The sequence below is a fragment of the Bacteroides sp. 3_2_5 genome (genome assembly GCF_000159855.2).
Classification (GTDB): Bacteria; Bacteroidota; Bacteroidia; order Bacteroidales; family Bacteroidaceae; genus Bacteroides; species Bacteroides fragilis.
The window spans coordinates 494,707-552,377 of sequence record NZ_JH636043.1; the positions used below are offsets into that span (position 1 = coordinate 494,707).

At 43.6% G+C, this 57,671-nt stretch carries 45 protein-coding genes and 4 pseudogenes (1 of these 49 running past the window's edge); 23 read left to right on the forward strand and 26 right to left on the reverse strand.

Annotated features, from left to right (window positions below):
- Nucleotides 1–38: 38 nt before the first annotated feature.
- The 3 genes from BSHG_RS17900 to BSHG_RS17890 all read right to left on the reverse strand — a co-directional run bounded on the left by BSHG_RS17900 (nt 39) and on the right by BSHG_RS17890 (nt 4,847).
- Nucleotides 39–740 carry a response regulator transcription factor gene (locus BSHG_RS17900; protein WP_005790952.1) on the reverse strand — a complete coding sequence of 234 codons (702 nt, stop codon included), beginning with the start codon at nt 738–740 and terminating at the stop codon, nt 39–41.
- 1 nt (nt 741) lies between these two features.
- Complete coding sequence (locus BSHG_RS17895; protein WP_005790953.1) at nt 742–2,301, reverse strand: sensor histidine kinase; 1,560 nt, start codon at nt 2,299–2,301, stop codon at nt 742–744.
- 389 nt (nt 2,302–2,690) lie between these two features.
- The gene (locus BSHG_RS17890; RefSeq protein WP_008657601.1) at nt 2,691–4,847 is read right to left on the reverse strand and encodes an elongation factor G; all 2,157 of its coding nucleotides are present in this window, start codon (nt 4,845–4,847) and stop codon (nt 2,691–2,693) included.
- An 835-nt stretch (nt 4,848–5,682) separates the two neighbouring features.
- On the opposite strand from BSHG_RS17890, the gene hemW reads away from it, so the two are divergent.
- The 9 genes from hemW to BSHG_RS17845 all read left to right on the forward strand — a co-directional run bounded on the left by hemW (nt 5,683) and on the right by BSHG_RS17845 (nt 14,116).
- Entirely contained in the window at nt 5,683–6,816 is a 1,134-nt protein-coding gene (hemW, locus tag BSHG_RS17885; RefSeq protein ID WP_008657602.1) for a radical SAM family heme chaperone HemW, read from the forward strand.
- Nucleotides 6,817–6,828: 12 nt separating this feature from the next.
- Nucleotides 6,829–7,386 carry an RNA polymerase sigma-70 factor gene (locus tag BSHG_RS17880; protein WP_005798225.1) on the forward strand — a complete coding sequence of 186 codons (558 nt, stop codon included), beginning with the start codon at nt 6,829–6,831 and terminating at the stop codon, nt 7,384–7,386.
- A gap of 138 nt (nt 7,387–7,524) precedes the next feature.
- Nucleotides 7,525–7,962, forward strand: coding sequence for a hypothetical protein (locus BSHG_RS17875; RefSeq protein ID WP_005790964.1), 438 nt, complete (start codon nt 7,525–7,527; stop codon nt 7,960–7,962).
- A gap of 11 nt (nt 7,963–7,973) precedes the next feature.
- Nucleotides 7,974–8,852, forward strand: coding sequence for a FecR family protein (locus BSHG_RS17870; RefSeq protein WP_005790969.1), 879 nt, complete (start codon nt 7,974–7,976; stop codon nt 8,850–8,852).
- Between the two features lie 2 nt (nt 8,853–8,854).
- Nucleotides 8,855–11,533 carry a TonB-dependent receptor gene (locus BSHG_RS17865; RefSeq protein ID WP_005790972.1) on the forward strand — a complete coding sequence of 893 codons (2,679 nt, stop codon included), beginning with the start codon at nt 8,855–8,857 and terminating at the stop codon, nt 11,531–11,533.
- A 6-nt stretch (nt 11,534–11,539) separates the two neighbouring features.
- Nucleotides 11,540–12,574: a DUF4249 domain-containing protein gene (locus BSHG_RS17860; protein ID WP_005790975.1), complete on the forward strand. Its 1,035-nt coding sequence runs from the start codon at nt 11,540–11,542 to the stop codon at nt 12,572–12,574.
- Nucleotides 12,575–12,611: 37 nt separating this feature from the next.
- Nucleotides 12,612–12,899 carry a LysO family transporter gene (locus BSHG_RS17855; protein WP_005798229.1) on the forward strand — a complete coding sequence of 96 codons (288 nt, stop codon included), beginning with the start codon at nt 12,612–12,614 and terminating at the stop codon, nt 12,897–12,899.
- Nucleotides 12,896–13,498, forward strand: coding sequence for a lysine exporter LysO family protein (locus BSHG_RS17850; RefSeq protein WP_005798230.1), 603 nt, complete (start codon nt 12,896–12,898; stop codon nt 13,496–13,498). The genes BSHG_RS17855 and BSHG_RS17850 overlap by 4 nt, the downstream gene beginning before the upstream one ends.
- 264 nt (nt 13,499–13,762) lie before the next feature.
- The gene (locus BSHG_RS17845; protein WP_005790982.1) at nt 13,763–14,116 is read left to right on the forward strand and encodes a hypothetical protein; all 354 of its coding nucleotides are present in this window, start codon (nt 13,763–13,765) and stop codon (nt 14,114–14,116) included.
- A 124-nt stretch (nt 14,117–14,240) separates the two neighbouring features.
- Here the strand turns inward: BSHG_RS17845 and BSHG_RS17840 are convergent, their stop codons facing one another.
- The 3 genes and pseudogenes from BSHG_RS17840 to BSHG_RS22920 all read right to left on the reverse strand — a co-directional run.
- Nucleotides 14,241–15,371: an AAA family ATPase gene (locus tag BSHG_RS17840; protein ID WP_005790984.1), complete on the reverse strand. Its 1,131-nt coding sequence runs from the start codon at nt 15,369–15,371 to the stop codon at nt 14,241–14,243.
- A 40-nt stretch (nt 15,372–15,411) separates the two neighbouring features.
- A complete protein-coding gene (locus BSHG_RS17835; protein WP_008657605.1) occupies nt 15,412–16,368 on the reverse strand; it encodes an MraY family glycosyltransferase in 957 nt (318 codons plus the stop codon).
- A 115-nt stretch (nt 16,369–16,483) separates the two neighbouring features.
- Nucleotides 16,484–16,897, reverse strand: a pseudogene (locus BSHG_RS22920) (NAD(P)-dependent oxidoreductase); the annotation flags it as partial.
- 748 nt (nt 16,898–17,645) lie between these two features.
- On the opposite strand from BSHG_RS22920, the gene BSHG_RS17830 reads away from it, so the two are divergent.
- The 3 genes and pseudogenes from BSHG_RS17830 (at nt 17,646) to BSHG_RS0220035 (ending at nt 19,317) form a co-directional block, all read left to right on the forward strand.
- A complete protein-coding gene (locus BSHG_RS17830) occupies nt 17,646–18,209 on the forward strand; it encodes a DUF2007 domain-containing protein (RefSeq protein ID WP_008657609.1) in 564 nt (187 codons plus the stop codon).
- A gap of 112 nt (nt 18,210–18,321) precedes the next feature.
- A pseudogene (locus BSHG_RS23215) lies at nt 18,322–18,455 on the forward strand (SH3 beta-barrel fold-containing protein); the annotation flags it as partial.
- Nucleotides 18,456–18,479: 24 nt separating this feature from the next.
- Nucleotides 18,480–19,317 (forward strand): annotated as a pseudogene (locus tag BSHG_RS0220035) (DUF4373 domain-containing protein).
- 341 nt (nt 19,318–19,658) lie between these two features.
- On the opposite strand, the gene BSHG_RS0220040 reads toward BSHG_RS0220035, so the two are convergent.
- Entirely contained in the window at nt 19,659–19,856 is a 198-nt protein-coding gene (locus BSHG_RS0220040; protein WP_225481588.1) for a hypothetical protein, read from the reverse strand.
- A 223-nt stretch (nt 19,857–20,079) separates the two neighbouring features.
- Nucleotides 20,080–21,129, reverse strand: coding sequence for a DUF2027 domain-containing protein (locus BSHG_RS17825; RefSeq protein ID WP_008657613.1), 1,050 nt, complete (start codon nt 21,127–21,129; stop codon nt 20,080–20,082).
- 80 nt (nt 21,130–21,209) lie between these two features.
- Between BSHG_RS17825 and BSHG_RS17820 the strand changes: the two genes are divergently transcribed.
- On the forward strand, nt 21,210–22,430 hold the full coding sequence (locus BSHG_RS17820) for an S-adenosylmethionine:tRNA ribosyltransferase-isomerase (RefSeq protein ID WP_005790992.1): 1,221 nt from the start codon (nt 21,210–21,212) through the stop codon (nt 22,428–22,430).
- Nucleotides 22,431–22,433: 3 nt separating this feature from the next.
- A complete protein-coding gene (locus BSHG_RS17815; RefSeq protein ID WP_008657615.1) occupies nt 22,434–22,964 on the forward strand; it encodes an NUDIX hydrolase in 531 nt (176 codons plus the stop codon).
- Between the two features lie 118 nt (nt 22,965–23,082).
- Here BSHG_RS17815 and BSHG_RS17810 read toward each other — a convergent pair whose 3' ends face one another.
- Nucleotides 23,083–23,625: a glutathione peroxidase gene (locus tag BSHG_RS17810; RefSeq protein ID WP_008657616.1), complete on the reverse strand. Its 543-nt coding sequence runs from the start codon at nt 23,623–23,625 to the stop codon at nt 23,083–23,085.
- A 62-nt stretch (nt 23,626–23,687) separates the two neighbouring features.
- The gene (locus BSHG_RS17805) at nt 23,688–26,033 is read right to left on the reverse strand and encodes a GH92 family glycosyl hydrolase (protein ID WP_008657617.1); all 2,346 of its coding nucleotides are present in this window, start codon (nt 26,031–26,033) and stop codon (nt 23,688–23,690) included.
- Between the two features lie 178 nt (nt 26,034–26,211).
- On the opposite strand from BSHG_RS17805, the gene BSHG_RS17800 reads away from it, so the two are divergent.
- The 8 genes from BSHG_RS17800 to hydF all read left to right on the forward strand — a co-directional run bounded on the left by BSHG_RS17800 (nt 26,212) and on the right by hydF (nt 38,485).
- Nucleotides 26,212–30,531 carry a CusA/CzcA family heavy metal efflux RND transporter gene (locus BSHG_RS17800; RefSeq protein WP_008657618.1) on the forward strand — a complete coding sequence of 1,440 codons (4,320 nt, stop codon included), beginning with the start codon at nt 26,212–26,214 and terminating at the stop codon, nt 30,529–30,531.
- 21 nt (nt 30,532–30,552) lie between these two features.
- Complete coding sequence (locus tag BSHG_RS17795) at nt 30,553–31,440, forward strand: efflux RND transporter periplasmic adaptor subunit (RefSeq protein ID WP_005791002.1); 888 nt, start codon at nt 30,553–30,555, stop codon at nt 31,438–31,440.
- A 28-nt stretch (nt 31,441–31,468) separates the two neighbouring features.
- Nucleotides 31,469–32,530, forward strand: coding sequence for a sensor histidine kinase (locus BSHG_RS17790; RefSeq protein ID WP_005791004.1), 1,062 nt, complete (start codon nt 31,469–31,471; stop codon nt 32,528–32,530).
- The gene (locus BSHG_RS17785; protein WP_008657622.1) at nt 32,527–33,306 is read left to right on the forward strand and encodes a LytR/AlgR family response regulator transcription factor; all 780 of its coding nucleotides are present in this window, start codon (nt 32,527–32,529) and stop codon (nt 33,304–33,306) included. Before BSHG_RS17790 ends, BSHG_RS17785 begins: the two co-directional genes overlap by 4 nt.
- A gap of 88 nt (nt 33,307–33,394) precedes the next feature.
- Nucleotides 33,395–34,864: a 4Fe-4S dicluster domain-containing protein gene (locus tag BSHG_RS17780; RefSeq protein WP_005798358.1), complete on the forward strand. Its 1,470-nt coding sequence runs from the start codon at nt 33,395–33,397 to the stop codon at nt 34,862–34,864.
- Nucleotides 34,845–35,882: a [FeFe] hydrogenase H-cluster radical SAM maturase HydE gene (gene hydE, locus BSHG_RS17775; protein WP_008657624.1), complete on the forward strand. Its 1,038-nt coding sequence runs from the start codon at nt 34,845–34,847 to the stop codon at nt 35,880–35,882. Before BSHG_RS17780 ends, hydE begins: the two co-directional genes overlap by 20 nt.
- A 12-nt stretch (nt 35,883–35,894) precedes the next feature.
- On the forward strand, nt 35,895–37,313 hold the full coding sequence (hydG, locus tag BSHG_RS17770; protein WP_005791012.1) for a [FeFe] hydrogenase H-cluster radical SAM maturase HydG: 1,419 nt from the start codon (nt 35,895–35,897) through the stop codon (nt 37,311–37,313).
- Nucleotides 37,310–38,485 (forward strand): [FeFe] hydrogenase H-cluster maturation GTPase HydF, encoded by a 1,176-nt coding sequence (gene hydF, locus BSHG_RS17765; RefSeq protein ID WP_005798360.1) that lies wholly within the window; start codon nt 37,310–37,312, stop codon nt 38,483–38,485. Before hydG ends, hydF begins: the two co-directional genes overlap by 4 nt.
- 120 nt (nt 38,486–38,605) lie before the next feature.
- Here hydF and BSHG_RS17760 read toward each other — a convergent pair whose 3' ends face one another.
- From BSHG_RS17760 to BSHG_RS17715, 10 genes are all read right to left on the reverse strand, one after another.
- Nucleotides 38,606–39,802, reverse strand: a complete 1,197-nt coding sequence (locus BSHG_RS17760) for a 6-bladed beta-propeller (protein ID WP_005817575.1) — start codon at nt 39,800–39,802, stop codon at nt 38,606–38,608.
- Nucleotides 39,803–40,221: 419 nt separating this feature from the next.
- Nucleotides 40,222–42,531 carry a beta-galactosidase gene (locus BSHG_RS17755; RefSeq protein ID WP_008657627.1) on the reverse strand — a complete coding sequence of 770 codons (2,310 nt, stop codon included), beginning with the start codon at nt 42,529–42,531 and terminating at the stop codon, nt 40,222–40,224.
- Between the two features lie 244 nt (nt 42,532–42,775).
- Complete coding sequence (gene glmM, locus BSHG_RS17750; protein ID WP_005791020.1) at nt 42,776–44,164, reverse strand: phosphoglucosamine mutase; 1,389 nt, start codon at nt 44,162–44,164, stop codon at nt 42,776–42,778.
- 36 nt (nt 44,165–44,200) lie between these two features.
- Nucleotides 44,201–44,845: a DUF4827 domain-containing protein gene (locus tag BSHG_RS17745; protein WP_008657631.1), complete on the reverse strand. Its 645-nt coding sequence runs from the start codon at nt 44,843–44,845 to the stop codon at nt 44,201–44,203.
- A 142-nt stretch (nt 44,846–44,987) separates the two neighbouring features.
- Nucleotides 44,988–46,019 carry a DHH family phosphoesterase gene (locus BSHG_RS17740; protein ID WP_005791024.1) on the reverse strand — a complete coding sequence of 344 codons (1,032 nt, stop codon included), beginning with the start codon at nt 46,017–46,019 and terminating at the stop codon, nt 44,988–44,990.
- Nucleotides 46,020–46,070: 51 nt separating this feature from the next.
- Nucleotides 46,071–48,170, reverse strand: coding sequence for a ComEC/Rec2 family competence protein (locus BSHG_RS17735; RefSeq protein WP_008657634.1), 2,100 nt, complete (start codon nt 48,168–48,170; stop codon nt 46,071–46,073).
- Nucleotides 48,171–48,179: 9 nt separating this feature from the next.
- Nucleotides 48,180–48,830: a ribulose-phosphate 3-epimerase gene (rpe, locus tag BSHG_RS17730; protein ID WP_005791028.1), complete on the reverse strand. Its 651-nt coding sequence runs from the start codon at nt 48,828–48,830 to the stop codon at nt 48,180–48,182.
- A 163-nt stretch (nt 48,831–48,993) separates the two neighbouring features.
- Nucleotides 48,994–49,968 carry a methionyl-tRNA formyltransferase gene (fmt, locus tag BSHG_RS17725; RefSeq protein WP_014299412.1) on the reverse strand — a complete coding sequence of 325 codons (975 nt, stop codon included), beginning with the start codon at nt 49,966–49,968 and terminating at the stop codon, nt 48,994–48,996.
- A 94-nt stretch (nt 49,969–50,062) separates the two neighbouring features.
- Nucleotides 50,063–51,853 (reverse strand): chloride channel protein, encoded by a 1,791-nt coding sequence (locus BSHG_RS17720; protein WP_032497022.1) that lies wholly within the window; start codon nt 51,851–51,853, stop codon nt 50,063–50,065.
- Entirely contained in the window at nt 51,853–52,416 is a 564-nt protein-coding gene (locus BSHG_RS17715) for an L-threonylcarbamoyladenylate synthase (protein WP_032497316.1), read from the reverse strand. Before BSHG_RS17715 ends, BSHG_RS17720 begins: the two co-directional genes overlap by 1 nt.
- A gap of 79 nt (nt 52,417–52,495) precedes the next feature.
- On the opposite strand from BSHG_RS17715, the gene BSHG_RS17710 reads away from it, so the two are divergent.
- Nucleotides 52,496–52,930: an acyl-CoA thioesterase gene (locus tag BSHG_RS17710; RefSeq protein ID WP_008657645.1), complete on the forward strand. Its 435-nt coding sequence runs from the start codon at nt 52,496–52,498 to the stop codon at nt 52,928–52,930.
- A 49-nt stretch (nt 52,931–52,979) separates the two neighbouring features.
- On the opposite strand, the gene BSHG_RS17705 is transcribed toward BSHG_RS17710, so the two are convergent.
- From BSHG_RS17705 to BSHG_RS17690, 6 genes and pseudogenes are all read right to left on the reverse strand, one after another.
- Nucleotides 52,980–55,052 carry an LruC domain-containing protein gene (locus BSHG_RS17705; protein WP_008657646.1) on the reverse strand — a complete coding sequence of 691 codons (2,073 nt, stop codon included), beginning with the start codon at nt 55,050–55,052 and terminating at the stop codon, nt 52,980–52,982.
- Nucleotides 55,053–55,215: 163 nt separating this feature from the next.
- A pseudogene (locus BSHG_RS21135) lies at nt 55,216–55,380 on the reverse strand (PD-(D/E)XK nuclease domain-containing protein); the annotation flags it as partial.
- A gap of 273 nt (nt 55,381–55,653) precedes the next feature.
- Nucleotides 55,654–55,746, reverse strand: a complete 93-nt coding sequence (locus tag BSHG_RS22925; RefSeq protein WP_151874071.1) for a smalltalk protein — start codon at nt 55,744–55,746, stop codon at nt 55,654–55,656.
- Between the two features lie 24 nt (nt 55,747–55,770).
- Nucleotides 55,771–56,250 (reverse strand): HU family DNA-binding protein, encoded by a 480-nt coding sequence (locus BSHG_RS17700; protein WP_005817585.1) that lies wholly within the window; start codon nt 56,248–56,250, stop codon nt 55,771–55,773.
- A gap of 320 nt (nt 56,251–56,570) precedes the next feature.
- A complete protein-coding gene (locus tag BSHG_RS17695; RefSeq protein WP_008657647.1) occupies nt 56,571–57,155 on the reverse strand; it encodes an N-acetylmuramidase family protein in 585 nt (194 codons plus the stop codon).
- Nucleotides 57,156–57,286: 131 nt separating this feature from the next.
- A protein-coding gene (locus BSHG_RS17690) for a sugar transferase (RefSeq protein ID WP_005795339.1) crosses the window boundary here: on the reverse strand, nt 57,287–57,671 show its 3' portion. It continues 203 nt past the right edge of the window; the window shows 385 of its 588 coding nt (coding positions 204–588); its start codon lies off the right edge, out of view — the gene reads right to left on this strand; its stop codon occupies nt 57,287–57,289.

The following is a 57,671-nucleotide window of genomic DNA, read 5'->3' on the forward strand; positions in this document are numbered from 1 at the left end:
TTTTCCGGCTTTTTTATTTCTATACACTCCCCTATCCATTATGATTCGGGTTCGGGGGTGATCAACTTGTAACCTTTTCCGTGGATGTTGATAATCTCAATCGAATCATCATCTTTCAGGTGCTTACGCAGTTTAGTGATATACACGTCCATGCTACGCGCATTGAAATAGTTGTCATCGATCCAGATAGTCTTCAAGGCAAAGTCGCGCTGCAAGATTTCGTTAGCATGCGCACAAAGCAATCCCAGCAATTCCGATTCTTTGGTAGTCAGTTTCGTTTGTTTGTCGCCGATAGCCAGGATTTGCTTCTGGGTATCAAACGTAAACTTACCAATCTTATAAACATTGCTCTCCTTGTTCTTCTTTCCGCGAACACGTCTCAGGATAGCCTCAATTCTGAAAGTAAGCTCTTCCATACTGAAAGGTTTGGTGATATAATCATCCGCACCGATCTTAAATCCTTCCAGGATATCTTCTTTGAGTGTTTTTGCAGTCAGGAAGATAATAGGAATTTCAGCGTTGGCCGCACGAACCTCCTGTGCCAGTGTGAAGCCATCTTTTTTAGGCATCATCACGTCAAACACGCATAAGTCATATTTATTCTTCAGGAAAGCTTTAAATCCGGCTTCTCCATCAGGATACAACTCAGCAGAGTAACCTTTAGCCTGTAAATATTCTCTTAAAAGCATGCCAAGATTTTCATCATCCTCGCATAATAAAATACGCAGTTTCTCGTCCATATCAATCATTTTTTAATAAAGGTAATGCAATAATAAATTTAGTTCCTACATTCAGTTCACTCTCTGCCCGGATGGTTCCCTTATGATCCTGAATAATCTTTTTCACATAAGCCAGTCCCAGACCGAAACCTTTTACATCGTGCAGATTACCTGTATGCACGCGATAGAACTTATCAAACACCTTCTTCAGGTTTTCTTTTTTAATACCAATACCGTTGTCCTGTATCGAAATCATCAGTTTACCGGGCTCGTTCCAGGTTCTCACGTTGAGCACCAGGTCTTCTTCGGGCTTCTTGTATTTCACCGCGTTATCCATCAGGTTGAATATCACATTGGTGATATGCATTTCGTCCGCAAATATAACAGGATTGGTAGCCTCAAGGTTCGATGTAATCTTACCATTATAGCGTTCCACCTTCAAAGCGAACGTATTGATAACTCCGGTAATCAACTCATTGGCATCGAGTTCCTTCATCTTCAGCGTTGCTTTCTGCCTGTCGAACATAGACATCTGAAGCACCTTCTCCACCTGGAATCTCAACCGCTTCGTTTCATCATTGATGACTCCCGATATATGCTGGAACATCTGCGGCGACTTCCCGACTGCGGGGTCTTTCAGCATCTGGGCAGCAAGCGAGATGGTCGATATCGGTGTCTTGAACTCATGCGTCATGTTGTTGATAAAGTCATTCTTCATCTCTGTCAACTTCTTCTGACGGAAGACGATGTAGATGGTGAAGATGAATGTAATCAGCAGTACGATAGTGAATATCATCGAAGGAATCATAAAACTAACCGAGTCGAAGATATAATCTTTCTTACCGGGAAAGTGCACCTTCACAATACTCATCTTCGCAGGCGGATCATTCTGGAACAGAGGTTGCGTATAAGAGTCTTCACTCCCTCCGTCTTCGTAGTCCGAGCAACGATATACTTCACGTCCATCTTTATCGATCACCGAAAAATGGTAGAGCAACTCTACACCATTATTAATAAAGTTCGATTTCAGATAATTATCCAGCTTCTTAAAGTTCACCCGTTCGCCAATCGATTTATCGCTTGCCTTGTAAATCATCCGCAAAGCCACATCGTCGAGCAGAAAACGCTGATACATATACCTATTTTTAATAGCGTCAGTCAAGCTCCGTGATGTCTGCGGAATGGTATTCCGGCCATGCCTTTCGGAAATCATGGCTTTGGGCACTTTCGACGGCTCGGTGGTAATCATCTTCAGTTCAAACTCCGAATACAGGGTTCCGTCCGGTGACTTGAACCTATAACGCTCCGATTGCTGAATTAAACCGTTTTTCTGTTCGGTAGTAGAAGAAGACTGAGCCAGTGCTCTGCGTTCCGCTTCAGTGATATCCTCTAACAGCCAACGTTGCGTTTCATCATACTCTACATCCTTTGAAACCTGAAACAAAGCATTTCGCACGGATGTATTAAATTGTTCTTTACGCATCTTCACCATTTCTTCGATGTAGCTCACTTGTAAATAGAGCAAACTCAGAAAGGAAAGACCCATAATAATGCCTAATATCCAGATTGTTGACTTTTTCATAGCAACAAAATTAACACTCCCTAATTAACACTCCTAACAGCTTAACCTGTTTTAACAGGACGTTCTCTATAATTAACCGAAAGGCGTTTTTTAGGTCGTATTCTGACCACTATAACAAAACGTATACACCTTTGGTTTGCAAATTTAATAAAAAATTAAAGATTTCTCTTCAGAAAATCTACTTTCTTTAATCATTGTTAATGGACGGGAAGGCTATAAGATACCGGTTACGTCCTCTCTCACAACCGCCACACCGGACAAGCACGTCCCAAAGAATACCTAAAAAAGTAAAGCTACGAGTAGCTGCACATTCATTGCACACTTCTCGTAGCCTTATCATTTAGTAGCACAGCCACTTATAGTCTAAACCCGGCAGCTTATGACTATAATTACTCTTCTGTTTGTTTGGATTCGAAGTCTTTTATTAACTTATCCTGCACATCGCTCGGAACCAGTTCATAACTTGCAAATTTCATAATGAACGAAGCACGACCTCCGGTAAGCGAACTAAGAGCGGTTGAATAAGAAGACATCTCTTTCAAAGGCACTTTAGCCACCAGTTTCTCATAACCGTTTTCGCTGCTCATACCCATGATCATGGCACGGCGTCCCTGAAGGTCACCCATCACGTCACCCATCTTATCGGACGGTACGAAGACTTCCACATCATAAATTGGCTCGAGAATCTTCGGTCCGGCGTTCTTAAACGCTTCGCTGAAGGCATTACGTCCGGCCAGCATGAACGAAATTTCATTAGAGTCTACCGGGTGCATCTTTCCATCATATACAATGACGCGTACATCGCGGGCATACGAACCGGTCAGAGGTCCCTGTTCCATGCGGGACATGATCCCTTTAAGGATGGCCGGCAGGAAGCGGGCATCGATAGACCCCCCGACAATACTGTTAACAAATACCAATTTTCCGCCCCATTCCAATGGAACTTCCTCAGTACCCTTCACGTTAATCTTAAATTCCTGTCCGCCGAATTTATACATATCGGGCACCGGCATTCCTTCATAATAGGGTTCCACTATCAGATGCACCTCGCCGAACTGTCCGGCACCACCCGATTGCTTTTTGTGACGATAGTCGGCACGGGCAGCTTTTGTGATGGTTTCACGATAAGGGATCTTCGGTTCTTCAAATTTCACCTGAAGCTTTTCATTGTTCTCCAGACGCCATTTCAACGTACGGAGGTGGAATTCTCCCTGGCCATGCACGATGGTCTGTTTCAGTTCCTTCGATTGTTCGATGACCCAAGTCGGATCTTCCTCACGCATACGGTTCAAGATGGCCATCATCTTTTCCGTATCGGCCTCGTTCACCGGCTTGATGGCGCGTGAATATTTAGAATTCGGATATTTGATAAAATTAAACCGGTTCTCGGCACCTTTACCGTTCAGTGTATTTCCGGTATGAACATCTTTCAGCTTCACCGTACAGCCAATGTCACCTGCCACCATCTCTTCTACTTTGATACGGTTGGCACCGGCGCAAGCATAAATCTGCGCCACACGTTCTTTCGAACCGCGATCGGCATTGGTAAAGTCGTCTCCTTCATGCACTTTTCCGCTCATGACCTTGAAATACTGAACGTCACCAATGTGTGGTTCCACACCGGTCTTGAAGAAATACAAAGAGGTAGGTCCGTTGGAATCGGGTTCCACCACTTCACCACGGGTATTATGCACTTTCGGCATTTCCGATACACCGGGCACTACATTACCCAGGAATTCCATCAAACGACGTACCCCCATATCTTTGCCTGCACATACGCAGAATACGGGGAACATGCCGCGTGCAGCCAGCCCCTTACGGATACCTTCGCGCATCTCGTCTTCCGTCAGTGAATCTTGTTCGAAGAATTTCTCCATCAAGCCTTCATCGTTCTCGGCAGCGGCCTCGACCAGTGCTTTGTGCAGCTCCATGGCTTTATCTTTCTCTTCAGCAGGAATTTCTTCGATGATAGGTGCACCGCCTTCGGGTGCCCAAGAGTACTTCTTCATCAACAGCACGTCTATCAGCGAGTTGAAGTTGGGACCGGTAGCCAGCGGATACTGAACCGGAACTACTTTGGGACCGTAGATGGACTTCAGTTGTTCAAGCACCATATCATAATCACACTTCTCGTTATCGAGCTGATTCACCAGGAAGATCACCGGTTTACCCAGTTTCTCGGTATAGCGGAAGTGGTTTTGAGTTCCCACTTCGGCTCCATATTGTCCGTTCAACAGCAAAATTGCTGTATCCGTTACATTGAGTGCTGTCATGGCAGCGCCTACAAAGTCATCGCTGCCCGGGCAGTCTATGATGTTCAGTTTCTTCCCGTTCCATTCTACATGGAAGATGGTCGAAAAGACAGAATATCCATATTCCTGTTCTACCGGAAAGTAATCGCTTACGGTGTTTTTGGCAGTGATTCTGCCGCGACGTTTTATAATACCACTCTCATAGAGCAACGCTTCTGTGAGAGTGGTTTTTCCTGAGCCGTCATTGCCAAGAAGGGCAATGTTCTTAATTTCGTTCGTCTGATATACTTTCATGATATATAAGATTTAAATGAATGATTCAGTATGTGTTTTTCGCATACCCTTTTTTTACTGAGGCGCAAATTAGGCATTAATCAAATGAAAAGCAATAAAACGGACAGTGTTACTAAACAATGTTATGTAACATACAGCCTTCGACAAGCGCGAAACAGGCTATCTGACAGAATGGAAGTATTCTTTCCGATTCCCGATTAAAAAGAGCAGTTTGCCTTACATTTACTGACTCCTTCTTCTTCCGGACAGGATGAAATAGAATGCAGCAGCAGACTTTTCGGTACAAGACGGAGGTTTTTCCAACCAAAGAAGGGGGTATTTCGGGTTGAACACGGTGCATTTTCCCAAAAAGAAGCAAACATTCTGTGCAAAAGAAGTAAGCATTTCCGGAAAATGCTTACTTCTTTCGGGTAAGATGTCTATATGTTTTGCCTCCTCACATATATTGTTATGTGCAGAACCCCGCACCGGTGCTTTTTTTTCTCCGGTTGCCCCGCAGAAGCATACGGAGAGAATATAGCAAAAGCATCGGGACAGAGACAGAACGAAAGCAAATTCATCGGATTCCGCCCCAAGTCCGTCCATTTGCACACATATACCATAAATCTGTGACACAGGAGAAAAGTCTGTTGGCAAATGCAGGCGTTTTTCCGGCCAACCTTCAGGACGGCACGAAACGAAAGCATTCTGAGGCCATCGGATTATCAGATTGTCAAATGGTCAAAAAGGAACTTTCCTCCCGTTAAATAAAAGAGAATATCTACCCTACAGGGTTGTTTACTAACACGAAAACCTTACTTTTGCAAATTGAAACGCAAAAATAACTCAGACCATCATGGCAGGCATATACATACACGTCCCCTTCTGTAAGACACGCTGTATCTATTGCGATTTTTACTCAACGACGCGAAGCGAATGGAAAGGACGCTACATCGAAGCACTCTGCAAAGAGCTGGAAATGAGATATACTTACCTGAAAGGAAAGCCTATTGAGACGCTCTACTTTGGTGGAGGTACTCCTTCGCAGCTCGACGAAAAGGATTTCCGGAAAGTATTCGACACCGTCCGCCGGGTTTATGGGATGGAGAATTGCCATGAAATAACACTTGAAGCCAATCCGGATGACCTCTGTCCGGAATTCCTGCAAATGCTCTCCGAATTGCCGTTCAACCGCATCAGCATGGGCATCCAGACATTTGACGACACTACGCTCAAGTTGCTGAAACGCCGCCACAATGCGGCTCAAGCCATTCGTGCGGTAGAGTTGTGCCGTGCCCACGGTTTCCGCAACATCAGCATCGACCTGATCTACGGGCTCCCCGGTGAAACAACGGAACGCTGGGAAAAAGACTTGCAACAGGCTATTGCCCTAGACGTGGAACATATATCGGCTTATCACTTGATTTACGAAGAAGGTACTCCCATTTATAAAATGTTGCAAAAGCATCAGGTCGAAGAGGTGGACGAGGACAGCAGTGTCCGGTTCTTCACCTTATTAATAGACCGGTTGCATGAAGCCGGATACGAGCATTATGAAATATCCAACTTCTGCAAGCCGGGCATGTATTCGCGCCACAACACTTCGTACTGGCAGGGAGTAAGTTATCTCGGCTGCGGCCCGTCGGCACACTCTTTCGACGGACAAACCCGGGAATGGAACTGCTCTTCGATCGAAAAATACATGTCCGGCATTGAAAGCGGACAACGGGACTTCGAACGGGAAGAGCGGGATCTGGCCACCCGATACAACGAATTTATCATTACCTCTGTCCGCACTCAATGGGGAATTTCACTCGAACGCCTCAGTAATGATTACGGAACGCAACTGGAGCAGTATTGTCTCAAAATGGCACGTCCTTCTTTAGAAAACGGCAAATTAGAAATATACGAAGGTGCTTTGCGCCTCACCCGCGAAGGAATTTTTATTTCCGACAGCATCATGAGCGACCTGCTCTGGGTGGAAAACTAAAATTATAAAGTCATGACCGAATCAGAGGTTCGAAAACTACTCAGACGAATGAAGGAGCTGGATTCGCAAACAGCGTTCCGGGCCTTCTACGATATGACGTACGACCGTCTCTACCGCATCGCCTACTACTATGTAAAACGCGAAGAATGGTCGCAGGAAATCGTACTCGATGTGTTCCTGAAACTCTGGGAACAGCGCAGCTCGCTTCCCGAAGTCAAAAGCATTGAGGACTATTGCTTCATATTGGTTAAAAACGCTTCACTCAACTATCTGGAGAAAGAAAACAGGCGTACCACGGTATCTACCGAGACATTGCCGGAACCCGAAGCACAAAGCGACTCACCCGAAGAATCGATGATCAGTGAAGAGTTGTTTGCCATTTATGTGAAAGCACTCGACCGCTTGCCCGAACGTTGTAGAGAGGTATTCATCCGCATCCGGGAAGAGAAGCAAAGCTATGCACAGGTAGCAGAAGAACTGGGTATCAGCACCAAGACCGTAGACGCTCAACTCCAGAAGGCAACCATCCGGCTGAAAGAAGCAATATCGATGGTGAATAATGATCGATAAACAATCGACAGTGAATAATGCCCGGCGAACAGCAAGAGAGGTTTAACTTTTATTTGCACACTTCCGATAGGGAGATTCTTCAAACGCTCTGTCTTTATCCATGAAGTTCATTTAAACCAAAACACAAAGACTTAGCTTATGAAGAAGTTATTAAGACCTACAACCTTTGCACTGCTTACAATGGCACTGTGTTTCACTGCGTGTGAGAACGGCAACAACTCTTACCCCAAAGAATACCTGGGATTCGAAAAGAAAGCGCAGGATTTCTCTTATCAAAAGAATGCAGAGGAAACGGAACTGCAAGTAAAAATCGTTGCGGCTGATAAAACAAGTGAAGACCGGATTGTCTTCATCGAGTCGCCCGCACGGCCGACGAAGCCCGGAAGCTCTTCGGCACCGTTTTATAAAATTAAAGATAATAAAATCACCATCAAGGGCGGCAGCAAATCTGCCAAAGCCACAATCCTGGTTTATCCCCGGAAAGTGGGAACGAATGAATACATTCAGCTTATCTGCCGGCCTCAGAACGGAAAGTCGGAAACGACCAAGATGTCTATCCGGCTGGTGAAAAAATAACGAAATAAACAATGAAATATACAGACCGGGAACTTGACCGATTACTGGAGAAACTTATCGCATCCACCCGCTCGCCCAGAGGAAAATTCTCGGCAGCGGCAAGCTATCAGATATTAGAGAAACGATTGCCGCGTCCGGCACTTCGCCTCTTCTCTTTACGCACCTTGTCGGCAGTAGCTGCCATCGCTTTGCTCTGCTTCATAGGATGGAACACTTACTGCTATCTGAAACCTGCCGCCCTACAGACAATTTCCACACTGGCCGATACGCGGACCATCAAACTGCCCGACGGAACGGAAGTGACGCTGAACCATTTCTCGTCACTCACCTATCCCGAAAAGTTTAAGGGAGAACACAGGGAAGTGAACCTGAAAGGAGAAGCGTATTTCGAAGTGACGAAAAATAGGAAACACTCTTTCATCGTACAGACAGAGTCGGTCAATGTAGAGGTACTGGGCACTCACTTTAACGTAGAGTCCTATCCGGACGATCCGGAAGTGAAGACCACGCTACTCGAAGGTTCTGTAGCCGTGAGCAATAAAAGCAATTCTGTACGTATCGTCTTGAAACCAAACGAAAGTGCTATATATAATAAGGAGAAAAAAAGCATGACCCTTGAAGTTTCAGACCGCGTTGCCGAAGAGATAGCCTGGCGGAACGGAGAATTGATTTTTACCAATCTCCCCTTGCAGGAGATTGCCCGCCAGTTGTCCAACACATTTGGCGTAGATATCTCCATAACAGACACTGCTTTGCAGAATTACCGGATCACGGCACGGTTCTCCAGTGAAGAAGGTCTCGACCAGATTCTCGATCTGCTACATACTGTTGGCAATTTCAACTATTCATACAATAATAAAGAAATAACGATTACTACTAAACTTAACTAGACATGAGAAAATCCAATCCGGATTTCCACCACATCAGAAGTTACATTCTGATGTGTGTGGTTTCCCTAACCTTTTCGACAATCTATGCGCAAACACCGGAACCCAAGCTCACACTCAAACTGCAAAACACCAGCTTGTCAGAAGTCATCCGGCAGATAGAACAGGACACCGGCTTCTCTTTTATCTATGGAGAGGAGGTGAAGCTCGACCATAAAGTCAGCCTCAACGTACAAAAGAAACCTCTCAGAGAAGTCCTGAACCTGCTATTCGCCAATAAGCCGATAAGCTATAAAATAACCGGGAAGCATATCTTATTACAAAAAACGCCCCCCAAACCCGTAAGCCGGAAGTTCACTGTCAGTGGATACGTGACCGACGGAGCGTCTGCCGAAACGCTGATTGGTGCAAATATTCTTGAGAGTCGTCATCATCAGGGAACTACCACCAATCCTTACGGTTTCTACAGCATCACGCTGCCTGAAGGAGAAGCTCGGCTGAGTTTCTCCTATTTGGGATATACCGGCCAGCAACATGTGCTGAACTTAACCGCAGATACTCTACTGAACATCCGGATGAAAGACAACAATATGCTGCAAGAAGTAGTCATCGTGTCGGACAAAGCCGAATCGGGAGTCATGGCCACCCAGATGGGAGCCAGCGAAATACCGATGACCCAGATAAAAAACACACCCAGCATCCTGGGAGAAGCCGATGTGATGAAAGCCATCCAGCTGATGCCGGGCGTACAAGCCGGAATGGAAGGCTCTGCCGGACTCTATGTACGCGGCGGAGGCCCCGACCAGAACCTGATCCTTCTGGACGGAGTACCGGTATACAACGTAGACCATTTATTGGGCTTCTTCTCCGTCTTTACACCTGAAGCCGTGAAGAAAGTGACACTTTTCAAAAGCTCCTTCCCCGCCCGCTTTGGCGGACGCCTCTCTTCCGTTATCGATGTGCGCACCAACGATGGCGACATGAAGAACTATCACGGAGTGGTCAGCGTGGGGCTTCTGACCAGCAAAATCAATTTCGAGGGACCGATCATAAAGAACCGGACTTCGTTCAACATTTCCGCCCGCCGTTCGTACATCGACCTGCTGGCCAAACCCTTCATGCCCAAAGACGAGAAATACAGCTATTACTTTTTTGATGTCAATGCCAAGATCAACCATAAGTTCTCTGATCGCAGCCGCCTGTTCCTCAGTGCATACAATGGCAAAGACCATTTTATGACAAAGTATGACGACACTTACTACGGTGACGAAGACAAGTACAGGGATGGCGGAAAGATGAACTGGGGAAATACCATCGTTTCGGGACGCTGGAACTACATCTTTAACAACAAGCTGTTCAGCAATACCACAGTCGCTTTCAATAACTATAAGTTTGACGTCAGTACATTCACCAAGAATGAGATACATACAAACAACCAAATCACCTGGAACCGCTATAAGGCCGATTATAAATCGGGAATCCGGGATTGGAGCGCTCAGATAGATTTTGACTATAACCCTATCCCTACACATCATGTCAAGTTCGGAGTGCAATATCTGCACCATAGCTTCCGTCCGGAAGTCTCCACCTCGAAGATATTCGACAAGACCGGAGAAACCATCGAGCGGGACACAACGTATTATACTACCTCCAACAGTGAGATCCTTGCCCACGAAGCATCTGCCTATCTTGAAGATAACTTCAATCTGAGCAGTCGCCTGCGTATGAATCTGGGCCTGCACTTCTCGACTTTCCAAGTGCAAAAGAAAAACTACTTCTCCGTGCAGCCCCGCATCTCCGCACGCTATCAGCTCAGCAAAGATGTAGTATTGAAAGCTTCGTATACGAAAATGAGCCAATATGTACACTTGATTTCATCCATGCCTTTTGCCATGCCCACCGACTTATGGGTACCTGTCACCAGCAAAATCAAACCCATGCAGGCCCATCAGGTCTCGTTAGGCGGTTACTATACGGGAATCGACGGATGGGAATTCTCAATAGAAGGATACTATAAAGGAATGAAAAATGTACTCGAGTACAAAGACGGTGTCAGCTTTCTCGGTTCTTCTACCGGATGGGAGGACAAAGTGGAGATGGGACACGGCCGCTCTATGGGTGTAGAGTTCATGGCGCAGAAAACCATAGGAAAGACAACGGGATGGCTGGCATATACCCTGGCTAAGAGTGACCGTAAGTTTGCCACAGGAGGAATAAACAACGGCGAACGCTTTCCATATAAATATGACCGCCGACACAACATCGACCTGACACTCAATCATCGGTTCAACGAACGGATCGATGTAAGTGCTTCCTGGATATTTACCACCGGAGGTACGACAACGATCCCCACCGAACTGACAGGTATTATCCGTCCGGGCGACAACGACTCGTCGATAGAAGAGGGAGACTACGTCAAGCATCGCAACAATTATCGCCTCCCCGCCACCCACCGGTTAAATGTAGGGGTCAACTTCAGCAAGAAGACTAAACATGGCATGCGCATCTGGAATGTCAGCATATATAATGTATACAATGCCATGAACCCCACTCTGATATATCGCACCTACAAAAAGACTGAATATACTCAAGGCGAACAAGCACAAGGCAACCGCATACCGGTCATTCGGAAATTCACTCTGTTGCCTTGCATTCCTTCATTCAGTTATACATATAAATTCTAAGTATTTATGAGACGATCTATTCTTGATATATTCCTTTTCTTGCTGGTTATCATATCCACTGCGGCATGCAATAACGATCTTCCTTTCGACTTGAAGGAGAATCCGCCCAAGTTAGTGATGAATGCCATTATCAACGCCGACAGCACCTACAACACCTTGTTTCTGAACCTCACCGGCAGAAACCAGATCGGACAAATAAAAGGAGCCACCGTAGAAGTACGCATCAACGGTTCTCTCAGTGAAACTCTCCGTCCCGATCCGCATAGCAGCGATAAAGGGCGCTTTTATATAAACAGTGCTTTCCATCCGGGCGATGTGGTCCGTATAGATGCTATGACGGATGACGGCGAACACCACGCATGGGCCGAAGTCACCGTACCTCAACCCATCGGGAAGATAGAAAAAGTGGATACGGCCTCCATCATGAGAAAGCCGAGTAACTATGGCTACGGAACTCCGCCAAGACGACATCTCCGTTACCAAATCAAAATAAAGGACCGCCCGGGAGAGAAGAATTTTTATCGGATCATTGTGGAACAACGGAAATACTGGAAATACTATTGGGAACAAAATGACCAGACCTGTTGGGATTCGGCAATGCAGAAAAGCTTTAAACTGCAAACAAACGAGGACGTGGTGTTGACCGACGGCAAACCCAGTACGGAAGAAGATGATGAAAACGGACTCTTCGGCACTGTCAATAACAAGTATGCCATATTTGACGACTCACGTTTCACCGACGGAAGTTATACGATGAACGTCTATAACGATATCTACGGATGGGGATTCTGGGGACAGGAGTATATCTGGATAAAGACGGATGTCTACATCCGCATACTCAGCATTACCGAAAAAGAATATTATTATTTAAGAGCGTTGAATCTGCTCGACTCCGATGCCTACGACAACACCCTGAGCGAGCCTATCGCTTTCCCAAGCAATGTGAACGGAGGTACCGGAATGGTAGGGTTCAGTACAGAAACAAACTATATGCTGACAGTTAAAAACAACGCAGTTCCCCCAATGGTACCGGATTTATAAAGAAACCACTATCTTTGTGCCCTAAAAGCACATTTATATGTTTACAATTATCGGAATCATGCTCACGGGCATGCTACTGGGTTACCTGTTACGTAGCAAAAGGCTCACGTGGATACATAAAGTCATCACATTATTAATATGGCTGTTGCTCTTCCTGCTCGGCATCGATGTAGGAGGCAACGAAGCCATCGTGAAAGGATTGCATGCCATCGGGCTGGAAGCTCTCATCATCACGGCAGCTGCCGTAACCGGAAGCACACTGGCTGCCTGGGGACTTTGGTATCTGCTCCATACACGCTATCAGAAAAAGGAGGCTAAACCATGAAAGGCAGTCTCATTATCGTCTCTTTCTTCATTGTCGGCACTCTGTGCGGACTTTTTCAGCTGATCCCGTACGATTTCAGCCAAAGTAAACTCAGTTTTTATGCCTTATGCGGACTGATGTTCTGCGTCGGCATTAGCATAGGCAACGATCCGCAGACACTGAAAAGTTTCCGGTCACTGAATCCTCGCCTACTCTTCCTACCCGTCATGACCATTCTGGGAACATTGGCTGGATGTGCCGTAGTCAGCCTCTTTTTGTCCCATCGTTCACCGTCCGATTGTATGGCGGTAGGTTCCGGATTCGGGTATTATTCACTCTCAAGTATATTCATCACCGAGTACAAAGGAGCCGAATTGGGTACCATCGCATTACTTTCAAACATCATGCGCGAAATCATCGCTTTGCTTTGTGCCCCCCTATTGGTAAAGTTCTTCGGAAAACTGGCCCCCATTTCAGTCGGAGGAGCCACCACCATGGACACGACTCTTCCCATTATCACCCGTTGTTCCGGACAGGAATTTGTCATCGTCTCCATTTTCCATGGATTCATTGTAGACTTTAGCGTACCGTTTCTGGTGACATTATTCTGCTCCATATAGACATCATATTACAAAACGATTTCAGTTTTCTCTAATATCCCATCTTTTTTACAGCATATTTTTGATATACATCAAGAAATGGTATCATTCTGCCCACTTTTCTTTCTTTGCGCTTTTATGTTGAATAACATATTTGTATATTTGCATAGGTAAAAAGAAAAAGCTAAGCGCTTAGCAATTGTTTTTAATAGGTATTAGGGTCCTTATGACAAGGATAAGGACAAAGATTAGTTTTCAGGAATAACAATTAAAAAAGTAGGTATTATGAAAAGATTAGGATTAACATTAGTGGCAGCGCTATGCCTTGTTGCTACTACATTTGCAGCAGGCAATCAACCTACAGTTGCAAAATGGGAAGGTAACATCAATGTGAATAAATTGGGTAAATACCTGAATTTATCTTCTGTACAGGCAGAAGAAGTAGCCAACATTTGCAACTACTTTGACGAACAGATGGGAAGAGCCACCACTGCGAAAAAGAACAAGGATACCATGGTTCGTAACGCTGTTTACGGCAATCTGAAATTGATGAAAAAGACGTTGACAGATGCTCAGTACACTAAGTATACTACAATATTGAACATGACTTTGAAGAACAAAGGCATCGAAGTAAAGTAGGAACTTGATTGATGAATAAAAGGAGAAAAGACCGGTGTCGTCGAATGAACTGACATCGGTCTTTTATTTTTATGCCAATCACTGACAGCCGCGAAGATGGTTAACACTAATGTTTCCGGTTAAATCAGTAATTCCTCCTAAGCCAGATATTAAAAAGTCTATCATACACCTGATACCCTCCAGACTCCTGAGTCAACATGTCTTTTTCCAGTAAACCCTTCAACCCCGACTGCACCGAACTGGCAGAAGTCAACCGATATTTTTTAATAAATGCAGCAGAAGTAACTCCTTTTGCTTTCTGCTCCTTGGCAATGGCAATCATTATCTCTTTTTGCTTTTCCGGAAGACGAGAAAATATTTCTTGAAAAGTAAAGTCTTGTGTAGCAATTATATTGTTTAGTGCCAGATTTATCATAGGTACATCACAGATACCCTTTTTATCTGTCAAAATAAAAAGTTCATTCAACATTAACTGCACATACCAAGTGTGCCCATCAAACAGAGTATATACATTCTCTACCAATTGATCTGTCACTTTCTTACCATTCTCCTCAAACAATCCCTTCACAAAAGGTTTATATACCTCCAAAGGAATTGCTCCTAAGTGCATCATACTCACGCTTTGATAAAATGGCCTGGAAGGACTGTTGAATATATTCATCATTATATGCCTCTGACTTCCTGCAAAAACAAAATTAGAGTTACTGCAATGCTGAACTTTAGTCCTTAAAATAGCTTCCAGATTTTTCTCCGGATATGAACTGATTTGCTGAAATTCATCTATTGCTACAATACAAGGCTTGTCTGCCTGCTCCAGATAGATAAAGATTTCTTCTAAAGTAGTTTCAGGAGCATGAATATCTCCCAAACCAAGTTCTAAAATCGGTTCTCCTGTAATACTATCTAATTTAAATCCAATCCTTAAAGAGGTAATTATAGAAAAGAAACGATCTATGAATTTATTCCCCTGGGGCTTTAACTTCTCAAAAATCCCTTTACCCAAAGCAAAAACAAACTCTTTCAAACTTGAAGTCGCATATATATCAATAAAGAAAGTATAATAGCCTTCTTTAATCAAAGGCTGATAAAAACAATGCCTTATCAATCCCGTTTTTCCCATTCGGCGAGTTGAAACAAGAGCCACATTTCTCCCATTTATCAAGTTACGGATCAAGTTTTCTGTTTCAGCAACTCTATCACAAAAATAACGAGGAGAAACGTATCCTCCAACTACAAAAGGATTAATAACAGCCATAACAAAATTATTATATTTATAATTATTGCAAATATAATAATTATCTTTTAGGTAAAAGATGCAAGTGAAAATATTTGCGCATAAGAACAATATATATTCCACTCAGCAAAAGGATACAGCCCAATAAATACCAATCACCATAACCCCGGCAATATAAATACCCGATGATAATCACAATTTGCACAATCATATACACCAACGATACCACCACGTGCGGTATTCTCAATTCATTAACCATGATCTGATACAAATGTTTCCGGTGAGGCAAACCAATATTTTCATGTAGCAACAACCTGTGTATGATTGTCAACACACTATCCACTCCATATACAGTAAGCATCACAAGCCAGCTGAAATCTTTCGTTTGAAGAATCAAACTCCCGATCAGGAACAGGACTACAAAAGCTATACTGACCGAACCCACATCACCGGCGAAGCATTTCGCTCTCTTACGGAAATTAAAAAAGTCAAACACCAACACAGAACAAATCATCGTATAAATAAAATTCTGTTCTGTGAAGGAGATCACTTCTGCATTCACATATGCCAAAGAAACCAAGATAACCAATGAATACCCGCCGGTAATGCCGGTAATGCCATCCATAAAGTTATAGGCATTGATAATCCCCGTACAGACGATCAGAGCGACAAGCAACGTCCACCAAGGCAAGCTGAACAACCCCCATTGATAGAACATCAGGGCCATTGCCGTAAAATGGAAGACTAAACGCAAACCCTGCGAAGTAGAACGGATATCATCTATAAAACTGATAAAAGTGATCAAGGTCAAAGCCAATATAAACCAAGGATATTCAAACTGATTCGTCAGAAAAAAAGTCAATGCACTCAAATAGAAGATGATTCCTCTTCCTCTCAGAGTAATCCGAGTGTGTGAACTCCGCTCGTTTGGCTTATCGATAATATTGCATTTATCAGCAATACGGAAATAAAAAAGTTCTGCCAGGAATAGCAGAACTAAGATTAGCAGATAACACATAAACTATTCGTTCTTTTTAATGAAATAAAACCAAAGTTGAAGTCCTAAAAAGGCAAAAGAAATACCCCCTATTAGGAGTCCTATAATCCCCCAAAAATCCACTCACAATACCTCCTTATTCTATCTGAAAATTCTCCAAAACATTCATAGGTTTCCACCCAAGTTCACGCATAGCCTTTTCATTACTAAAAGTCAAAGAGTGCGTAATCTTACGAAGTTTTAAACTGTTTATTGGGGTATTTTCCCCAAGACAATCACCAAAAACAGCCATACTTTTAGCAAACAATAAGGAATAGATATTGGTCTTTTTTTATTCAATTGCTTACATATCACCATCTCTAATTCACGAAAACTCAGCTGGTAACTGTCACAAACATTATATATCCCTCCCTTTTCAATCAATAGAGGAACAAGATTTGCTATATCCTGAACCATCAAAACGCTTTTCCGAGCCAATACTTAAGTACTTACCATTTCTAATCCCATGAATCATCGCTCCTAAATTTCCCGAAGGATTAGGTCCGGCAATTTAGGCTACTATTGACGGAACGATAGATTCAGACGCAATGCTGAATAATTACTTATACGACTTCTTGTCGCACGAGATACCTAAAGAGACAAAAAATCAAACGATTTTCAACAATTTGATTATGAGTAAATTGTAAAATTTTATAATATTTTCTCATAACTACGGTGTTGCATTGATACTGTTACACTATTGGTAAGTGATGTACTTCCTAGTAAGGCTACACCATTGGATTAATTCTTTTATTTGCTCAGAAAGAGCGAGAAAAATCTTCAGCTTAATCTAATAAATGATGCCTGTTTGCTGCAGAAGAAATTTCTTCCTAGTAAAGATGGAACTCGAAGAGGTGTAATACAAAAGAAAAAATACAAGAAGCATAAAAAGAAAGAAAAGCCTATTCTCAAACTTATTGATCCGCCTTTCCTGTTGGTAGAGGAGATTCATCTTAGCATGAAAAAGACAATAGATAAAAAACGGTATTCAGAAAGATCGTTTTGCTAAAATCAGAACGAGTATTAGTCCTTGTCTACAACTTTAAATTTTATTTACAGAATAATATATTTTAAAACAAAATCTAAGTAATAATTGGAATATGAACTATAAAAATTAATATTCTTTTTGTAATCTGATTTTTTCGTAAGATAGACTAAAGTGTTAAATTACGTAAAATATATCAACATATATTTACAATCAAATTTATTTTGACTATATTAGAAAAATGTTCCTTCAATCTTTAAATATAATATGAACAATGGCACAGTTAGAATCTAAACAATTAAACAAAATTGGTTTACATGAGAATGCTACCAATAGAAACATGGATGAAAAATTATTATTAAAGTGCGAAAATAGTATTCGCGCTTACAAAATTGTGAATTTGCTCAACAAGCATAATATTGCATTACGACAGCATGACGAGAGTCAGGATCCTAGGGTTGGTGCATATGGCGCCGTAACTGGTATTGCTATATATGTATTTGCTAAGGATTATGAAAAGGCTTTATCTATAGTTTCCCCTATTCTTAAAGATTTTAATACCATCAGTACATTCTGTCCAAAATGTGGAAGTGAAAATGTAAAACCCATTACTGGTAATCACAAATATATTACTTATTTAATTTTCCTTTGCCTGTTCCTTATACTTACTCCTGGTATTTATATTGCTTTGCCTGAAGATTTTGGACTCAGGTCTTCCTTAATAAATAAAATAGCTTTAATGATGGTTGCGCTAGGTTTTATTTTAATGCCAATTATTAATCATTATAATGTTAATTATAAGTGTAAAAAATGCGGCAATAGATTTAGGCATTATTAGCTTTATTGTTCATAATCGATTCTATTGTTTTATTACAACAGAATCAAGTTAATAAAAAGCGATTGTCTTACATAATAAATGTTTTTTATTATGAGGTTTAAAATTCTGACCTTATCAGAAGCAGAACGGAAACTTCAGGCTGGTGAAAGCGACACTGATTTACTATGAAGCGGAATTCCACAAGAAATACGATCCCATAAAATAGAAGGTCCTGTAGTCTATTGGAATGTAGATGAACAGCGATGAACGACATTCCAGGTGGAGAACTTTATGGAAGAGAACGCAATGGAAGTGATAGAGGCAAAATACGGAATAAAGGGCCCGGCAATCGTACTGAAGCTGCTTTGTAAAATATACAAGGAGAGATGCTACATACTTTGGGATGAGGAGCAGTGCCTGATCTTTGCCTACAAAGTAGAAAGGGAAGTGCAAACTGGGGAGGTACAGGGAATTATCGTAATTCTCTTTATCAAAGGAATACTGGACAGAAGCAGTTGTCAGGAAAACGGAATACTGACCTCGGAAAACATACAGAAGGTATGGATGGAGGCAACAAAGCGGAGAAAGAAAGAGCTGTCGAAACTCCCCTACCTGATGGTGAAAACGGAAAAGGAAAACGGCAAACCGGACAATACATCCGCACAACAGGAAATAGAACAACCCAAGCCGCTTAAAGAAGGAAAAGTAGCTGTCGGCACAGGAAATGTAGCCGTTAGCCTGGGAAATGTAGTACGTCATGTAGCCGTTAACTCAATGCATGCAATTCCAGACAAAGTAAAGTAAAGAAAAGTAGAGCAAAGGAAAATAAAGAATTACCCCCTCAGCTCCCCCTGAGGGGAAGGGGGAAGAAAGGATGGAGGATTCTGCTTCTCTACCGATACCGGGATACGCCTTCAATACGATGACACACAATTATCCGGGACTGAAGGATACGCTCCAAAGATTGGGAATTAACGAGGTAAGTGAAGTAAATGCCATTCTCAGACTGTCGGACTATGGAGGAAAGGGAACGACGGTGTGGCGGCTGATTACCAACACTTGTTGGAGTGACATAGTGTCAAAAGGAAGGTATCTGATAGCGGCACTGAACAAGGCAAAAAGGAAATAAACGGATAGGGTAAGTTCCCTGTGTATAGTTGACAAAAAAGCAAGTATATCGGCTCTAACCTGAGAGACCTTCAGTGAAGCTAAAAAATAAAAATCAAACTTAACAAGCTAAAATACAAGCTATTCAAAGTTCAAAACATCTGTCAGTAAAAACTTGTTTTAACACAGTGTTAAAGCTTGTTCTTTGGATGCAAATAACAAGTGTTTTAAATGCAAAAGATTTGTTATTTGCACACAAGAATAAAATGAACGGAAATTGACGTTAACATTGTTAAACAGCCGGTTTTCCCATATAATTTAGCTCAACAATACTCCCTCTTAAACCAAAGTTCGAATACAGGATCAGAAAACACATACAGTTCCCCCCTCCTTCTCAATAAAATCACGCTCGGTCAGCATGCGTTTGTTGCGGGTGATGGTTTGCGCGCTTCCCAATTCATATTTCCGCACTACAGGAATAGAATTGAAACGGTATTCACCATTGGCTACGACACGCAACATGGCTGTTTGCACAGCGGTCAGATTTTCAGTATCATTCATGCACATAGGCATATCGGTATCTATCAATTGCCGGGTACGCATTTCAATGGTTTCCGAACCTGTTCATCTTCATGCATCAATTCGTCCATCGCTACTTTGACAAGTGAAGACTTTCCCCAACGACGTGGAGAGATGAGAACAAAGACACAAATTATACATCAACGTATAATACATCGATGTATAATTTTAAAGATTATCTATTTCAAAAACAGGCATAGAAGCATCATTTAATGGTCACCATGGTTGCTCCGAAGCCATATTCCTGAAATGAAGCATCCTGATAGCGGCAATTACTATATTTTCGCTTTAATTCATCAATCAATGCTTTACGAAGCACTCCGTCACCTTTGCCATGAATGAAAACTATTTTTTGTTCACGTTTGGCTTTGTACTTCTCCATCACTTCACGGAATTTATCCAACTGATAATTCAGTATCTCGGCATTCCCCATGCCACGTGTGTCATCCAGCAATTCGTTGATGTGCAAGTCTATCTCAAGAATTTCATTCTTTCCGCCACGTTTCACAATCGGTTGTGACTTAGGCTTATCCACTTCCTTCTTCTGGATCAATACAGACTGCAGTTCCTCAGCCGAAACAAATACCTGACGGGTAGGAACATCGTCTTTCACAATATCATAAACCAAAGCCGGCTGTTCAAAGAAGTCCGACTCACGGAATGTATGCAGTTTATAGAACTTCACCGTATCGATACGCAACTCCACACAAACCGCAGGTTTCAAAGGCGCTGTCCGTCCATCTTTAAAAGCAATGAACTGAACGGCCACATGCTCCATTTCATTCAGCATATCCTTAGTAAACTCTTCCAGCAAAAGCTTCGTATTGGGTTCCACCAGTCCATGCGAACGGGTTTTCCAGGCCTTTCCTTCGGCACTCTGATACGTATAATACAAATAATAATTGCTGTCATTTACCAAATAAGCCTCAAACGAAGTACTGCTAATAGCTTTCACGTCTTCGGGCACATAAGCCAGAAAAACATTTAAAACATCACCACCCCGCACTTCGGCCGAACGAACTACCGGAATCTCAGGCTTTACCGGTTTGACGGGTTCTTCGGGTTTCTTTGGTGCAGGAGCAACCTTCCGGGTCATATTATAATCATCCGTATCGATCACCACACACTCGCGTATCTGCATCGGGATATCAAATCCATCAGCATCTTCCACCAATACAATATCTTTTCCCCGGAATCCTTTTACGATTCCTCCGCCCACCTCACTGAGGAAGCGCACTTTATCACCTATTTTCATTGTTCTGTTTACAATTTACCATTTACAATCTACAAATTAAGGCAAATATAACTACTTTTGTCGTCGCAAAGAAAGAAATGATGAAAGAAAACCCGAAACATATCCGTATTAGCGAATACAATTATCCATTGCCGGATGAACGCATCGCTAAATTCCCGTTGCCTGTGCGCGACCAGTCTAAGTTACTCATTTATCGTCATGGCGAGGTCAGTGAAGATGTATTTACCTCTCTACCGGAATATTTGCCAGCCGGAAGCCTGATGATATTCAACAACACCAAAGTGATTCAGGCACGGCTCCATTTCCGCAAAGAGACAGGAGCACTCATCGAGGTATTTTGCCTGGAGCCCATTCAACCCAATGACTACGTACTCAACTTTCAGCAAACGGAACATGCCGCCTGGCTTTGCATGGTAGGCAATCTGAAAAAGTGGAAAGACGGTCCGCTATGTCGTGAAATGACTGTAAAAGGATTCCCGATCACTTTGACCGCCACCCGCGGTGAATGTCGTGGCACCAGTCATTGGATCGATTTCCGGTGGGACAATCCGGAAGTAACATTTGCCGATATTCTCGAAGTGTTCGGTGAGCTACCTATCCCTCCCTACCTCAACCGGGATACGGAAGAAAGTGATAAGGAGACCTATCAGACAGTCTATTCAAAAATAAAAGGCTCGGTGGCCGCTCCTACAGCAGGTTTACATTTCACCCCTCGTGTACTGGATGCCCTGACCGAAAAAGGGATCGACCTCGAGGAACTGACTCTCCATGTTGGCGCCGGTACTTTTAAACCGGTAAAAAGTGAAGAGATAGAGGGGCACGAAATGCATACGGAATATATATCCGTATCACGCAGTATTATCAAAAAGCTGATAGACCACGACGCTTGTGCCATTGCCGTAGGAACAACTTCTGTGCGTACCCTTGAAAGCCTCTACCACATCGGCGTAACACTGGCTAACAATCCGGAAGCTACAGAAGAGCAATTGCACGTAAAGCAGTGGCAACCTTACGAAACGGAATGTGATGTTCGCCCCGTAGTAGCCTTACAGAAAATATTAGGTTATCTCGACCGACATGGAATGGAGGCACTGCATACCAGCACACAGATCATTATTGCTCCAGGATATGACTATAAGATAGTCAAGGCAATGGTTACCAATTTTCATCAGCCACAGAGCACTCTGCTATTATTGGTTTCGGCATTTGTGAAAGGCAACTGGCATACCATTTATGATTATGCACTCGGACACGATTTCCGCTTTCTGAGTTATGGAGATTCATCTTTATTAATACCTTAAAACATGCAAAGCGATAATAATCAGGAAATGTTCCCCATCGTAGACGAACAGGGAACTATTACAGGAGCTGCTACACGCGGCGAATGTCATAGCGGAAGCAAGCTATTGCATCCGGTTGTCCATCTGCACGTATTCAACTCAAAAGGTGAACTTTACTTGCAGAAGCGCCCTGAATGGAAAGATATACAGCCGGGCAAATGGGATACTTCCGTAGGCGGACACATCGATCTGGGAGAGAGTGTAGAAATAGCTTTAAAGAGAGAGGTCGCCGAAGAGCTGGGTATCACAGACTTCACACCGGAACTCCTGACAAGCTATGTCTTTGAGTCTGCCCGTGAACGGGAATTAGTCTTTGTGCATAAAACGGTGTACGACGGAGAAATACATCCCAGCGATGAATTAGATGGCGGACGTTTCTGGAGTTATGAAGAAATCAAAACGAATTTAGGAAAGGGTGTCTTCACACCGAACTTTGAAAGTGAAATAGATAAAGTAGAAATTTTCTCTTCTACTTCCCAAAAAGAGGCTGTGTAGAGACACTTATCACCACGGAACACAGAGTAACACAGAGTCTTTTTTTGTTAATAATCAACAATTTAAAATTGCCACTGTGTTACTCTGTATCTTCTGTGGTGAGTTTTAACACCTTAAATTACTTTTCTTCTATCCAACTGATTATCGTCTCTGAAAAAGGACTCTCTTTGGGAGCTACAAAACCAACCCAATTTCCATTCTCATCAATCATAAACTTCTGAAAATTCCACTGTACCGGCGCATCTTGCTTTCCGTTCAGCTTCTTCTCTGTCAACCAGTGGTAAAGCGGAGCCATATCTTTACCCTTTACCGATATCTTGGCCATTATCGGGAAGGTAACATCATAGTTCACCGAACAAAATTTGGCGATCTCTTCGTTTGTCCCCGGCTCTTGTCCCATGAAGTCATTGGCAGGAAAGCCGATAATCACAAAATTCTGATCTTTATACTGATCATACAACTCCTGCAACTCTGCATATTGCGGAGTCAGTCCACACTTGGAGGCGACATTCACTACCAGCACCTTCTTACCTTTCAGACCTGACAGTGGATACTCTTTGCCATCTATGGTCTTCACTGTGAAGTCATAGAATGATTTATTCTGAGCAGCCATCGACAGTGAAAGTACCAAGGCTGCTACGAAAGAAAAAAATGCTTTCATATCTTATTATTTGGTTTATCAAATAATTAACAAGCAGCCCCGGCAGAATGTTTGAAAGCAGCCTACTCTTCAGACATGGAATAAGGTTTAGCTTCTTTGGCAAGCCCCCTCTTTTTATTCGGAGAAGCAGCCATATCAAACTCAAGTGTTCCTCCCGCCAAAAGGTCGGCATGAGTAATATACATCTTATCATAAACCTTTCCGTTCAGCTTCACCTGCCGGACATAGCAATTACGATCGCTCACCTTTGGCGCTTTTATTTCGAAAGTGTGGCCATTGGGCAGATTCATACGGATATACGGCAGATAAGGTGCTCCCAATACATATTGGTCAGTACCCGGGCAAACCGGATAAAATCCCATTGCCGTAAAAAGATACCAGGCAGACATCTGGCCGCAATCGTCATTGCCGCCCAGGCCGTCAATATCATTTTTATACATCCGGTTCATGACCGTCCGCAGCCAGTATTGCGTCTTCCAGGGTTGGGAAGTCCAAGCATACAGATACGGAATGTGATGACTGGGCTCATTGCCATGTACATACCCTCCCACCAAACTTACTTCAGCAATATCTTCATTCTTTTCGTAATATTTGCGGGGAAGTGCCATTGAGAACAGTGTATCCAACCGACTGACAAACTTCTTCTCACCTCCCATCAAACGAATCAATCCGGCCACATCATGGGGCACGTGGAAAGAGAAATTCCATGAATTTCCCTCTATAAATCCTTCCCCGTAAGTCTGCATTGCATCAAATTCCTTCCTGAACTCTCCGTTGCTATAACGGGGACGGGCAAAACCAACCGAAGTGTCGAAAACATTCCGGTAATTATTCGCCCTTTTCTTATAAAGATCGGCCAACTGGTCGTCTCCCGCCAACAGAGCCGTCCGGTAAATAGTCCAATCGTCATAGGCATATTCCAATGTAGTGGAAGCAGCCGTCCCACTTTGATCGAAAGGTACATAACCCAATCTTTTATAAGCTTCAACTCCTTCGTAATAAGGAACATTAGCTGTATGATCCATTGCCATCAAAGCCTCCCCGACAGATATATCCGCTCCTTTGGCAACCGCATCAGCCAAAGCAGACACTGCATGATAACCGCTCATACACCAGCCTTCATTGCCCATCAGGCTCCAAACCGGCAACATGCCATGTACACTTTGCTGCTGATGACGGATCATAGACTGCACCATGTCCGTATTCTGCCGGGGTTTTAGCAAGTTCAAGAAAGGGTGCTCCGCACGATATGTATCCCATAATGAGAAGATAGTATAATTGGTAAATCCTTCGGAAGTATGGATATTATGATCGAGTCCACGATACCGACCGTCTACATCCATATAAACGGACGGATTAATCATGGTATGATACAATGAAGTATAAAACATGGCCAACTGATCGGGAGTTCCTTTGGCTTCGAGTACATCCAACTCACGATTCCATGCAGAATTTGCCTCGGCAACCAATTGATTGAAAGTTTTTCCGGCAGCCTCTGCCTGTAAATTCTTTACTGCACCTTCTGTGCTCACAGCCGAAAGAGCGACTTTTATCACTAGCTCCGGATTCTGCCGGGTATCGAAATTAAAGTAAGCCACCAGCTTCCGACCGGTCATTTCCGGAAAATTACGGTCGGTATTAAACCGTCGCCAAAAACCTTTATACAGAGCTTTCCCTTTATCCGTATACCCATAATCCTTGATGGGCTGAGACAAAGAGATGGCAAAATATGTATAATTGGTACGTGCCCATCCGTTCGTTATACGATAGCCCGTCAGTAATGTGTCATTTTCCACACGTAAATTAGCCCATAGAGTTTTTCCATCATAGTTGTAGATTCCGTGTATCAGGTCAAGGATGATGTGCCCGTCCGCATTATCGGGAAAAATATATTTATGTATTCCTACCCGTTGAGTAGCTGTCAGTTGTGCCTTTATGCCATAATCAGCAAGCTCCACTTCATAATACCCCGGACGAGCAACCTCTGTGTCATGACTGAAACGGGAGCGGTATCCCTCGTCAGGAGTACCGGCTCTTCCGGGATTCAACTTCAGTTGACCTGTGGCGGGCATAATCAAAATATCACCCAGATCCGAATGTCCCGTACCACTCAGATGGGTATGGCTGAATCCCACAATTGTCGGATCATGATACTGATATCCGGCACAATATTCATACGCATTTTTTTGATAAGTTCCATCTATGTTGTGAGGAATCGTATCTGTATCCGGACTTAACTGTACAAGTCCGAACGGAGCACAAGCACCGGGAAATGTATGCCCCATACCATTGGTTCCGATGATCGGGTTGACAAATGCACATACATCCGGCACTTCTGCCGTCTGCTGGGCCATCACTGTCGTAAATGCCGGAAGGAATGCCAACAAGGAAAGTACTTTTTTCTTCATAATCTTATCTTTGTGATGTGTTGTTGATATGCAAAGATAGTTTTTTTCAGCTATTCCAATTCACTTCATCTCCACATTTTGACATTTCACCAGTCAATCTTTCCAACTCACAGTTTTCTGTTAACAATAAATATCCCGGCAACTTACCTTTGTACCGACATTCAAACACTTAAAGACTATGTTTAAAGCCATTGTACGTTTTTCCATAAAAAAGAAATTATTTGTAGGACTTACTACACTCTTCCTTCTTATCGGAGGCATATATGCAATGTTGACTCTGCCGATCGATGCCGTACCGGACATCACCAACAATCAGGTACAGATCGTAACAGTCTCTCCCACACTTGCCCCTCAGGAAGTAGAACAATTAATCACGATGCCCATCGAAATTGCCATGAGCAATATCATGAACGTGGAAGATATTCGTTCGGTAAGTCGCTTCGGATTGTCGGTGGTAACAGTCGTATTTAAAGAAAGCGTACCGACCCTCGATGCCCGACAGTTAATTAACGAACAGATTCAATCGGTAGCCGGAGAAATTCCACCGGAGCTGGGCATGCCGGAAATGATGCCCATCACTACCGGATTGGGAGAAATCTATCAGTACATCCTGAAAGTAGAACCCGGCTACGAAGATAAATATGACGCCATGGAACTACGCACCATTCAAGACTGGATGGTGAAACGTCAGTTATCCGGTATACCGGGTATTGTAGAAATCAACAGTTTTGGCGGCTATCTGAAGCAATATGAAGTAGCCGTTGACCCGGATGCCCTTTTTTCATTGAACATCACCATCGGTGAAGTATTCGAGGCGCTGAGTAAAAACAACCAGAACACCGGAGGGAGCTACATCGAAAAAGCCAAAAACGCTTATTACATCCGTTCGGAGGGCATGATCAGCCGCACTAAAGATATCGAGCAGATTGTGGTTGCCAACCGCAACGGCATCCCGGTACACATCAGCGATGTGGGCATTGTCCGTTTTGGAGCACCCAAACGTTTTGGAGCAATGACCAAAGACGGAAAAGGCGAATGTGTGGGAGGTATCGCCATGATGTTGAAAGGGGCCAATGCCAATGTAGTCACACAAGAGCTGGAAAAACGGGTAGAAAAGATACAGAAACTATTACCCGAAGGAGTAAGCATAGAGCCGTATCTGAACCGCTCGGAACTGGTAAACCGGAATATCTCTACCGTAGTGCACAACCTGATTGAAGGAGCTATTATCGTATTTGTGGTACTTATCATCTTTTTGGGCAACATACGTGCCGGACTTATCGTAGCTTCAGTCATTCCGCTGGCTATGCTGTTCGCATTCATCCTTATGCGTATTTTCGGAGTGACAGCCAACCTGATGAGCCTCGGCGCTATTGATTTCGGTATCGTAGTAGACGGTTCCATCGTGATAGTAGAAGGCATACTTGCCCACCTATACAGCAATAAACTGAAAGGACGCACTTTATCGGGAACCGAAATGGACGAAGAAGTGGAGAAAGGTGCTTCGGGTGTAGTACGTTCGGCTACATTCGCCGTATTCATCATCCTGATCGTATTCTTCCCTATACTGACACTGAGCGGAATCGAAGGAAAATATTTCACTCCGATGGCAAAGACATTGGTATTCTGCATTATCGGCGCACTGCTTCTCTCCCTGACTTATGTACCCATGATGGCTTCTCTTTTTTTAAAACACACCATTATGGTAAAACCTACATTTGCGGACCGTTTCTTTGAAAAACTCAATGTCATATATCAACGGTGCCTGCATTTCTGCCTCCGCTTCAAATGGCAAACAGTTACCGTGGCCTTCGCTACTTTAATTGGTTCTTTTCTGCTTTTCGGACGACTGGGAGCTGAATTTATCCCTACTTTGGACGAAGGGGACTTTGCCATGCAAATGACATTACCGGCCGGCAGCTCACTTTCGGAGAGCATCGAAGTTTCCAATCAGGCCGAAAAATTATTGATGGACCGGTTCCCGGAAATCAAACATGTCGTCGCCAAGATAGGTACAGCCGAGGTACCCACCGATCCAATGGCAGTAGAAGATGCCGATGTAATGATTGTGATGAAACCCTTTAAAGAGTGGACCTCTGCATCGAGCCGGGCGGAAATGGTAGAAAAAATGAAAGAAGCCCTCCAGCCCCTGGAAAATCGTGCAGAGTTCAACTTCTCACAACCCATTCAGTTACGTTTCAATGAACTGATGACCGGAGCCAAAGCCGATATAGCTGTCAAGTTATATGGTGAGGATACTCACGAACTTTACGCAAAGGCGAAAGAAGCCGCCCGCTTCGTCGAACAAGTTGCCGGGGCTTCCGATGTCATTGTCGAACAGACTATGGGACTGCCCCAACTGGTAGTGAAATACAACCGCGGAAAAATAGCCCGATACGGCATTAATATCGAAGAATTGAATACAATGATCCGCACAGCCTATGCAGGTGAAGTAAGTGGCGTCGTATTCGAAAATGAAAGAAGATTCGATTTAGTAGTACGCCTTAATCAGGAAAAAGTGGCGGACCTCAACCTCGACAAGCTCTTCATACGCACTTCGGAAGGCATACAGATTCCTGTCAGCGAAGTGGCAAGCATCGACTTGGTGAACGGACCGCTCCAGATTAACCGCGACGCCACCAAACGCCGCATCGTAATCGGAGTCAACGTACGTGATGCCGATATTCAGCAGGTAGTATCAGAAATACAACAGATACTGGATAAGAATATCAAGTTACAACCCGGATATTACTTTGAATACGGAGGACAATTTGAAAATTTACAGAATGCCATCCGTACACTAACCATTGTAATACCGGTAGCCTTGATGCTGATTCTGCTGATTCTGTTCTTCGCCTTCAAGAATGTGACCTATACACTGATGGTATTCTCTACAGTACCATTATCACTGATAGGCGGCATTCTGGCACTCTGGTTACGCGGACTTCCGTTCAGTATCTCAGCAGGAGTAGGATTCATCGCTTTGTTTGGCGTAGCGGTACTAAATGGAATCCTGATGATCAATCACTTCAACGATTTAAGAAAACAAAATAAATATGCCATGACCACCAATCAGATTATAAAAAGAGGGACACCCCACCTGCTACGTCCGGTATTTCTCACCGGACTGGTAGCCTCACTGGGCTTCGTACCAATGGCCATCGCCACATCTGCCGGAGCAGAAGTACAACGCCCTCTGGCAACAGTTGTAATCGGAGGATTGATTCTATCCACTATATTAACGTTGATTATCCTTCCGGTCTTTTATAAAATAGTCAATGCGGCAAGTGCCGGTTGGAAACAGCCTAAGAGACGGTTGCATCTGTTCATCCTGCTACCGGCACTTCTGCTGAGTGCCACCGCCACGGCACAGGCCCCACAAACCGTCAGCCTAGAACAAGCGATAGAGATAGCCAAGCAAAACCACCCAAGACTGAAGATAGCCACAACGGCCATCCGGCAGGCACAAGCCGGACGGGGAGAAATTGTAGAAGCGACTCCCACCACATTCAACTATTCGTGGGGACAGTTGAATGGTGAAAATAAGAAAGACAAGGAAATGGCTTTCGAACAGAGTCTGGGTTCATTGTTGACGCCGTTTTACAAAAATGTACTTATCAACCGACAGGTACAAACAAGCACTTACTACCGCCAAATGGTCGAAAAGGAGATTACGGCAGAAGTAAAGCGCGCATGGGCCTATTATCAGTATGCCTCCGGGATGTCTTCACTCTATCACGACCAAGACCGGATGGCTGCCGAATTAAGGCGTATCGGTGAGTTGAGATACGAACAGGGAGAAATCACCTTATTGGAGAAAAACATGATGACTACACTGGCAGCCGATTTACACAATCGACTCTTCCAGGCACTAGAAGAGAAAAAAGTAGCTTTGGCCCGCTTTCAATGGAGTTGTTATGCAGATGACCCGATTACACCGAAAGATACGATAATGACACTCTTCCCCACCGATTGTGAGCAGAGAAGTACCTCCGAAGCCCATCTCGGATTCTTCAATAGCCAAGCTTCCGAAGCACGGGCAATCTTGAATGTAGAACGCAGCCGTTTCTTTCCGGAATTAAGTATCGGATACAGCCGCCAGGATATTTTGCCACTGAAAAATCTAAATGCCTGGATGGTGGGTGTATCCTTCCCGATCTACTTCCTGCCACAAAAAAGTCGGATCAAACAAGCGAAATTAGCAGTTTCGGCGGCACAAATACAGGCCGAAGCCAACATCCGAGAATTGAACAATAAAATAACAGAGTTGAGTGCTGCCTTGCGACGTTACGAAGAAAGTCTCCGGTTCTATACTTCGTCGGCACTCAAAGAGGCAGACGAACTGGTCAAAACAGCCAACTTACAATTACAACACAGCGAAACCGGTATTGCGGAATTTATCCAGTCGGTCAGTGCTGCCCGTGAAATACGCAAAGGCTATATCGAAACTATATATCAATACAACATAGCTTCTTTAGAATACGAACTTTATCAATAACCTATTGAAACATAAAAAAAAATGAAAAAAATATTTTATCCGGTCCTCTTATTGGTTCTTGCGGCATGCAAAAACCCTGAACAGACATCCGAAACCATAGTTCCGGCTCCTGCTATTGCCGACATCCCGACCGATACTGTTACGACCCAAGTAGACGGAATAACATCGGCTACTTCAAAGCCCAATCAAGTATCTTTCAACGGCACCATTGTATTGCCTCCCCAACGTCAAGCTACGGTGGCCCTCACTATGGGAGGAGTAGTGAAACACACCTCACTCTTACCAGGGCAACAAGTACGGCAAGGTGCCCTGCTGGCAACACTCGAGAATCCCGACTTCATCGCACTGCAACAAACCTATCTCGACAGCCATGCCCAAGCAGAATATCTGCAGGCCGAATATGAACGGCAAAAAACTCTCTCGACCGAACAAGCCGCTTCGCAAAAGAAGTTTCAACAGAGCAAAGCAGACTATCTGTCAATGAAAAGCAAGCTGGAAGCTACGGCAGCACAGCTTACCCTATTGGGCATCGTCCCGGAAGAGTTGCTGAAAAGCGGCATTCAGCCCTTGCTACAGGTAAAGGCTCCCATCAGTGGTTATATCAGCGATGTGGCGATGAATATCGGTAAATACATCCAACCGGGTGAAGCACTTTGTGAGGTCATCGACAAATCAGCCCCCCTGCTTTGCCTGACAACTTATGAAAAAGACCTGGCAGATATGAAAGTAGGTAGTCCCGTCCAGTTTCGGGTCAACGGTATGGGCAAAACAGTGTTCAAAGCTACCCTGGTCTCCATCGGTCAGAAGGTGGATGAAGTAAGTCGTTCGCTCGAAGTATATGCCCGTATCGATGATGTCAACCAACAGTTTCGTCCCGGCATGTATGTAACGGCGAGAATACAGAAATAATCCGGTGTATTGTCTTATCTTTGTCCCCATGAAACGAATCCGAGCTATATACAACGATAAATACCTCCTATCCACCCTCATCATCTCACTGGCAGTGGCGGTGCTTATCCATTTTCCCGAATCAGTCTCTCTTTTTGACGGATTTGAGAGTCATACCCTTTTTCCCGGGATGAAATTCGCTGATGTAGCCAACGAGATCCTCTTTACCTTTTTGTCATTGCTGATTCTGTTTGCAGTCAACACCCGACTGTTTCATTTCAATCAGACCTCAATGAAAATCACATGGCAAAAAATTATTCTCTCTTTTGTACTAACCTGGATATTAAGCAATTTCCTGGGACAATGCTTTGTATATTTGCACAAGACATTTGATATTCCCGCTATAGATGCCATGGTGCACCACTACCTGCATCCATTACGCGATTTCATTATGTCTAGCCTAGTGACCAGCAGTTGCTATATCATCTACCTGATCCGTCGCCAACAACAAGTAATTGTTGAAAACGAACAATTAAAGGCAGAAAACATACGCAACCAGTTCGAAGTGCTGAAAAACCAACTGAACCCACACATGCTTTTCAATTCGCTCAATACGCTGCGTTCGCTCGTTCGTGAAAATCAAGACCGGGCACAAGATTACATCCAGGAACTGTCACGCGTATTACGATACACATTGCAAGGCAACGAGTCGCAATGCGTCACTCTACGTGAAGAAATGGACTTTGTGTCAGCCTACATCTTTCTCCTTAAAATGCGTTTTGAAGATAATCTGCGATTCGAGATCAATATAACTCATAATTCCGAAGAGTATTTGCTTCCCCCCATGTCCATACAGATGCTGATTGAAAATGCCGTAAAGCATAATGAAATCAGCAACCGCCGTCCTCTTACCATCACAATCGCGACCGATTCGGAAGAAGGACTCCTGGTAAGCAATCCCATACAGTCTAAACTGACAGCTACAACCGGTACCGGCATTGGGCTGGTCAATCTCGACAAACGCTATCGCCTCTTGTTCCGACAAGAAATACAAATCACAGAAGACAGAAACTTCACCGTTCGTATACCCCTCATCCGGAAAGACCTATGAAAGCAACCATCATTGAAGACGAAAAAGCAGCGGTACGAAACCTGACTTCACTACTCGGCGAAGTCTGCCCGCAAATAGAAATCGTAACGGAACTCGACAGTATCGCCGATACCATCGAGTGGTTCACCGATCATTCAATGCCCGATCTGGTATTTATGGATATCCACCTGGCAGATGGGTCGGCATTTGAGATCTTTGAACACGTCCACATCACCTGCCCCATCATTTTCACTACTGCCTATGACGAATATGCCTTACGGGCTTTCAAAGTCAACAGTATCGATTATTTACTGAAACCTATCGGAAGACAGGATATAGAACAGGCATTAGAAAAACTGACCCTGTTCAGTTCCGGCAACTCCAAACCTACCGGTCCGGAAACAAACGAACTTGTGAACCTGATGCGTATGTTAAAAAAGCAGGAAAGCTATAAAACCCATTTCCTGATTCCGATAAAAGGCGATAAACTGCTCCCCGTTTCGGTTGATATGATCCTGTTGTTCTACATCAGAGATTGCCAGGTGAAAGCTGTTCTGACAGACGGAACGGAATATTCATTCCCACAAACCCTCGACGAATTGACCGAATGTCTGGACCCGACACTCTTTTTCCGGGTCAACCGCCAATATCTCCTTTCACGGGAAGCCATCAAGGATATAGACCTCTGGTTCAACAGTCGTCTTTCCATCAATCTTCGTCATTCGGTATCAGGAGAGAAGATTTTAGTTAGTAAAGCACGTGTAGCTGAATTTAAAGAGTGGTTCAGCGTTAAATAATTAAGGAATAAAAAACAAATATTAATGCACGCTTGCAGAATACTCCTACAAGCCGTATCTTTGTAACCCTAATTCTAAATACTCAAATATGGCTTTCACCAACAACGTAATGATTGTGCGCCACAAGTTGCTGGCTAAATTGGTAAATCTCTGGAAAGAGAACAAATTAACGAATGAAATTGACAGACTTCCCATTGAACTGAGCCCTCGCCGTTCACGCCCGCTCGGACGCTGCTGTATCCACAAAGAGCGTGCTGTATACAAATATAAACTTTTCCCGTTGTTGGGTTTCGATATGACAGACGAAACGGACGAGCTCACTCCACTTTCGGAATACGCACGCCAGGCGTTGGAACGTAAAAACAAACAGAAAGAAAATATACTCTGCGTCATCGATGAAGCTTGTTCATCTTGCGTACAGGTTAACTATGAGGTGACCAACCTCTGCCGTGGTTGTGTAGCCCGCAGTTGCTATATGAACTGCCCCAAGGATGCCATCCGTTTCCGAAAAAACGGACAGGCAAAGATTGACCACGACGCTTGTATCAGTTGCGGGAAGTGCCATCAAAGCTGTCCGTACCACGCCATCGTATTCATTCCGGTTCCTTGCGAAGAAGCCTGTCCCGTGAAAGCTATCAGCAAAGACGAGAACGGTATCGAACATATTGATGAGAGCAAATGTATCTACTGTGGCAAGTGCCTCAATGCTTGTCCTTTCGGAGCCATTTTCGAGATTTCCCAGGCTTTTGATGTCCTTGAAGGCATCCGTAGCGGTGAAAAGATGATAGCGATACCTGCTCCCTCTATACTCGGACAATTCAACACATCCATCGAAGCAGTATACGGAGCACTTCGCCAGATGGGATTTGCCGATGTAGTCGAAGTGGCGCAGGGAGCTATGGACACCGTAAGTCACGAAGCTGCCGAACTGAAAGAAAAGCTAGAGGAAGGACAGCCGTTTATGACAACCTCTTGCTGCCCGTCTTACATCGAATTAGTGAACAAGCACATACCGGGAATGAAGCCTTATGTTTCTTCTACGGGATCCCCGATGTATTATGCCGCCCGCATCGCCAAGGAACGCCACCCGGATGCAAAGATCGTGTTTATCGGCCCGTGTGTGGCCAAACGTAAAGAAGCCCGCCGCGATGAATGCGTGGACTACATACTTACTTTTGAGGAAATGGCTTCGATCTTTGAGGGACTGGACATCCAACTTGAACAGACACAGCCATTCTCAGTACTCTATACTTCGGTACGCGAGGCACACGGTTTTGCTCAGGCAGGTGGTGTAATGGGAGCTATTAAGGCCTACTTAGGCGAAGAGGCTAAGAAATTCTCCGCTATCCAGGTCTCGGACCTGAACAAGAAAAACATAGGCTTGCTGCGTGCTGCTGCCAAAACAGGCAAAGCACAAGGACAGTTCATTGAAGTCATGGCCTGCGAAGGCGGATGTATCAGCGGCCCCAGTGCCCATAATGACGCTATCGGTGGACGCCGGCAGTTGAACCAGGAACTGATAAAACGCCGTGAATCATATGAAGAAACTCATAGATAAATTAAGGGAGGAGCGCACCCTCACCTCCGAAGAGTTCGCACACCTGTTGTCGCACTATGATGATGAAGCCTTGGCATACATCAATCAGCAGGCACGGGAAGTAGCGACCGCACACTTCGGACAGGGAGTCTACATACGCGGACTGATCGAAATAAGTAATTATTGCCGGAATAACTGCAACTATTGCGGTATCCGGAAAGACAATTGGCGAGCCGATCGCTACCGACTCAGTAAGGAGATGATTTGGGATTGTTGCGAACATGGCTACAAACTCGGATTCCGCTCATTCGTTCTCCAGGGAGGCGAAGATCCGAAACGGTCGGACAATGATATGGAGGAGATCATTGCGGAAATCCGCCGGCGATATCCCGAATGTGCCATCACGCTGTCTATCGGTGAAAAACCGGCGAAAGCTTACGAACGCTATTTTATGAAAGGCGCCGATCGATATCTGTTACGCCACGAAACATTCAACAGAGGGCATTACTACTGTCTGCACCCCTATGAAATGTCCAACGAAAGACGTATCAAATGCCTTCAGGAACTCAAACGAATCGGTTTCCAGACCGGGACAGGCATCATGGTGGGACCCCCTCACCAAAGAGTGGAATTTCTGATAGAGGATATACGTTTTATTGAAAACTTCCAACCGGAAATGATTGGTATCGGACCTTTTATCCCCCATCAGCGAACCCCATTCTGTGACGAAAAAGCAGGCAGTGTAGAGCTGACCTTGTTACTGCTCTCTATCTTCAGGCTGATGCATCCCAAGGCACTGATCCCTTCGACAACTGCGTTGGCAAGCCTGGCACCGGACGGCAGAATACGGGGTATTCTTGCCGGCGCCAATGTGGTCATGCCCAATCTGTCGCCTATCATTGTAAGAAACAAATATAACCTGTACGACCAGAAAGTAGCTTTCGGTGCCGAAGCGGCCGAAGGACTGGCCTTATTGGAAAAGCAACTGACAGCGGTCGGATATCACATCGACTACAGCCGGGGAGATTATAACAACTAATCAACAAAAGACATGTATAAAGTAGATTCACCTGATGCTGTCGACTTTATTAACCATCAGGAAATTATTGAAACACTGGAGTATGCCCGCGCCCATCGGAATGACCGGGAACTTATCCGAAATTTAATAGAGAAAGCCCGCCTTTGTAAGGGGCTCACCCACCGGGAAGCCGCCATATTGCTGGAATGTGCTGAAGAAGATCTTACTAAAGAGATTTTTCATCTTGCCAAAGAGATCAAGCAAAAATTCTATGGCAACCGCATCGTCATGTTTGCTCCGCTTTACTTATCCAACTATTGTGTCAATGGTTGTGTGTACTGCCCGTATCATCTCAAAAATAAAACCATCATCCGCAAAAAGTTAACTCAGGAAGAGATATGCCGGGAAGTTATTGCCCTGCAAGATATGGGACACAAACGCCTGGCACTCGAAGCCGGTGAAGACCCTGTGCGTAACTCAATCGATTATATACTCGAATCAATCCGTACCATCTACAGTATCCATCATAAAAACGGAGCTATCCGCCGGGTAAACGTGAACATTGCCGCCACTACGGTAGAGAATTATCGCAAGCTGAAAGATGCAGGTATCGGTACATATATCCTCTTTCAAGAGACATATCATAAAGAGAATTACGAACAGCTGCATCCCACCGGACCTAAAAGCAACTATGCCTATCATACCGAGGCCATGGACCGTGCCATGCAAGGAGGAATCGATGATGTAGGCATGGGAGTCCTGTTCGGCCTGAATACATACCGCTATGATTTTGTAGGATTGCTGATGCATGCCGAACACTTGGAAGCCGTTTATGGCGTGGGACCGCATACGATAAGCGTTCCCCGCATCTGCTCGGCCGATGACATAAATGCCGAAGACTTTGAAAATGCCATCTCTGACGAGATCTTCCAAAAGATAGTAGCCGTTATTCGCATCAGCGTACCCTACACAGGCATGATTATTTCCACACGAGAATCGCAAAAGACCCGTGAAAAAGTGCTTGACTTAGGTATTTCGCAGATCAGCGGAGGATCACGGACCAGTGTAGGCGGTTATGCCGAAGCAGAAACTCCGGAAGAGAACTCCGCCCAATTCGATGTCAGCGACACCCGGACACTGGACGAAGTGGTCAACTGGTTACTGAAACTGGGCTATATTCCCAGCTTCTGTACAGCCTGTTATCGTGCCGGACGCACGGGTGACCGGTTTATGTCACTTGTCAAATCGGGACAAATAGCCAACTGCTGTTCCCCTAATGCACTGATAACCTTACAGGAATATCTGGAAGATTATGCCTCGGAAGAGACGAAAGCTCGCGGAGTAGCCATGATAAAGCAAGAAATGCAACATATCCCCAACCCTAAAATCCGAGAACGGGCTTTAGAAAACCTGAAGCAAATTGCGGCAGGAGAAAGGGACTTCAGGTTTTGAAAACGTCGCCCCGCTCCAATCGCCTGCACATTGCCTTGTTTGGTAAACGAAACAGTGGCAAGTCGTCATTGATCAATGCATTGACCAATCAAAACGCCGCTTTGGTATCGGACATCGCCGGTACCACTACCGACCCTGTATATCAACCGATGGAAATACATGGTATCGGTCCGTGTGTATTCATCGATACAGCCGGATTCGACGATGAAGGTGAACTGGGCTCCCTACGTATCGAACGAACCTTACAAGCTGCGGACAAAGCCGACATCGCACTGATGGTTTGTTGCGATACGGAACTTTCCGAAGAGCAACGATGGATAGAGTTACTGAAAGAGAGGAATATCCCCTACCTGTTGGTACTGAATAAAGCCGATCTGTTAGAGAAACCGGATGAAGTCGCCGATAAATTGGAACAACAGACAGGACAACACCCTTTAATTGTCAGTGCCAAAGAAAAAACGGGCATAGACTCAATCCGTCAGTCTATTCTTCATCGGTTACCGGAACTTAACGAGCAACCGGATATTGTGGGAGATTTGGCCAACGAAGGCGATGTGGTACTACTCGTGATGCCACAGGATATACAGGCCCCTAAAGGGCGACTTATCCTGCCACAAGTACAAACACTGCGCGAACTTCTTGACAAAAAATGCATCACCTTGAGCTGCACAACCGACCAGTTGGACAATGCCCTCAAAGTCTTGTCAGCTCCCCCCTCATTAATCATTACCGATTCGCAGGTTTTCAGAACCGTCTACGAAAAGAAACCGCCACAGAGCCGGCTAACCTCCTTCTCGGTATTATTTGCCCGCTACAAGGGAGACATTGACTACTATACCGAAGGAGCGTATATCATCGACCAACTGACAGAAAATTCCCGGGTCCTGATAGCCGAAGCCTGTACTCATGCTCCACTGTCCGAAGACATCGGCAGAGTGAAACTTCCACGAATGTTGCGCAAACGTATCGGAGAGAAACTGCATATCGACATTGTTTCCGGAAATGATTTTCCTAAGGACCTGAATTGCTACGACCTGATTATTCATTGCGGAGCCTGCATGTTCAATCGCAAACATGTCCTGAATCGGATAGTCAAAGCTAAAGCACAAGGTGTCCCAATGACTAACTATGGAATAGTTATCGCATATATCAATGGCATTCCTTTCCACTGACAACAAACGCCTTATGAGACACGATCGTATTTCATAAGGCGTTTATGCTCCTGTCATCTAATGAAACCAAAAACTTGAAATTTATTCAAAGAGTCTGATATAATAAAACAGTTAATAATATTATTTTATCTTATATATGATGAAAATCGGATTTTCATTGGCATTTCTTTTTTGCAATTCTTGTGGTACAGTAATTTGAGTTTGTTCTTTAAATGTTTCTATCTCATAAGGTGTAACAACCTGTACCAAATTATTTCCTAAGACACGTCCCCATACCGGGAACCGGTTATGCCCCTTACTACCTACCATACCTAACTGCATATTGATATCAGCCAAGTTATAAGCACTTGTCTCAGGGATATCACACTGCTCCACAACAGTTTCTCCACTGTGTTTATCCACCGAAGCCACATAATACTTCTCATTCAGCATCATGCGCAGATAAAAACGGCGAGGCGTCTCAAAAATATCACTTACAAAAATATCACCGTTAGCAGGGAATCTTTTAATATCGCGAATATTGAGCCCACGAATAACCTCTTCATCCGAATTGCTTAGACCGGCCACTAAAACAGGCTGTATGGTATCTGCCGACAAACGGTAAATGGTATCATTGCTAGCTGTTTTAAACAAGACTGACGCCTGCTTCCCATCCGAAGGTGAACCCATTACTCCAAAAGTAAAGCCTGAATCTTCACGGGGTACCAACGGCGAATAGAAATCGTTTTTGGTAATTATCGCCTCACCGCCCTCTTGAAATACCCCAATACCAAAACTACCGTTCTGAAACGGCATAAGAGGCATAGCGATGGCACCAATGCGCTTGTTACCAAGGTGATGAGCATAAATAATGGGAGAATTTACAGGCAGGTCTTCCACAAACGTGCCTTCCAATGTATATATGCCAACCTTATTGCCGATAACATAGAAACGATTATCAGCCTCATCAGCCTGTATAAAACCTATCATACCATTAAAGTCATCGGGACCTTGGCCTTGGCGAAGGAATGTACGTAAAAAGTGTCCTTGACGATCGAACAGTACGATACGGGCTTCCTTGCCCACCAATACATAAATGTATTTGCTTGTGATGGCAAAGTCTACCACACCGTCTATCAATGAGGCATCATCATTGGTCATTTCCAAAGGGATATATTCAACTGACTCTATCTCATCAGCAATAGACAAAGTTGCCGGCGAATTAAGTGCATCACGAACGGAAGCGGTTAACAGACCTGTTTGGTCGACTTGATTTAAATTACAAGATGCCAAAACAAAAACGCCAATGGCAACCATGAAAAAAGACTTTGTGTTCATCATGTTTTAAAGTTATATTTTGGTCAAAGATACAGAACATTTGTTATTTATCATTTCTTTTTCCGGATATTTTTCCATGAATCCACAAAACATATAAAGCTGAAATTCCTATATTTGTAATAAAAAAAAGATTACTGTCCAAAAGTATTATAACTAAAAAAATCTTTTACTTTTACTTATATTTCTCCGGAATCTTCCTCTCGATGATGGCATCAAATACCCGTGACAACTCTTTAATAACCAAAAAACATTTCTGTCACTTGAAAATTGGGTAATATAATTAGGCTGTGAATGTCAAATGATAACATTCACAGCCTATCACTATCCAACTAACTTTCAGTAGGATATATTACCTAAAATATATAGTTCCGGTTCTAATAAAACCGGCTATTCACTTTCTCTATAGAACAATACCTCTGTCAGTATTGAAAATCTTCCCCTTTGACGTACACCCGGTAATCTTTTATCATGCCGGGATATCCCTTTTCGGCACGGGGCAAATAGCGGAAACCGGTTACGGTATAGTCTCCACCCAGATCGATGACTAATTGATGAGGATAAGCATCTTTAGCCACCGTCATCCAGTAAGTGGATTCCTGAAGGTCGAACACTTTATCTCCCGTACAGTTACCGCTACGTGTCTCTTCGCTGTCGGCATAGCGTATTCTCCACTTTTCACGTGAAATTGGCTTACCGTCGGCACCCAGTACATCAAGTTCGGCGATGGCTGCTATCTTCTTTCCTTTTTGTGCCGAAAGGGCCTCAAGGCAGAAATAACGACCGATACTCTGACGATCAAAGCAAACTTCCTGCCATCCGTTGCCCGGAACAAACGTACCTTCGGCAACGGGAGTTTCCCGACTCAAGTCCAGTTGTTCACCCTCTTTGCGATGGGTAGAAGCCCCTTCATTGCGTAACCAATCCAAGATGGGCTTCTTCAGTCCGCGGATAGATGCTTTCTCAGGGCCTTTCAAATCAAGAACAATAATTTCATTTTCTCCCTCTTTGAGCCAACAACCGGGCATGAAGAGTGTCTGCTGCGGACCAATCTCCCAGAAACGTCCGATAGCAAGGCCATTAACCCATACCATACCTTTACCCCAAGTACTCATATCAAGGAACGTATCGCCAACTTTATCCAAACGGAAGGTAGTCCTATAATACGCAGGCATAGTCTGAGCTGTCCCATTTTTATATCTTTTATCTTGCACAAACGAATAATCCACCGGAAAACTATAAACCGTCCAATTCTTTAACTCTGCAGATTGCTTTCCACGGACAAGTTCTACTTTTTCAGTGATACCTTTGCGATCGTGAATCGACTCATCAAAGTTAACGCGTCCCATAGCTTCTACCAGGATGTCGATACGCGTTCCTTTCTTCAAAGCCGGCAGTTGCAAGACAAATTCACCACGACGACGGTCCAGACGAGCCAACAATTTACCATCGGCAAAAACTTGTGCCCAATCATGTACTTCTGTGATCTTCATCGTAGTGCCATTTTCGACAGGCTCCTGCAAAGTAGTCCGATACAAAATCGTTCCCCACCCCTGATCAAAAGCCTCCATCGGTTGTATATCCATACTCTCTTTAGCCTCGGGCAAATTGGAAAAGAGGGGAGCAATCTGAGTAAACTCCACTTCAGGTATCTCAATCACCGGAAAAGCTTCGGGAATCTCAGGCAATTGTTCTCCTGCAGGCAGATAATTTTTCAACAGATCACGAAGCTGGAAATATTTGTCCGTAGTCCATCCCGGCTCACTGATAGGCGCATCGTAATCGTAAGAACTACACATAGCGGAGTAAGACGGATTGTTGGCACCACCCCAATGCCCGAAAGTAGTACCTCCATGGGCCATATAGAGACTGAATGAAATATTACGGTCAAGCATATCTTTGATACCCTGCACCATGCTTTTGGCAGGACGGGTCTCATGCTTGCGTCCCCAATGATCAAACCATCCACTCCAGAACTCACTACACATTAATGGAGTCTCCGGACGAGCCTCTTTGAGACGCTTGAACTGCTGTTCAATGTTGGCTCCCGTACCAAAATTGATAGTCCAGAGCAAATCGTCCAATCCATTCCGATCAAAGGTACTGCTCCAGTCACATTGAAAAAGAGGAACTTCGGTAAACCCGGCACTTTTCACTATATCACGAATAGCCGAAATATAGGGTTTGTCAACTGCATAAGCACCATATTCATTTTCTACCTGCACCATGATAATGTTTCCTCCGCGAGTAATTTGCAAAGGTGCAAGCTGTTTTCCGACTTCTTTCATAAAGATTGCAGTGCGCTCCATAAAATAAGGATCGAGTGTACGAAGTACAATATCTTTCTTCTTCAGTAACCACCAAGGAAGTCCGCCCATCTCCCATTCGGCACAAACATAAGGACCCGGGCGTACAATCACATACATCCCATGCTTCTGAGCCAGGCGGCAAAAAGCGGCTATATCATTTTGTCCGGTAAAGTCAAACTGTCCCTCAGTCTGTTCATGGATGTTCCAAAATACATAAAGACAAATCGTATTCATCCCCAATGCCTTACACATCTCGATACGATGCTCCCAGTAAGGAGCCGGAATACGGGTATAATGCAACTCGGCAGCCTTAACCGTAAAAGGCTTGCCATTCAAAAGGAAAGTGCTCTTCCCGATTGTGAAATTTTGTGCTGCAACAGGCAATGAAAAAATCAAAATGAGAAGCAAAATCAGTTTTTTCATGTTCTTATTAAATTGTTTTGAGTTTTTGAGTCGTCTCACTAAAGTCTCCTTTCTTCAAAGAAAGACAGTGTTTCCGATATCCGACAAGGGTTTCTCCCATGATATTTCCGAAAACAGAAGGTACAAAGAAACGGGAAATATTATTTCGAAAAAATAGACTTTGTTAAAAAAAAGATGGATTATATTATGATAAAAAAAGGCTGCATCGTTACCAATACAGCCTTTCGTATATTTATTAAATGACTTACTTAGCCAATTCGTTGATTACGTTCATAATCTTCTGCCCGATCTCCTCAGCAGCCTCCATAGTCGATGCTTCGCTATATATACGGATGATCGGTTCGGTATTACTCTTACGCAAGTGTACCCACTTATCGGCAAAGTCAATTTTCACACCGTCAATATCATTGATCTCTTCATTCTTATAGATATCTTTCACTTTAGCAAGAATGGCATCTACATCGATTTCCGGAGTCAGATCGACACGGTTCTTGGCAATGAAATAAGGAGGATAAGTTGCACGCAACTCACTAACCTTCTTACCTTCGTGTGCCAAATGGCTAAGGAATAATGCGATACCTACCAAAGCATCACGTCCGTAGTGACTGGCTGGATAAATCACTCCACCGTTTCCTTCACCACCGATCACGGCATTTGTTGCTTTCATCTTGGTCACTACATTTACTTCGCCTACAGCAGAAGCATTGTATTCCATACCATATTTGCGGGTTACGTCGCGCAAAGCACGGGTAGAACTCAGATTGGATACAGTATTGCCCGGAGTATGTTTCAATACATAGTCTGCCACCGTAACCAGTGTATATTCTTCACCATACATCACACCGTTTTCGCAGATCATCGCCAAACGGTCTACGTCCGGGTCAACGACAAACGCTACATCAGCTTTTCCACCCTTCATCAGGTTCATGATATCTCCCAGATTTTTTTCCAACGGTTCCGGATTGTGGGCAAAGTTTCCGGTCGGTTCACAATAGAGTTTTTCGACGTGTTTCACCCCCAGACGTTCCAACAATTCGGGCAGGATGATACCTCCTACAGAGTTCACACAGTCGATAGCCACTGTGAAATCAGCTTTTTTGATAGCCTCAACGTCTACCAAATCGAGTGCCAATACACTGTCGATATGTTTTTTATTATAGGTCAAGTCTTTGCGATAAGATCCCAAATGATCGACATCCGCATAATCGAACTCCTCGGCAGCAGCAATACGAAGTACTTCTTGCCCTTCGGCTGCATTCAGGAATTCTCCATGCTCATTCAGCAATTTCAATGCATTCCATTGTTTGGGGTTATGTGATGCAGTCAGAATGATACCGCCACAAGCCCCTTCCATTGTAACAGCCAGTTCGGTTGTCGGAGTAGAAGCAAGATCGATATCAACTACGTCCCAGCCCATACCCATCAAGGTACCGACTACGACATTCTTTACCATCTCACCGGAAATGCGGGCATCACGGCCCACTACTATCTTGTTACTTTTTGATTTGCATGTTTTGCGAATCAAAGTGGCATAAGCCGACGTGAATTTTACAATGTCAAGCGGGTTCAGTCCTTCGCCTGCGCCTCCGCCAATGGTTCCACGGATACCAGAGATAGATTTGATTAGAGTCATAGGTTGTTGTTTTAGAAAATTGGTTATTTAGTAGTTTTAGTTCAATGCTTTCTGAAATTTACGAATATCGTAGAAATAGGGGTTTACATATTGATTTGCACTCTGATGTCCCATCTTCGAAGGTACAATCATTCTCACATGGGCATAATTGGTAACATACTTTAAAGCAAGCAGCCATCCGGGAGGAACATCCGTCGTACCATATTTGGCATACATCGACCCCTCTGTAAATACACCGGCTACTGAAGTACCGTTATCCACATAACGGAAAACGTCCGGATAAGTATAGTAATTCGGGTAATTTTCAAAACCGGGAAGCACCACATTGAAGCAAGTGGTATCGTTCGCCTTGATGTCGTGCTCTACAAAGCGTACGGCTACAATATTGTTATTCTTGATAGAGTCATTTTCCGGTTTATCGGTAACTATACCCTTATCCACAATTTGCATGTAGACTCCGTTTGAGAAAGCCACGTATTCGTTCTTGGTCGTATCCGTTTTATATCCGTTTGCTTCAAAGTCACTCTCGGAAATAGTCTGGATATTGTGTTTTTTAATAAAGGCGTTTACTGCGTCTTTCTCTTCATCCAGCATTTCAGCATAAGTCTTCGAATTGTCGCAAGCCTGGAACATATATCCAAAGGCTAACAAGGAAAAAAATAACAATAGAAGTTTTTTCATTTCTGTATCTTAAGTATATTCCGTACAAATGTATTTTAAATTAGTCGAATCTTTAGATTTAAAAGCAGAAAGTTCAAGTCTTTTAACCTTTGACTTTCAACTTTTAACGGAAGAGCGATGAGCCAACCGTCAACTTACCACTTTATTCTTTCAAAAGTGGTTTATATTTCTCCAATGCTTGTTCAAACACTTTTACAGCCTCTTCCATAGTACCGTAAAATTCCCCTCCGGACGCATTGAGATGCCCGCCGCCATTGAAAAATTCCGCAGCTAACCGATTACAAGGAAACTTACCTACTGAACGGAGAGAAATCTTAATCATTTTCTTTTCAGTGTCCTCACGTAGAAAACAAGAAAAACAGACATTCTTGATAGACAGAGGTATGTTGACAAACCCCTCGCTATCCCCTTTGATATAATCAAATTTGCCCTGTTCTTCCTTTGTCAGTGAAATAAGGGCGGAATTGTAATCTTTATACACCTTCATATTCGATAACACATATCCCATCAGACGCAAACGGCTTTCGGAATAAGTATTGTAGACTTTCCGGTAAATATCATCTTTATCGATTCCTTTTGAGAGTAACTCGCTGATGATGAAATATATTTCACGATTATTAGAGTTATAAGTGAACCCTCCTGTATCTGTCATCATGCCCGTATAGATACATTCGGCTCCTTCTTTGGAGATATCACTAAAATATCCCATCCGGCAAATCAATCGAAACACCAGTTCGGAAGTAGAGGAAATCTCAGGATGTGAAATGGTGATTCTGCAAAAATCTTCAGGATAAAGATGGTGGTCTATCATTATTTTGCGCCCCGGTGAAGCGGCCACTATATCACTCATTTCATCAATACGCTTCAGCGCATTAAAGTCAAGACAACAAATGACATCCGCCTCCATAATCAGCTTGTCGGCAAATTCCTGGTAACGGTCATACAGCAAAATATCCTTACTACCCGGCATCCATTTCAAAAAATCGGGAAAAGCATTGGGGACAATCACATTAACAATTTTATCTTGAGAATCCAAAAAATGATACAATCCCAATGATGAACCAATGGCATCTCCATCAGGTGACACATGAGATACAATTACTATTTTGTCGGCCCGTTCAAACCATTTGGTAAAATGATCAATATGAGCCTGAGCAATCACTTTAGTCAGCATAACTTGTTTGTATAAATATTGAGTTGGCAAAAATACGATAAATCTTTGTACTTAGAGCAAAAACCTCACAGAACCTTCGTCGGAAAGGGAGATAAAATGCAACCCTAACCGACGACATTCTTCACTATAAGCCTCTTTATAATAAGCAGACAGAGAAGAATCCAAAATAACTTCCCGGCAATGAAACAAACCTACCAATGACTCCAACTTCCCTGTATAGCCTTTGCATACATACAAATAATCTATGTTTAACGATTCAGCAACGGTTTTGTTCCGCCAACGATTGTCACTAACCATACAAATACGTTTATTACCGAACATAAGCAAATGATCCTGCATCCAAAAACCGGACGAATGAAAATTGTCTGTTATAGCAACCGGAACATCCAGATGCAGTCTATTCCAATATCCGGCTACTGCACGCGAAAGCCGTCTTTCATCCGGAATGCTGTCCGCATAAGCCAACCACGACTTGCCACAAGCTTCGATACAATGCACCACCGGACATCCCCGGACATTATAGAAAACAATGCTTTGCACCGGACGGTCCATCATTCTGCTCACCCAATGAAAACTTCCCATAGCCAAGATACAAATACCAAAAACATATAAACATTTCAAACTGCGCACTACTTTATAACGTATACCGATCAACAAGACCAGATAAAAAGCAAAAGCTTCTGTCGGATAGATCCAGACACGATCTATAGATGCCAACGGTAAATGTTCCACCCAACGGACCATAGTATTCAACCAATCAACAAGAGATCTCACTACCACTGAACATCCTGTATAAAGCATAGGAAAAGGGGTGAGTACCAGCAATGCGACCGTTGCATACATGATGCCTGAAACAAGTGGAATTACCAACAGATTAGTCAACAAAAAATGAGTAGGAAATCTGGAGAAATACAATAAAACCAAAGGAGCAGTACCTATTTGTGCAGCAAGCGAAACACTCATTAATGCCCATACCTTCTTTAACAAGCTATTACCGACCGGCAATTGGCGGAACAGCCAGGGATATAATAACAGAATAGCTGCAACTGCTGAAAATGAAAGTTGAAATCCTACATCGAACAGCCAAAAAGGATGAACCACTAACATGATACATGCAGTCAATGCAAGTGTATTGAGTGAAATACCTGTACGCCGGGATAAAATCGACAAAGCCAACAGTGAAAACATGATAACGGAACGGACGACCGAAGGAGAGAGACCGGTAAAAAAAGCGAATCCCCACAATGCGGTAATTATCACTACCGCACGAAAAAGTCTCACACCAAAAGCATTCCCTGGCAGCCACTTCAGAAAAAACAGAAGCATCATATACAGAAACCCGATATGAAGTCCGGAAAGTGCCAGTACATGACTGGCTCCCGATACAGAGTAAGTTTCCCGAATATCTTCGCTCAACTCCTCCTTATAACCTACCGTAAGTGCGGCAAGTACGGCAAATTCATCCGGATTAAACTTCAAAGCACGATATTGGTCAAGAATCCGATCCCGGTATTCCAATGCAATCTGCCTGCATGATCGGGAAAACCGATATCCGGTAATTTTCCAATTCCCACTTGCAACAAAAGCAATCCCGCTAATCCCTTTGTAGCGCAGATAACGCGCATAATCAAATTCATCGGGATTACCATTATTTGAAGGTGGAGATACATGGGCAAAAAATATTAACTCATCCCCACTACGTAACCCTTCGGACAATGAATCCTTCGATATATAAAGCAAAACTTTTCGATTTACCGGCATGGTGCACACTGAATCCTGCCTTTCCTCCAAAAATGCCCGACAAAGGAAGCTATGTTCCTTCGGCTCCGGTTGTTCCAACACTACAGCCCGGTAAACACATTTTTGTTCCGAAAAAGAATAAAGCGTCTGTTGCAAAGCCTGATTTATTCCACCTGCTCCGCCAAAAAACACGAACAGGTACAAAATACAGCCGAACATCCAACGTAAAGAGTAACGGTGAGAAAAATAAACGACTAGGAGCAGAAGAAATAATCCTGCCAGCCCTCCTGCCAGCACGCCCTTCGAAACACAGACTCCCCTAAAAAACAACCCATTGCCAACAAGAAAGCCTGCTATCAGAGGGAATAGCAGGCGTATAAAAGGATATCGGTGTAAATACTGAAAGTTCACAAGACGGCTCTACAGCCCTTTCATGGCGTGAATCATTCCTTCCGGATTCTCAGCAGCAAAGATAGCATTTCCTGCCACCAATGCATCTGCCCCGGCAGCTATCAGACGGGCGCCTGTTTCCAGATTTACCCCTCCATCAACTTCGATCAGTGCTTTAGATCCGGTACGCTCAATCAGTTCACGAAGCTCTTTCACTTTCTCTACCGAGTGTTCAATAAATTTTTGTCCGCCAAATCCGGGGTTCACACTCATAACCAGCACCATATATACATCCCGGATAATATCCTGCAACAGGGTTATCGGAGTGGCCGGATTGATAGTGACCGCTGGTTGCATACCAGCTTCACGAATCTGTTGCACGACCCGGTGTAAGTGAGGACATGCCTCGTAATGCACATTCATGATGTGGGCACCCAATGCCTTCACTTCAGGAATAAACTTTTCCGGATTGACTATCATCAGATGTACATCCAACGGCTTTGAAGTTAACTTAGCTACATATTTCAGTACCGGAAAGCCGAAAGATATGTTCGGCACAAATACTCCGTCCATAATATCAATGTGTACCCAGTCTGCTTCACTACGGTTGATCATCTCAATGTCCTTTGCCAGATATGCGAAATCTGCAGAAAGGATAGAAGGGGATATAATTGGTTTCATATTCATCATTCTTAAAATAATAGCACAAAATTAACAAAAAAACATCAGGGCTCCCCCTCAATAACAATTTATTTGGCAGAAATTCTTTTTCTGCTATTTCAAATTCATAATTATAATCAACGGGATCGGCTCATATCCCAAAAGGATAATGCACTATCTGTTATTACACAGCCTTCATCTTAAATGCTTCAGTCAGATAGAATCCACGTAAAAGTTCATCTGTCTTCAGTCTCTTTTTACCTGGCAACTGCAACGAAAGGACATTTACAAATCCATCCGGCACAGCCACTCTCAAAAAGTTTTTTCCATCAGTAACAATGCTTCCGGGAGCCAACGTATGCACCTTTGGCAACTTCTCACTCTCAAAAATTTTCACGACAACCGCTTCCCCTTCCGGATTCACCAACTCACTCCATGCAGCCGGATAAGGCGAAAGCCCACGAATAAAATCATAAACCCGTTTCACCGGCTGATTCCAGTCAATTCGGCAGGTCTCTTTAAAAATCTTCGGAGCCGGACGAAGTTCGCCTGCCACTGCCATTTCTTCCTGAGGAATTGATTTCACCTTTCCCTCCAGAATAGCGTCTACAGTTTCTATAACCAACCGACCGCCCAAATGCATCAACTTGTCATGCACAATCTCTACATTGTCCGTATCGGCAATGGGAATACGTACTTGCTGGATTACTTCCCCCGTATCTATTTCATGTTTCAGGAAAAAAGTAGTAATACCTGTTTCGGTGTCTCCGTTGATCACTGCCCAGTTTATAGGCGCTGCTCCACGGTATTGCGGAAGCAGAGAAGCATGGAGATTAAAAGTTCCCAGACGTGGCATATTCCATACCACTTCCGGCAACATACGAAAAGCTACAACAATCTGTAGATCGGCTTTCCACTCACGTAACGCCTGAATGAATTCTTCATCTTTCAGTTTTTCCGGTTGCAGCAAAGGCAGTTGATGATCCAGTGCATATTGCTTTACCGGAGAATACTGAATTTTATGTCCGCGACCGGCAGGTTTATCGGGCATCGTAATCACTCCAACCACATTATAACCGCCTTCAACCAGACATTGCAGGGCTTCCACGGCAAAGTCCGGAGTCCCCATATATACAATTCTTAAATCTTCTTTCTTCATAATTTATAAGTTATGAGTTTCACACTGCAGATTACGAAAGTAACGAATTGCCTGCAAAGCACACTATCCGTTACATACGGCCATCGCCGTTCCGTCAATCTTCCGAGAAATGTACCAATACCTGGCGATATGAATTAAATATCTTAGATTTGGATACAAATCCCAGGTATTTGCCCTCTTCATTGACCACAGGTAAGTTCCATGCTTTTGTATCGTCAAAAGTCTGCATCACCTGTTCCATGCTATCTGTATCATACAGACGGGCAGGGACCGAGGTCATCAGTTTACTAACGGTAAAACGATGATAAAGTTCCTGACGGAACATGATGTTCCTGATATCGTCCAGTAGCACGACGCCCAGCAAGACCCCGTCTTTATCCGTCACAGGAAACATATTACGATGCGAAGTTGAAATCGCCTTCACCAATTCGCCCAGATCCATTTCCGGACGCACGCTGACAAAGTCAGTTTCAACCACATTTTCAACTTTCATCAGTGTCAATACAGCTTTATCCTTGTGATGGGTCAGCAACTGTCCCTTTTTAGCCAAACGCATAGAGTAGATACTATGCGGTTCAAACACGATGATTGTCAGATACGAACTGACCGAAACAATCATCAGAGGCAGGAAGAGGTCATATCCGCCCGTTAGCTCGGCAATCAGGAATACTCCAGTCAGAGGTGCATGCATGACTCCACTCATAACCCCTGCCATTCCCATCAACGCAAAGTTCTTTTCGGGCAAAGTCGAGGTAAAGTCAAAATCATTGCTAAAGTGCGAAAACACAAAACCGGCAATACATCCCAGATACAGCGAAGGTGCAAAAATACCGCCACATCCGCCTCCACCGTTAGTCGCACTCGACGCAAAGACTTTCAACAGAATGATCAGCACCAAATAGACCAGCAACAGATTACCGTATCCATAAAACAACGAGTTATTCAGTACCGTATCCCAGTCGGCATTGCTCACGCCGTTCAACAATAGTTCGATCGTATCGTAACCTTCACCATACAAGGGTGGAAAGAGGAAGATGAGCACACTCAGCATCACACCTCCCAATGCCAACTTCTTATATGGATTGGAGAGTTTGCCAAATACTCCTTCCACAGAGTTCATAGCGCGAGTGAAATAAAGCGATACCAATCCGCAAAAGATTCCCAAAAGAATCACATAAGGAATACGCTCCAATTCAAAAGGCTGATCCAGATGAAATTTAAACATAGCCTCCTGTCCGGTCGTAATATACGAAACAGTGGCAGCCGTGACAGCCGAAATCAGCAATGGTAATAAAGACGACATGGTAAGGTCGATCATCAGTACTTCCAGCGTAAACACCAGTCCGGCAATAGGCGCTTTAAAAATACCTCCGATGGCACCCGCCGCTCCACAGCCTACCAGCAACATCAGTGTACGGTGCTCCATCTTGAACATACTTCCCAAATTCGACCCGATTGCCGATCCGGTCAACACAATAGGTGCCTCGGCTCCTACCGATCCGCCGAAACCGATGGTAATGGCACTGGCAATGGTCGACGACCAGATATTATGTCTTTTGATACGCCCCTGCCTCCTCGAAATTGCATAAAGAATCTTCGTAACTCCATGGCTGATATCATCCTTTACGATATTGCGCACAAACCATCCTGCCAGAAAAATACCGACCACCGGATAAACCAGATACAGGTAGTTGGCCTCCGTCGTATTAAAGTTATCTGTCAGGAAATTCTGTATCGTATGAATAAAGAATTTTAGGAGCAGTGCAGCAATGGCAGTAAAAATACCGACCAGAAAACTTAAAATGAGAATAAACTGCTTTTCTTTGATTTTATTCTCGCGCCAGATAATAAAGCGCTGTAATAAACTTATCTTTTCTTTTTCCATCATTCGCGAATAATCTTGATCACTCCACCTTTATCCAGTTTAATGATACTCGATGGTTTAGGACGACTCATATCATCTTGTCGAAAATTGACAATGTAATCCACCGACGATTTTATTTCTTCGCTGATTTCATTAAAATTGGCTGCTCCCGGTTGTCCGCTGACATTGGCAGATGTCGAGACAATCGCTTTGCGAAACTGCTGGCACAAACGACGGGAAAACGCCTCGTTTGTCACCCGGATGCCTACGCTTCCATCCTCTGCAAGCAGATTTGAAGCCAGGTTGCGGGCACCGGAATAAATGATAGTTAATGACTTATCGGCAACCTCAATCAAATCCCAAGCTACCGAAGGAACATCCTGCACATAGAATTCCACTTTCACCGGCGAGTCTACCAATACCAGCATCGCCTTGCTGTCAGCACGTCGTTTTATCTCATACACCCGGCGCACAGCGTCTTCATTGGTAGCATCACAGCCAATTCCCCAAACCGTATCGGTGGGATAGAGAATCACCCCGCCTTCGCTCATCACTTGACAAGCTTTTTTAATGTCTTCTATCATTTCTTGATCTATTTCTTGTGAGAATAACGTGCAAAAATACTAATTTTGCCCAATAATAACAAAGGTTAAGAGAAAACAAATGGAAGAAATCGAATTTCATCACAGTTTACCTATACAACTACGATTCAACGACGTAGACAAATTCGGACACGTCAACAACACCGTCTATTTTTCATTTTACGATCTCGGCAAAACAGAATATTTCGCTTCTGTATGCCCGGGAGTCGACTGGGAAAAAGACGGCATTGTAGTCGTACACATTGAAGCCGACTTTCTGGCACAGATTTTTTCATCGGACCACATTGCCGTACAAACCGCAGTTTGCGAAATCGGAACCAAAAGCTTTCATCTGCTGCAACGGGTCATCGACACCGAAACAATGGAAGTGAAATGCATCTGTCGTTCGGTCATGGTGACATTCGATCTGGAGAGACACGAATCCAAGCCACTGACCGAAGAATGGATAAAGGCAATCTGTCGGTTCGAAGGGAGAGACTTAAGAAAGAAAAAATAAATAATCCTCCGTAGATACCTTTTTTCTACGGAGGATTTTGTTTTTCTCCTTAATATAAGAATTCCTTATTCACGTTCCCCGACACACTCGCGTCAAACCAGGAAAGATTGGATTGATCAAGCACCCATTTCTCATAATTAGGATATGCTTTCGTAATGATAACTCTTTCCTTGGGATAATTCCAGGCCGGTGAAGAGTCTTCCTTCCGTGGGAAATCAAGAGCCCATGGATATCGGTTATCCATACGATAATAAACTTCAGCCCCAGGATCCGATCTGTCATTTTCTGTCCCGAAGAGTGAAGTGTCGGCATGTTTTGTCGGCTTATAATCTACCAGATGTATTTCTCTTTGACGGCTGTTGACAAAAATAAACGGATTAAACTTCTGAGTTAACAAGCTGCTGACAGGAGTCTTCAGTCGTACGGTTACTTCAACCGGAATAGCGGAAACTCCGACCACCGCACCCTCCGTATTCACATATCCTTCAGTCGTACCGAAAGCAGTATTAACATCATTCCAGACAATAAAAGTGGCCCGGTCATTACCCTCTTCAAGTGTAGCACCTTCCGACTTTGCTTTGTCGATATTGTCAGCCGAAAGCGGCAGTTCGATGCCTACACCGATATGCGTCCATGAAGCTGCTCCCTTTGCAATCGGCGTGAAAGTCAACTTTAGAGCAGTAATCATATTATTATCCCCTTTCTCCAACTCATAACTGTAATTCATCACAAAATCGTTGAAGTCATAGTCCCCCATCTTAGGCCACTGGTCTTCAAAGGCCAATGTACCGTAAACAGCCTCCGATGGAGTAAATTCATCGATCACCGGAATGTCTTCTTCCGGTTTTATGGCAGATACCGGTGATGCGGTAAGCTTTATCATCACATCATTAAAATCATAATCTGTTTTTGGATCATCATAAGGGCGAATATCAAAGCCCATAATGCAACAGTTATAATCGGGCACATTTCGAATCACCGCATTCGTCCTTTTCGTTGCATTCAAAGATGGGGTAGAGTAATAAAAGCCATTAACATCTCCATTCGGGAAGGTCTGATTCTTGAACTTATAGGAACTTTTTGAATTCACTCCTCCATTGGCAGCATTTACATTAGCTATATTCAATCCGTCACGTGCCACAGCAAAACCGATACGTGCACCTTTCGGGAATACCTTACTATATTGTTTTCCGTCCCAATACAACAATTGTACTTTTAAACCCGAAGGACACTTTTGCTGATGAGTATTCGGAAGTAACAAAGTCATACGATGTCCCTGTATATCTTCACGTCTGCCAAGCTCCCCTTCCTGGTAGCTATAATAAGCCAACACATTGTAGACGGTCGCATTATTTACATAAAATCCACCATCACCGACATACGTAGCCCACACTTCCGCTCCCAATTCGTCAGTCACCACCAGATCAGAGCTCTTTTTCAAATCCACATCCTGCACATTCTTCTGTTCCGGATACCAACTATTCATTAAATTTAGAAACTTAGCAGATAATTCCTCTTTCGTAACAAGCGGAGAAGCATTCAAAAGTGGTATACCGTCTTTTCCAATCTCCGAATCAGTATAAGGGCTATACAATTCATAAAGATTGCTTAGTTTCTGGTCGACGGGAACATCCAATCCTGTTTCACTCCGGGTAGCAACCATACGGGTAGTAGCAGTCTTGATTTGAAAGACTGTTGCAGTCAAGTTGCACGTCATCGAAGGTTGCACATCCATCTCCTGCACTCCGGGATAACCGGCTGTCAACGAAGCGACATACAACTTATCACTGTTTGCCGGAACAGAAATAGTAGCATCAATCTGCCCATTCCCATCTGTATAGCCCATATAGAGAGGCTTACCGGAAATAATCCCGTCTTCTTCATAAGGCTGTTGAAGATACACTCCAACCCCTATCCCCTCAGCAGCTTTTCCATCTGCCCGGGTAACAGATATATGAATCTGTTTATCGGATCTCAAAGCGAATTTGAACGATAGGTCCAACTCTTCCGTTTCGCCAGGATCCTCCCCCGACGGTTCATACAAATCTTTCTCATTTACACATGCTACACAGCAAAGTGCTATCAGCAGTGCATACTTCAGCAATGATACATTTCTCTTCATAAGACGATGTTTGTCTGTTTGTGTAAGGTTACTATATTCAGTAAATTAACAACCTAACTTGAATACAAAAATAACAAAAAAACAGAAACTTACAAAATCTAATCATCTTAATGTAGATTTTATTCTTTTTATATCAATTTATGTAGCCATGTGAAGCTTACAGTCAGTCCACGATCCAACTATCAATATTCCTTGTTTTCGAGCTAAAGTTCACTCCTGCCTTTATCAGTTGGCGGGAATCATTGGCAAACGGAACGGCATATCCCTTTTCTTCTATCTGTTTCAAAGCCTCTTCCGCACTCCCGTCAAATTTGAACTCCATCACATGCTACCCCGCATTTTTCATCCTCTAAACTGAAGATTTAGAGGTTTTCAAATGCGAATCTATATAAAAGTAATTATCATCTCGCAAACTTTCAAAGTTCTGTATCCCAATCGGGTAAAGTTTAGCCATAGCGTATTCCTATTAATGGCTTCACTCACAAATATACAAGATTATTCCTAATTACCGATTCCGTAAACCATATAATAAAATGCCGCTATCCATTCTTTCAAACAGACAACGGCATTTATTATTTCAACCGAAATGATCGGCTGACCGTCAAAGTAATCCCTGACCTCCTATTATCCCGGCAATAGCACTTGCCACAGCAATGATTACTTTCAAAAAGATGTTCCAATTATTTTTCCTCATATTCTAATCCTATAGAACCGCTAACTACGCAGTCGGATCATCTACTATGTCTCCATCACCACCTCCGGAACCATTATTGCCCGAAGCACCGATTCCACTCGCTTTCTGGAACTCAACACCCTGAAACAAAGCCCGGGTAGTACCGATAGCCGCAGGACGAGTATATTCAGGAGTAAAATGACAAAGAAGGGCTGTCACCTGATTCGGGTTCACCTCTTCCTCTTTGTCCACTCCCCTTCCTCGTGTACGCGCTTTCATCGTAAAAGTACCCAATCCGTCCAGACGTACCGTCTTACTGTCCAGCAATGCACTACGCATCGCTGTCATCAAGTTACGAACCACATTATGCACATCACCCGGAGTCAACGACGATTTTTCCGCAATCATCTCAGCCAATTGCTGAGTAGATACCACCTTGCCTACCTTCACCAAGTTCAAGTGCCATTTCTTATCACCGGACTTAGTTGCCATAGTCGATTTTACTGCCTTATAAAATAATGCCATATTCCTACATCTCCTTTTTTTAATGTTATTACTACTGATTTTATCCACATTGCGTTGATCAACATTGCAAAGGTGAACATTTGCAGGAAGATGACAAAAGAAAACAAGGCATCCGGATCAAGTTATACAGAATAAGTTATAATCATCACATTATCAGTGCTATTACTTATTTTTTTCTTATACATCTACTTCACATACTCTGCTATTGTCCGATTGTTCATATTATACCCGTTTAACGAAATATCCCCGGTTTTATACCTGACATGGCATAAAACCGGGGACGAAACAAAAATCTATACTCATTAGGGCATATCTCTTTTCTACTTCGTAAATCTCCGATAAGCCTCTTCCAGTTTTTTATCGTACTGATTCTGAGCATATCCGGGACCATTATATCTTTTGGCAAAACCGGTCCAGTCTTTCCGCTCCAGATTGGGCCGTAACTCAGCAAGTTTAATGAACCTGGCAAATGCCTCCAGTTGCTTATCTTCTCCGGAACACATATCTTTCACCATTTCATCTACACTGCCGTACCCGCACATCACATAGTTAAAGCCCATCACCTGAAACATTCCCCATGAAGTGGAAGCGTCAGCAGCTTCTTTATGTATTTCTCGGGCCTTTTCCAGACGTTCATACTCTCTTATCCCTCCATAATAATGTTCTCTCCTCCAACTGGGATAAAGAATATTTTCATTACCGACAACATACCTCTCCGGATCAAGTCCCCGCTTCTTGAGTTCTCTCCAAAAGATGTGACCTTCAAATAAAATTATCGGCCTCCCCGGCGCCACAAAGCCCCCACGACCACCGGTTTCAACTGTCTGTACGGCTTTTACCACTGCCACTTCAACGCCAAGCCAATCTGCCACACGCTGAAAATCATTCTCTGTTAAGTTTTCCATGAGTAATTAGATTTATTTGATTTATACCATTCTGATCATTAGTACTTTCTGGAACTACTACTTCTTCTTTCTCACGTAATAAGGTACAAAAACAAAAAGAAGGATTTTCCCCACTTTCTTTAAAAACATACCTAACGAATGATGCTCCAAAATGTCAGAAATATAATTTTAAAATATTCCTTCACCGAACGATTACAGATATATTTCATATTATACCGTATCTTATCGGGCATAATCTGTTCTATATATGCTCTGTCAGGATCCGAAGCCTCTCCAAGAATCATATTTTCATCTACATACTCAATAGAAGCATAATCCGTAATCCCCGGACGTACACTCAATACTTTCTTTTGTTCATCGGTATATAAATCCACATACTTACGAACCTCAGGACGAGGCCCTACCAGACTCATATCTCCTTTCAGTACGTTAAACAACTGAGGCAATTCATCCAATTTATACTTCCGGATCAGGTATCCGGTACGAGTTATTCTCGGATCTCTCCCTCCTACCGTT

What these genes read in the sequence shown, in the direction of transcription:
- BSHG_RS17900 (WP_005790952.1), bottom strand. Translation starts at nt 740, where the DNA reads ATGGACGAGAAACTGCGTATTTTATTATGCGAGGATGATGAAAATCTT.
- BSHG_RS17895 (WP_005790953.1), bottom strand. Translation starts at nt 2,301, where the DNA reads ATGAAAAAGTCAACAATCTGGATATTAGGCATTATTATGGGTCTTTCC.
- BSHG_RS17890 (WP_008657601.1), bottom strand. Translation starts at nt 4,847, where the DNA reads ATGAAAGTATATCAGACGAACGAAATTAAGAACATTGCCCTTCTTGGC.
- hemW (WP_008657602.1), top strand. Translation starts at nt 5,683, where the DNA reads ATGGCAGGCATATACATACACGTCCCCTTCTGTAAGACACGCTGTATC.
- BSHG_RS17880 (WP_005798225.1), top strand. Translation starts at nt 6,829, where the DNA reads ATGACCGAATCAGAGGTTCGAAAACTACTCAGACGAATGAAGGAGCTG.
- BSHG_RS17875 (WP_005790964.1), top strand. Translation starts at nt 7,525, where the DNA reads ATGAAGAAGTTATTAAGACCTACAACCTTTGCACTGCTTACAATGGCA.
- BSHG_RS17870 (WP_005790969.1), top strand. Translation starts at nt 7,974, where the DNA reads ATGAAATATACAGACCGGGAACTTGACCGATTACTGGAGAAACTTATC.
- BSHG_RS17865 (WP_005790972.1), top strand. Translation starts at nt 8,855, where the DNA reads ATGAGAAAATCCAATCCGGATTTCCACCACATCAGAAGTTACATTCTG.
- BSHG_RS17860 (WP_005790975.1), top strand. Translation starts at nt 11,540, where the DNA reads ATGAGACGATCTATTCTTGATATATTCCTTTTCTTGCTGGTTATCATA.
- BSHG_RS17855 (WP_005798229.1), top strand. Translation starts at nt 12,612, where the DNA reads ATGTTTACAATTATCGGAATCATGCTCACGGGCATGCTACTGGGTTAC.
- BSHG_RS17850 (WP_005798230.1), top strand. Translation starts at nt 12,896, where the DNA reads ATGAAAGGCAGTCTCATTATCGTCTCTTTCTTCATTGTCGGCACTCTG.
- BSHG_RS17845 (WP_005790982.1), top strand. Translation starts at nt 13,763, where the DNA reads ATGAAAAGATTAGGATTAACATTAGTGGCAGCGCTATGCCTTGTTGCT.
- BSHG_RS17840 (WP_005790984.1), bottom strand. Translation starts at nt 15,371, where the DNA reads ATGGCTGTTATTAATCCTTTTGTAGTTGGAGGATACGTTTCTCCTCGT.
- BSHG_RS17835 (WP_008657605.1), bottom strand. Translation starts at nt 16,368, where the DNA reads ATGTGTTATCTGCTAATCTTAGTTCTGCTATTCCTGGCAGAACTTTTT.
- BSHG_RS17830 (WP_008657609.1), top strand. Translation starts at nt 17,646, where the DNA reads ATGGCACAGTTAGAATCTAAACAATTAAACAAAATTGGTTTACATGAG.
- BSHG_RS0220040 (WP_225481588.1), bottom strand. Translation starts at nt 19,856, where the DNA reads ATGAATGATACTGAAAATCTGACCGCTGTGCAAACAGCCATGTTGCGT.
- BSHG_RS17825 (WP_008657613.1), bottom strand. Translation starts at nt 21,129, where the DNA reads ATGAAAATAGGTGATAAAGTGCGCTTCCTCAGTGAGGTGGGCGGAGGA.
- BSHG_RS17820 (WP_005790992.1), top strand. Translation starts at nt 21,210, where the DNA reads ATGAAAGAAAACCCGAAACATATCCGTATTAGCGAATACAATTATCCA.
- BSHG_RS17815 (WP_008657615.1), top strand. Translation starts at nt 22,434, where the DNA reads ATGCAAAGCGATAATAATCAGGAAATGTTCCCCATCGTAGACGAACAG.
- BSHG_RS17810 (WP_008657616.1), bottom strand. Translation starts at nt 23,625, where the DNA reads ATGAAAGCATTTTTTTCTTTCGTAGCAGCCTTGGTACTTTCACTGTCG.
- BSHG_RS17805 (WP_008657617.1), bottom strand. Translation starts at nt 26,033, where the DNA reads ATGAAGAAAAAAGTACTTTCCTTGTTGGCATTCCTTCCGGCATTTACG.
- BSHG_RS17800 (WP_008657618.1), top strand. Translation starts at nt 26,212, where the DNA reads ATGTTTAAAGCCATTGTACGTTTTTCCATAAAAAAGAAATTATTTGTA.
- BSHG_RS17795 (WP_005791002.1), top strand. Translation starts at nt 30,553, where the DNA reads ATGAAAAAAATATTTTATCCGGTCCTCTTATTGGTTCTTGCGGCATGC.
- BSHG_RS17790 (WP_005791004.1), top strand. Translation starts at nt 31,469, where the DNA reads ATGAAACGAATCCGAGCTATATACAACGATAAATACCTCCTATCCACC.
- BSHG_RS17785 (WP_008657622.1), top strand. Translation starts at nt 32,527, where the DNA reads ATGAAAGCAACCATCATTGAAGACGAAAAAGCAGCGGTACGAAACCTG.
- BSHG_RS17780 (WP_005798358.1), top strand. Translation starts at nt 33,395, where the DNA reads ATGGCTTTCACCAACAACGTAATGATTGTGCGCCACAAGTTGCTGGCT.
- hydE (WP_008657624.1), top strand. Translation starts at nt 34,845, where the DNA reads ATGAAGAAACTCATAGATAAATTAAGGGAGGAGCGCACCCTCACCTCC.
- hydG (WP_005791012.1), top strand. Translation starts at nt 35,895, where the DNA reads ATGTATAAAGTAGATTCACCTGATGCTGTCGACTTTATTAACCATCAG.
- BSHG_RS17760 (WP_005817575.1), bottom strand. Translation starts at nt 39,802, where the DNA reads ATGAACACAAAGTCTTTTTTCATGGTTGCCATTGGCGTTTTTGTTTTG.
- BSHG_RS17755 (WP_008657627.1), bottom strand. Translation starts at nt 42,531, where the DNA reads ATGAAAAAACTGATTTTGCTTCTCATTTTGATTTTTTCATTGCCTGTT.
- glmM (WP_005791020.1), bottom strand. Translation starts at nt 44,164, where the DNA reads ATGACTCTAATCAAATCTATCTCTGGTATCCGTGGAACCATTGGCGGA.
- BSHG_RS17745 (WP_008657631.1), bottom strand. Translation starts at nt 44,845, where the DNA reads ATGAAAAAACTTCTATTGTTATTTTTTTCCTTGTTAGCCTTTGGATAT.
- BSHG_RS17740 (WP_005791024.1), bottom strand. Translation starts at nt 46,019, where the DNA reads ATGCTGACTAAAGTGATTGCTCAGGCTCATATTGATCATTTTACCAAA.
- rpe (WP_005791028.1), bottom strand. Translation starts at nt 48,830, where the DNA reads ATGAAACCAATTATATCCCCTTCTATCCTTTCTGCAGATTTCGCATAT.
- fmt (WP_014299412.1), bottom strand. Translation starts at nt 49,968, where the DNA reads ATGAAGAAAGAAGATTTAAGAATTGTATATATGGGGACTCCGGACTTT.
- BSHG_RS17720 (WP_032497022.1), bottom strand. Translation starts at nt 51,853, where the DNA reads ATGGAAAAAGAAAAGATAAGTTTATTACAGCGCTTTATTATCTGGCGC.
- BSHG_RS17715 (WP_032497316.1), bottom strand. Translation starts at nt 52,416, where the DNA reads ATGATAGAAGACATTAAAAAAGCTTGTCAAGTGATGAGCGAAGGCGGG.
- BSHG_RS17710 (WP_008657645.1), top strand. Translation starts at nt 52,496, where the DNA reads ATGGAAGAAATCGAATTTCATCACAGTTTACCTATACAACTACGATTC.
- BSHG_RS17705 (WP_008657646.1), bottom strand. Translation starts at nt 55,052, where the DNA reads ATGAAGAGAAATGTATCATTGCTGAAGTATGCACTGCTGATAGCACTT.
- BSHG_RS22925 (WP_151874071.1), bottom strand. Translation starts at nt 55,746, where the DNA reads ATGAGGAAAAATAATTGGAACATCTTTTTGAAAGTAATCATTGCTGTG.
- BSHG_RS17700 (WP_005817585.1), bottom strand. Translation starts at nt 56,250, where the DNA reads ATGGCATTATTTTATAAGGCAGTAAAATCGACTATGGCAACTAAGTCC.
- BSHG_RS17695 (WP_008657647.1), bottom strand. Translation starts at nt 57,155, where the DNA reads ATGGAAAACTTAACAGAGAATGATTTTCAGCGTGTGGCAGATTGGCTT.